49 protein-coding genes (1 of these 49 only partly in view) are annotated in these 52,114 nt (G+C 58.8%); 26 read left to right on the top strand and 23 right to left on the bottom strand.

Going from position 1 to position 52,114, the window contains the following annotated elements; genetic code table 11:
- Positions 1 to 549, bottom strand: partial view of a DMT family transporter gene (locus FBZ99_RS18100; protein ID WP_113352400.1) — the 5' portion only. It extends 366 nt beyond the left edge of the window; the window shows 549 of its 915 coding nt (coding positions 1-549); its start codon is at positions 547 to 549; its stop codon lies off the left edge, out of view.
- Positions 550 to 931: 382 nt separating this feature from the next.
- Between FBZ99_RS18100 and FBZ99_RS18105 the strand changes: the two genes are divergently transcribed.
- A complete protein-coding gene (locus FBZ99_RS18105; RefSeq protein WP_233788664.1) occupies positions 932 to 2,944 on the top strand; it encodes a putative bifunctional diguanylate cyclase/phosphodiesterase in 2,013 nt (670 codons plus the stop codon).
- Positions 2,945 to 2,990: 46 nt separating this feature from the next.
- On the opposite strand, the gene FBZ99_RS18110 is transcribed toward FBZ99_RS18105, so the two are convergent.
- From FBZ99_RS18110 to FBZ99_RS18120, 3 genes are all read right to left on the bottom strand, one after another.
- Entirely contained in the window at positions 2,991 to 4,103 is a 1,113-nt protein-coding gene (locus FBZ99_RS18110; RefSeq protein ID WP_113352402.1) for a lactonase family protein, read from the bottom strand.
- An 87-nt stretch (positions 4,104 to 4,190) separates the two neighbouring features.
- Positions 4,191 to 4,907, bottom strand: a complete 717-nt coding sequence (locus FBZ99_RS18115) for a FadR/GntR family transcriptional regulator (RefSeq protein ID WP_113352403.1) — start codon at positions 4,905 to 4,907, stop codon at positions 4,191 to 4,193.
- A 116-nt stretch (positions 4,908 to 5,023) separates the two neighbouring features.
- A complete protein-coding gene (locus FBZ99_RS18120) occupies positions 5,024 to 5,608 on the bottom strand; it encodes an NADPH-dependent FMN reductase (protein WP_113332770.1) in 585 nt (194 codons plus the stop codon).
- Positions 5,609 to 5,996: 388 nt separating this feature from the next.
- On the opposite strand from FBZ99_RS18120, the gene FBZ99_RS18125 reads away from it, so the two are divergent.
- The 8 genes from FBZ99_RS18125 (at position 5,997) to dhaL (FBZ99_RS18160) (ending at position 15,071) form a co-directional block, all read left to right on the top strand.
- The gene (locus FBZ99_RS18125) at positions 5,997 to 7,475 is read left to right on the top strand and encodes a sugar ABC transporter ATP-binding protein (RefSeq protein ID WP_113332771.1); all 1,479 of its coding nucleotides are present in this window, start codon (positions 5,997 to 5,999) and stop codon (positions 7,473 to 7,475) included.
- 55 nt (positions 7,476 to 7,530) lie between these two features.
- Complete coding sequence (locus FBZ99_RS18130) at positions 7,531 to 8,535, top strand: ABC transporter permease (RefSeq protein ID WP_113352404.1); 1,005 nt, start codon at positions 7,531 to 7,533, stop codon at positions 8,533 to 8,535.
- 86 nt (positions 8,536 to 8,621) lie between these two features.
- A complete protein-coding gene (locus FBZ99_RS18135; protein ID WP_113332773.1) occupies positions 8,622 to 9,611 on the top strand; it encodes a substrate-binding domain-containing protein in 990 nt (329 codons plus the stop codon).
- A 61-nt stretch (positions 9,612 to 9,672) separates the two neighbouring features.
- Positions 9,673 to 10,446, top strand: coding sequence for an SDR family oxidoreductase (locus tag FBZ99_RS18140; protein WP_113352405.1), 774 nt, complete (start codon positions 9,673 to 9,675; stop codon positions 10,444 to 10,446).
- Between the two features lie 34 nt (positions 10,447 to 10,480).
- A complete protein-coding gene (locus FBZ99_RS18145; protein WP_113352406.1) occupies positions 10,481 to 11,473 on the top strand; it encodes a dihydroxyacetone kinase subunit DhaK in 993 nt (330 codons plus the stop codon).
- 14 nt (positions 11,474 to 11,487) lie between these two features.
- Positions 11,488 to 12,129 (top strand): dihydroxyacetone kinase subunit DhaL, encoded by a 642-nt coding sequence (gene dhaL / locus FBZ99_RS18150; protein ID WP_113352407.1) that lies wholly within the window; start codon positions 11,488 to 11,490, stop codon positions 12,127 to 12,129.
- A 133-nt stretch (positions 12,130 to 12,262) separates the two neighbouring features.
- On the top strand, positions 12,263 to 14,359 hold the full coding sequence (locus tag FBZ99_RS18155) for a bifunctional sugar-binding transcriptional regulator/dihydroxyacetone kinase subunit DhaK (protein ID WP_145634156.1): 2,097 nt from the start codon (positions 12,263 to 12,265) through the stop codon (positions 14,357 to 14,359).
- Between the two features lie 55 nt (positions 14,360 to 14,414).
- Positions 14,415 to 15,071 (top strand): dihydroxyacetone kinase subunit DhaL, encoded by a 657-nt coding sequence (gene dhaL / locus FBZ99_RS18160; RefSeq protein WP_113352409.1) that lies wholly within the window; start codon positions 14,415 to 14,417, stop codon positions 15,069 to 15,071.
- Positions 15,072 to 15,284: 213 nt separating this feature from the next.
- Here dhaL (FBZ99_RS18160) and FBZ99_RS18165 read toward each other — a convergent pair whose 3' ends face one another.
- Positions 15,285 to 16,271 (bottom strand): AraC family transcriptional regulator, encoded by a 987-nt coding sequence (locus tag FBZ99_RS18165; protein ID WP_162749434.1) that lies wholly within the window; start codon positions 16,269 to 16,271, stop codon positions 15,285 to 15,287.
- 386 nt (positions 16,272 to 16,657) lie between these two features.
- On the opposite strand from FBZ99_RS18165, the gene FBZ99_RS18170 reads away from it, so the two are divergent.
- The 3 genes from FBZ99_RS18170 to FBZ99_RS18180 are packed head-to-tail and all read left to right on the top strand — an operon-like array spanning position 16,658 to position 20,376.
- Positions 16,658 to 18,154, top strand: a complete 1,497-nt coding sequence (locus FBZ99_RS18170) for a sugar ABC transporter ATP-binding protein (protein ID WP_113352410.1) — start codon at positions 16,658 to 16,660, stop codon at positions 18,152 to 18,154.
- A gap of 16 nt (positions 18,155 to 18,170) precedes the next feature.
- On the top strand, positions 18,171 to 19,241 hold the full coding sequence (locus FBZ99_RS18175; protein WP_069615586.1) for an ABC transporter permease: 1,071 nt from the start codon (positions 18,171 to 18,173) through the stop codon (positions 19,239 to 19,241).
- Between the two features lie 40 nt (positions 19,242 to 19,281).
- Positions 19,282 to 20,376 (top strand): ABC transporter substrate-binding protein, encoded by a 1,095-nt coding sequence (locus FBZ99_RS18180; protein ID WP_113352411.1) that lies wholly within the window; start codon positions 19,282 to 19,284, stop codon positions 20,374 to 20,376.
- 58 nt (positions 20,377 to 20,434) lie between these two features.
- Here FBZ99_RS18180 and FBZ99_RS18185 read toward each other — a convergent pair whose 3' ends face one another.
- The 5 genes from FBZ99_RS18185 to FBZ99_RS18205 all read right to left on the bottom strand — a co-directional run bounded on the left by FBZ99_RS18185 (position 20,435) and on the right by FBZ99_RS18205 (position 24,071).
- Complete coding sequence (locus FBZ99_RS18185) at positions 20,435 to 21,454, bottom strand: LacI family DNA-binding transcriptional regulator (RefSeq protein ID WP_113332780.1); 1,020 nt, start codon at positions 21,452 to 21,454, stop codon at positions 20,435 to 20,437.
- A gap of 134 nt (positions 21,455 to 21,588) precedes the next feature.
- Positions 21,589 to 21,921 (bottom strand): hypothetical protein, encoded by a 333-nt coding sequence (locus FBZ99_RS18190; RefSeq protein ID WP_095436432.1) that lies wholly within the window; start codon positions 21,919 to 21,921, stop codon positions 21,589 to 21,591.
- On the bottom strand, positions 21,918 to 22,805 hold the full coding sequence (locus FBZ99_RS18195) for an NAD(P)-dependent oxidoreductase (protein ID WP_113352412.1): 888 nt from the start codon (positions 22,803 to 22,805) through the stop codon (positions 21,918 to 21,920). The genes FBZ99_RS18190 and FBZ99_RS18195 overlap by 4 nt, the downstream gene beginning before the upstream one ends.
- Complete coding sequence (locus FBZ99_RS18200) at positions 22,802 to 23,344, bottom strand: gluconokinase (RefSeq protein WP_113352413.1); 543 nt, start codon at positions 23,342 to 23,344, stop codon at positions 22,802 to 22,804. The genes FBZ99_RS18195 and FBZ99_RS18200 overlap by 4 nt, the downstream gene beginning before the upstream one ends.
- A complete protein-coding gene (locus FBZ99_RS18205; RefSeq protein WP_113352414.1) occupies positions 23,313 to 24,071 on the bottom strand; it encodes an SDR family oxidoreductase in 759 nt (252 codons plus the stop codon). The genes FBZ99_RS18200 and FBZ99_RS18205 overlap by 32 nt, the downstream gene beginning before the upstream one ends.
- An 86-nt stretch (positions 24,072 to 24,157) precedes the next feature.
- Between FBZ99_RS18205 and FBZ99_RS18210 the strand changes: the two genes are divergently transcribed.
- On the top strand, positions 24,158 to 25,105 hold the full coding sequence (locus tag FBZ99_RS18210; RefSeq protein ID WP_113352415.1) for a 2-hydroxyacid dehydrogenase: 948 nt from the start codon (positions 24,158 to 24,160) through the stop codon (positions 25,103 to 25,105).
- A gap of 11 nt (positions 25,106 to 25,116) precedes the next feature.
- Positions 25,117 to 26,148, top strand: a complete 1,032-nt coding sequence (locus FBZ99_RS18215) for an L-idonate 5-dehydrogenase (protein ID WP_113352416.1) — start codon at positions 25,117 to 25,119, stop codon at positions 26,146 to 26,148.
- 61 nt (positions 26,149 to 26,209) lie between these two features.
- Here FBZ99_RS18215 and FBZ99_RS18220 read toward each other — a convergent pair whose 3' ends face one another.
- A complete protein-coding gene (locus tag FBZ99_RS18220; RefSeq protein ID WP_113352417.1) occupies positions 26,210 to 26,629 on the bottom strand; it encodes a GlcG/HbpS family heme-binding protein in 420 nt (139 codons plus the stop codon).
- A gap of 90 nt (positions 26,630 to 26,719) precedes the next feature.
- Between FBZ99_RS18220 and FBZ99_RS18225 the strand changes: the two genes are divergently transcribed.
- Entirely contained in the window at positions 26,720 to 27,610 is an 891-nt protein-coding gene (locus FBZ99_RS18225) for an SMP-30/gluconolactonase/LRE family protein (protein ID WP_113352418.1), read from the top strand.
- A gap of 189 nt (positions 27,611 to 27,799) precedes the next feature.
- Here FBZ99_RS18225 and FBZ99_RS18230 read toward each other — a convergent pair whose 3' ends face one another.
- Positions 27,800 to 28,003: a hypothetical protein gene (locus FBZ99_RS18230; protein ID WP_113352419.1), complete on the bottom strand. Its 204-nt coding sequence runs from the start codon at positions 28,001 to 28,003 to the stop codon at positions 27,800 to 27,802.
- A gap of 327 nt (positions 28,004 to 28,330) precedes the next feature.
- On the opposite strand from FBZ99_RS18230, the gene nrcR reads away from it, so the two are divergent.
- The gene (gene nrcR, locus FBZ99_RS18235; RefSeq protein WP_113332789.1) at positions 28,331 to 28,687 is read left to right on the top strand and encodes a transcriptional regulator NrcR; all 357 of its coding nucleotides are present in this window, start codon (positions 28,331 to 28,333) and stop codon (positions 28,685 to 28,687) included.
- Between the two features lie 95 nt (positions 28,688 to 28,782).
- Here the strand turns inward: nrcR and queE are convergent, their stop codons facing one another.
- From queE to FBZ99_RS18255, 4 genes are all read right to left on the bottom strand, one after another.
- Positions 28,783 to 29,511, bottom strand: coding sequence for a 7-carboxy-7-deazaguanine synthase QueE (gene queE, locus FBZ99_RS18240; RefSeq protein ID WP_113352420.1), 729 nt, complete (start codon positions 29,509 to 29,511; stop codon positions 28,783 to 28,785).
- Positions 29,508 to 29,864: a 6-carboxytetrahydropterin synthase QueD gene (gene queD, locus FBZ99_RS18245; protein WP_113332791.1), complete on the bottom strand. Its 357-nt coding sequence runs from the start codon at positions 29,862 to 29,864 to the stop codon at positions 29,508 to 29,510. Before queD ends, queE begins: the two co-directional genes overlap by 4 nt.
- The gene (queC, locus tag FBZ99_RS18250; RefSeq protein ID WP_113352421.1) at positions 29,864 to 30,574 is read right to left on the bottom strand and encodes a 7-cyano-7-deazaguanine synthase QueC; all 711 of its coding nucleotides are present in this window, start codon (positions 30,572 to 30,574) and stop codon (positions 29,864 to 29,866) included. Before queC ends, queD begins: the two co-directional genes overlap by 1 nt.
- Before the next feature lie 167 nt (positions 30,575 to 30,741).
- Entirely contained in the window at positions 30,742 to 31,848 is a 1,107-nt protein-coding gene (locus tag FBZ99_RS18255) for an aldo/keto reductase (protein ID WP_113352422.1), read from the bottom strand.
- A gap of 133 nt (positions 31,849 to 31,981) precedes the next feature.
- Here FBZ99_RS18255 and FBZ99_RS18260 point away from each other — a divergent pair, with 133 nt between their 5' ends.
- Positions 31,982 to 32,878, top strand: a complete 897-nt coding sequence (locus FBZ99_RS18260) for a LysR family transcriptional regulator (RefSeq protein WP_113352423.1) — start codon at positions 31,982 to 31,984, stop codon at positions 32,876 to 32,878.
- Between the two features lie 260 nt (positions 32,879 to 33,138).
- Complete coding sequence (locus FBZ99_RS18265) at positions 33,139 to 33,546, top strand: helix-turn-helix domain-containing protein (RefSeq protein WP_113352489.1); 408 nt, start codon at positions 33,139 to 33,141, stop codon at positions 33,544 to 33,546.
- Positions 33,547 to 33,678: 132 nt separating this feature from the next.
- Here FBZ99_RS18265 and FBZ99_RS18270 read toward each other — a convergent pair whose 3' ends face one another.
- Positions 33,679 to 34,953, bottom strand: coding sequence for a TadE/TadG family type IV pilus assembly protein (locus tag FBZ99_RS18270; protein WP_113352424.1), 1,275 nt, complete (start codon positions 34,951 to 34,953; stop codon positions 33,679 to 33,681).
- Positions 34,954 to 35,472: 519 nt separating this feature from the next.
- Between FBZ99_RS18270 and FBZ99_RS18275 the strand changes: the two genes are divergently transcribed.
- The gene (locus FBZ99_RS18275; RefSeq protein WP_145634159.1) at positions 35,473 to 37,551 is read left to right on the top strand and encodes a putative bifunctional diguanylate cyclase/phosphodiesterase; all 2,079 of its coding nucleotides are present in this window, start codon (positions 35,473 to 35,475) and stop codon (positions 37,549 to 37,551) included.
- 102 nt (positions 37,552 to 37,653) lie between these two features.
- Here FBZ99_RS18275 and FBZ99_RS18280 read toward each other — a convergent pair whose 3' ends face one another.
- Positions 37,654 to 40,125 carry a glycoside hydrolase family 3 C-terminal domain-containing protein gene (locus tag FBZ99_RS18280; RefSeq protein ID WP_145634161.1) on the bottom strand — a complete coding sequence of 824 codons (2,472 nt, stop codon included), beginning with the start codon at positions 40,123 to 40,125 and terminating at the stop codon, positions 37,654 to 37,656.
- A gap of 328 nt (positions 40,126 to 40,453) precedes the next feature.
- Between FBZ99_RS18280 and FBZ99_RS18285 the strand changes: the two genes are divergently transcribed.
- Entirely contained in the window at positions 40,454 to 41,065 is a 612-nt protein-coding gene (locus FBZ99_RS18285) for a transglutaminase-like cysteine peptidase (protein WP_233788663.1), read from the top strand.
- 50 nt (positions 41,066 to 41,115) lie between these two features.
- On the opposite strand, the gene FBZ99_RS18290 is transcribed toward FBZ99_RS18285, so the two are convergent.
- Complete coding sequence (locus FBZ99_RS18290; protein WP_113352490.1) at positions 41,116 to 41,451, bottom strand: hypothetical protein; 336 nt, start codon at positions 41,449 to 41,451, stop codon at positions 41,116 to 41,118.
- Between the two features lie 202 nt (positions 41,452 to 41,653).
- Here FBZ99_RS18290 and FBZ99_RS18295 point away from each other — a divergent pair, with 202 nt between their 5' ends.
- Positions 41,654 to 42,631 carry a DUF1402 family protein gene (locus tag FBZ99_RS18295; RefSeq protein WP_113352428.1) on the top strand — a complete coding sequence of 326 codons (978 nt, stop codon included), beginning with the start codon at positions 41,654 to 41,656 and terminating at the stop codon, positions 42,629 to 42,631.
- A 37-nt stretch (positions 42,632 to 42,668) separates the two neighbouring features.
- Here FBZ99_RS18295 and FBZ99_RS18300 read toward each other — a convergent pair whose 3' ends face one another.
- Positions 42,669 to 43,286, bottom strand: coding sequence for a hypothetical protein (locus FBZ99_RS18300; protein WP_113390115.1), 618 nt, complete (start codon positions 43,284 to 43,286; stop codon positions 42,669 to 42,671).
- 175 nt (positions 43,287 to 43,461) lie between these two features.
- On the bottom strand, positions 43,462 to 44,079 hold the full coding sequence (locus FBZ99_RS18305; protein WP_113332801.1) for an FMN-dependent NADH-azoreductase: 618 nt from the start codon (positions 44,077 to 44,079) through the stop codon (positions 43,462 to 43,464).
- A gap of 84 nt (positions 44,080 to 44,163) precedes the next feature.
- Between FBZ99_RS18305 and FBZ99_RS18310 the strand changes: the two genes are divergently transcribed.
- Positions 44,164 to 44,538 carry a winged helix-turn-helix transcriptional regulator gene (locus FBZ99_RS18310; protein ID WP_113332802.1) on the top strand — a complete coding sequence of 125 codons (375 nt, stop codon included), beginning with the start codon at positions 44,164 to 44,166 and terminating at the stop codon, positions 44,536 to 44,538.
- A gap of 35 nt (positions 44,539 to 44,573) precedes the next feature.
- Here the strand turns inward: FBZ99_RS18310 and FBZ99_RS18315 are convergent, their stop codons facing one another.
- Complete coding sequence (locus FBZ99_RS18315; protein ID WP_113332803.1) at positions 44,574 to 45,701, bottom strand: ROK family transcriptional regulator; 1,128 nt, start codon at positions 45,699 to 45,701, stop codon at positions 44,574 to 44,576.
- A gap of 235 nt (positions 45,702 to 45,936) precedes the next feature.
- On the opposite strand from FBZ99_RS18315, the gene FBZ99_RS18320 reads away from it, so the two are divergent.
- The 3 genes from FBZ99_RS18320 to FBZ99_RS18330 all read left to right on the top strand — a co-directional run bounded on the left by FBZ99_RS18320 (position 45,937) and on the right by FBZ99_RS18330 (position 49,775).
- A complete protein-coding gene (locus FBZ99_RS18320) occupies positions 45,937 to 46,809 on the top strand; it encodes a glycerophosphodiester phosphodiesterase family protein (RefSeq protein WP_113332804.1) in 873 nt (290 codons plus the stop codon).
- A gap of 411 nt (positions 46,810 to 47,220) precedes the next feature.
- Entirely contained in the window at positions 47,221 to 48,705 is a 1,485-nt protein-coding gene (locus FBZ99_RS18325) for a lipopolysaccharide biosynthesis protein (protein WP_113332805.1), read from the top strand.
- Positions 48,706 to 48,764: 59 nt separating this feature from the next.
- Positions 48,765 to 49,775: a polysaccharide pyruvyl transferase family protein gene (locus FBZ99_RS18330; protein WP_069615611.1), complete on the top strand. Its 1,011-nt coding sequence runs from the start codon at positions 48,765 to 48,767 to the stop codon at positions 49,773 to 49,775.
- Between the two features lie 131 nt (positions 49,776 to 49,906).
- Here the strand turns inward: FBZ99_RS18330 and FBZ99_RS18335 are convergent, their stop codons facing one another.
- On the bottom strand, positions 49,907 to 50,722 hold the full coding sequence (locus tag FBZ99_RS18335; RefSeq protein ID WP_113352431.1) for a DUF4946 domain-containing protein: 816 nt from the start codon (positions 50,720 to 50,722) through the stop codon (positions 49,907 to 49,909).
- A 212-nt stretch (positions 50,723 to 50,934) separates the two neighbouring features.
- Between FBZ99_RS18335 and FBZ99_RS18340 the strand changes: the two genes are divergently transcribed.
- The gene (locus FBZ99_RS18340; protein ID WP_145634164.1) at positions 50,935 to 51,636 is read left to right on the top strand and encodes a cell envelope integrity protein TolA; all 702 of its coding nucleotides are present in this window, start codon (positions 50,935 to 50,937) and stop codon (positions 51,634 to 51,636) included.
- Positions 51,637 to 52,114 lie beyond the last annotated feature (478 nt).

Below are 52,114 nucleotides of genomic sequence, written 5' to 3' on the forward strand. Positions count from 1 at the left end.
ATCCCGCGTCTGCCGCAGCCGTCGCCCGAGCACGAGCGTCAAAGCGAATGCGAGGCTGCCGCCAAGGCCGAAAAGCGATGGCCAGGAAAACATTGCCGCAGAAGGTCGCAGCGCGATCAACACGCCGATAAAGCCGACGAAAACCGCCAGCCAGCGCCGCCAGCCGATCTTTTCATTGAGAAAGAAATGCGAGATCGCCGCCACATAAATGGGGCCAGCCATATAGAAGGTCATGACATCGGCCAGCGGCAGATAGGCGACAGCGGCGTAAAAGAGAGCAACATCGAGCGTTGTCATGCCGACACGCAGAAGCTGCAGCGGCGGCCGTTCGAGGCGAAAAAGTGCGTCGCTGCCCTGCCGCGCGATCATCGGCGCCAGAATAATGAACGAACCGAACGAGCGGATCACCAGAATCTGGCCGACGGAGAAGCTCGCAACCAGCCACTTACCCATGGCATCGTTCAGCGAAAACAGGAAGTCGCCGAGAAGCATCATCAGCATGCCGGCAAGCACAAGATTGCCGCTTGTTACGGCTTTGCCCACGCGCATACTATTTTATCCTTGCGAATCCTGCGTTTCCACCACCTGCGCTTTAGCCGGTTTTGCCCCCTACCCGCAATGACATTCATCGCCGACGGATCATCCCGGAACATCCAGCATCTGCGCACTCATTGGGGCGCGCGCTCCTGTAAAACTTGAGCGGATGTTTATAAATTCGGTTATATGATAACGTTTACGTGAACAGGTGAACCAAACTCGCCAGCGAGGACGGTCGATATGCCTATATGCTTTTATTCTTGCAGAATTACCTGTCGATATAGTCCGCTTGCCGGGTGAGAGAACATACATGATGCAGCCGCCCGATGGATCGTCAGAGCCTACGCACCGAGATCAAGATGTTGAGGATGAGCAGGTCCGCGAGCCGTTTGAATTGCTTCAGGCCCGATATCTGTCTCTCGCCGAGCGTTACGAATGGCTCGAGGCGATGATCAACTACGTGCCGGACTATATCTATGCCAAGGACAGGAACGGCCGGTTCCTTTTTGCCAACATGGCGATCGTCCTCAACAACGGCTTCACGCATGTCGACGAACTGATCGGCCTTACCGACGCCGAAATTCACCCGATGGCCGATGCCCACAAGATCGAAGAAGTCGAACAGCAGGTGATGGAGAGCGGCAAGGCCGATCTCGGCGTCGAAGAGCGGCGCCTCAAGGGCGAAGGCTGGCTCATGATGTCGCGGGTGCCGTTGCGCGATAGAAACGGCAATATCATCGGCGTCGTCGGAGCATCCCGCGATATTTCCGCCCGAAAACGGGCGGAAAAATTGATGAGCGCTCAGACGAAACTTCTGCAGGATGTGGCGCGCGGCGTTGATCTTGATGTGTTTCTCGAGGATGCCCAGACCCTTCTTGAGGGCTTGCTGAATGGCAGACAGGTCCGTTTCGTTCTCGACGGCGAGCAGACCAAGCCTCTTGCCGGCGACACCCTGGAGTTTCCTATTTTCTCTCGGGATGGTGGCCGGCATGGAGCCCTGGTGACGGTGCAAACCGATGGCGACGAGGCTGGACTTATGGAATTCTTCGCCGGCATAGCGCAGACCGTTGGAATAGCCATCGATCGCCATCGGGACATCGCTCACATCGCCTATCTGGCCGAACATGATGCGCTCACCGGCCTGCCCAACCGCATGTTGCTCGACCGCAAGCTCAGCGCCCTGCTGGAAACGGCGTCACGAAAAAGAAAATCTCTGGCCGTTGCCTTTGTCGACCTGGACAATTTCAAGCTGGTGAACGACACCCTTGGCCACGCCGCCGGCGACGAATTGCTGACGGTGGTTGCGCAGCGCATATCGACCCATGTCGGCGCTCGCGGCATCGTTTCTCGGATTGGTGGCGACGAATTCATCATCGTTCTCGAAGAGAACTCTGAGCCGATATGCGAGAGGCTCGCGACGGTTCTGGCAGACATATCCAAGCCGATGACCGTACAAGGGGTCGAAATCCGCGTGGGCTGCAGCATTGGCGTGGCTTGCGCCGTGGAGCATGGCAAGACGGCTTCGGAACTCTTCGCGAATGCCGATATGGCGCTTTATCGTGCCAAGGAAGCGGGGCGCAACGCCATTCGCCTGTTCACGCCGGCGATGGCGGAGGAGGCCCGCAACAAGCTGACCCGTATCGAAGAATTGCGGCGCGCCGTGGAGCGGGACGAATTCGTGCTCCACTATCAGCCGCAAAAGGAAGTACGCAGCGGCAAGATCATTGGCGTCGAGGCCCTCGTCCGGTGGCAGCACCCTGCCGAAGGCTTGCTGCTTCCAGGCGCCTTCATTCCGCTCGCCGAGGAGACGGGACTTATCGTCGCGCTCGGCGAAATCGTTCTGCGCAGAGCCTGTCAGCAAGCGCGGCTGTGGCAGGATCGCGGCCTGCCCGCATTGCGTATGGGCGTCAACGTGTCAGCTCGGCAGTTCCTGGAAAGTTCGCTGACGAACCAGGTCGCATCGGCATTGCAATCCGCTCATCTCGATCCGCAATGGCTCGAGCTCGAACTGACGGAAAGCTTGATCATGCGTGACATCGAAGGAGCCATCGAGCGGATGCAAGAACTAAAGAAGCTGGGAGTCAGCCTCGCGATGGACGATTTCGGCACAGGATATTCAAGCCTGAGCACCCTCAGGCGCTTTCCACTTTCCCGGTTGAAGATCGATAGATCGTTCATCGCCGATATTCCGGAAAAGCCCGGCGATATGGCCATTACCTCCGCCATCGTATCGCTTGGCAGAACACTTGATCTGGAAGTCGTAGCGGAAGGCGTCGAGACCGAGGAGCAGGCCCGTTTTCTGGAAGGCGCCGGATGCGAATTGCTTCAGGGCTATCTGTTCGCCCGGCCCCTTCCCTCCTCCGAAATCGAAAGCCTGATTGCCGGAACCGCTGCGAAAGCAGTGTAGATATTCGCTCGAGAAGGGCTTGATGCTTGCCGCATGCGGACGCGTCTCAAGGAAATGTCACGATCTCTATCCAGTTCGCACCGGCATTGACCGGATATCGCCCTACCAGGCCGAGACCGCCATCGGCCTGGTCGATGGCATAGACCGACAGCCTGTCGGACTTCTCGCCGGATGCGACAAGAAACAGGCCCGATGGATCGATGCGGATACCGCGCGGCTGCTGCTCGGTCGGATAGTTTGTGATGTAGGTCAGTCTTCCATTGCCTGCGTCGACGCGGAAGAGGGCAATCCGGCTGGTGGTTCTCTCTGTCGTATAAAGAAATTTGCCGTTCGGTGTGATGCCGATATCTGCGGCCCAGACCTTCGGCTTGCCGTTGTCGGCGACGGCCGGCGCAGGCGCACCGGATATCGCCGGACCAGGCGGCGCGATGCCCGGTGACAGTCCGGCAATCTCAGGAACGGAAACAACACTTTCGATCTCGCTCAAGGTGCCGGTATCGGTATCGAGCGCATAGTGGATGACATGGCCGGTCAGTTCGGTCAGGACGTACACCGCCTTGTTATCGGGGGAGATAGCGATATGCCGCGGACCAAAGCCGGCGCCAGTCTCAACCTGCATCGGATCGTTCGGCTTCAGTATCCCGGTCTCGGCGTCGAGAGTGAATTGCTGCACGGCATCTGAGCCGAGATTGGTGACAAAGACATATTTGCCTGTCCGGTCACTGACGATCGAATGGGCATTGCGCCCGGTTGCGATTACTTGCTGTGCCTGCGCGGTGACCAGCCCGTTCTTGTCAATCAGCAGCACGGCGATTTTGCTGCCGCCATAGGAAGCAGCGAATAGAAGCCCACCTGTCGGATCGAGGGAGATGTAGGCCATGCTGTCGGGCAGAGCGGCGACGGCCTCCTGCCTTAGCCTGCCGCTTTCGGGGTCAATCGTCAGCGTCAGTACCCGGTAAGGCTGCTCGCGAATGACGGCATAGAGATGCCGCCGGTCCGGACTGACGGCCATCGGCATGACCATCGGCCCAACATCAATGCCGGATATTGGGGTAAGCGTGCCCGTCGCCCCATCCATCCTGTATGCATCGATCGTTCCGGCAACTGCCGCCGAGACATAGACGAATGCGCGAGACACACTGGAAGACGTCTGAACCACTAATCACCTCGCCCGAGCACCGAGCGTAACCGCCGATGATCGCTTAATATCATATGACATAATATGACCATGGCAATGCGTCGAGCATTATTGCGCCTGCAGTTCGGCCAAAAGGCGATAGCGCCGCTGGCTCGCCAGCATGTGTGCTCGCATCGCCTGACGCGCTCGCTCCGGGTCTTGATCGGCAATCGCCGTCAGGATTTCCGCATGCTCGGCATGGACCTTCTCCAAATAGGCGCGATCATTCGCTTCAGGCAATGTCGGAAACTGTCCGCGCGGAATGGTTCGGGCGCCGAAATGCCGGAGCACATCGACATAGAAGCGGTTGTTCGTAGCAGCCGCTATCGCCATGTGGAATTCATAATCCGCTTCGACGGTCGATAGCCCCTGCTCCATCAGCAGTGCCATCTTGCGGTTGGCGGCTGCAATTGCTGCCTCCTGTTCAGCCGTTCTGCGATAGGCGGCGATTGCCGCCGCCTCGCCTTCCGCAGCCATGCGGAATTCCAGCAATTCCAGCGTCTCGGGGATGTTTTTGACCTCGACAGGCGTCAGTAGCAGGCCGGATCGCGCCGACGTTTCGGAAACGAATACCCCCTTGCCCTGAACGGGCTTGACGAGGCCTGCGGCACGAAGATCGGCAATCGCCTCACGCACCACGGTACGGCTGACATCGAAGGCCGCTTCCAGCTGCGGTTCCGTCGGAAGCTGGTCGCCTGCCTGAAGCTTGCCGGACTCGATCTGCGTGCGCAATTCATCGATGACCCTTTGGGCCAGCCTTTGCCTTGCCCGGGCATTTGTTGTCATTCCCGATCCCCGATTCCGGCTGCTCATCCGCAGCCGCTTCATATAATCAGCGTTAAGTCATGATACGAATAGTCTTAACATGGGACGCATCGAATGCAATCGGGGCAGGCAGGCAATTAGATTTCCCAGTCGGAGGTATATGCTCTGGCTCTCAAGCCCGATGACAACTCCAGCTTGACCTCGATCGTTTTCTTCAGCCGTGCCGCAAGCGCGTCGGAAAGGGTGGCGCCATCAATCCAATCCCTCTCCGTGGCATAGACGACATAGGGATTGATCACGCATTTGAAATCGAGCATCAGCGACATGGCGAGACTGCCATATGCCATATAGCTATGCGGGAGCCCACCGGAACAGACGAAGGTGACGATCTGATCGAACCAGGCCGATTTTCGTCCGCCCTCGCCCGTCGCACCGGTAAGCTCGATCAGGCTCTTGGCAGCGCTGCCGACCGACCAATTGTAAATGGGCACAGCAAGCAGCACACCATCCGCATCGCGAATTGCACGATACAGCCTGTCGTAGGAAGGATGCTGATAGCAGTTCAAGTTGTCGAATACAGGCAGCTCGAGATCCTGAAGATCGATAAACTCAACCTCAGCCCCTCTCTCTCGCAATAGATTTTCTGCCTCACGGCCCATGCGGCGGCTCCGGCTTTCCGGATCCATGCTGCAGGAGAGAATGGTGATTTTCGATGGATGCATCTCTGCCTGCTCCGCTGCCAGAGGCACTACGTGAAACCGCTCTGTATCTTAGGATTAAGCGGATTCTCCCCGTCCACAACGAATTTTTTTCTGTGCATCGCTGCAGTCCATCGATGCCGCCTACACAGCATCCCGTCAAAACGGCATTTTATCAAGCCGACCCATTTGCCGCATCCGCACTAAATAATCCATTTTATTACAAATACGTACCGGGCCATCCTCAAGTGAATTCTCCTCGTGATTGTAACTACCGTATCCGCAATCGCATGATTTCCGCATAACCATATTGACATTTGTCGAAAGCGTTTCGAATATTGTCAAACCATGGCAAGCAACCTCCGACGGTGACGTCGTGACTCGCTACGGCATCCGGAATGGGGAGAGGAAAGTGGAATTCCTGCTTGAAGTAGAGGGGCTAAAGAAGTCCTTTGGCGGCGTCGCTGCATTGCGCGATGGGCGCTTTCAGCTGCGTCCCGGCTCCGTCCACGCCTTGTGCGGCGGCAACGGTGCGGGCAAGTCGACGTTCCTCAAGATCCTGATGGGCATTCACAAGCGCGATGCCGGCTCCATTCGCCGCCGCGGCAAGGATGTGGACTACGCAAGCCCTGCCGAAGCGCTGGCCGCTGGCATTGCCATCATCGAGCAGGAGCTCAGCCCCATCCCGCACATGACGGTTGCGGAGAACATCTATCTCGGCCGCGAGCCATCGGCGCGCTTTGGCGGCATCAATTTCAAGACAATGAATCGTAATGCGCAAGCGCTCCTCGACCGGCTGCAGTTCAATATCCGCGCCACGCAATTCATGATGAACCTCTCGGTCGCGCAAGTTCAGCTGGTCGAGATCGCCAAGGCGCTCAGCCACGATGCCGAAGTGATCTTCATGGACGAGCCCACCTCGGCGATCGGCGAGAAGGAAGCGCAGCAGCTGTTTGCGACCATCGAGCGGCTGAAGGCTGAAGGCAAAGGCGTTGTCTACGTCTCGCACCGCCTGTCCGAAATCTTCCAGATCGCCGATTCCTACACGGCCTTTCGGGATGGGTCCTATGTCGGCAGCGGCGCGCTTGCCAACATCGACCGGCCGGGCCTCATCCGCCTGATCGTCGGCCGCGAACTTGGCGAGGAATACATCAAGACCAACGTCCCGACGGCAACGCCGGGGCTGGAAGTCGCCGGCCTCACAGCAGAAGGCAAAGTCAGCGACATCTCGTTTACCGCTCACAAGGGGGAGATTTTCGGCATTTATGGCCTGATGGGATCCGGCCGGACCGAGATCTTCAACTGCATCTTCGGCGTCGATGCCGTCAGCAGCGGCCAGATCAAGCTTGCCGGTGAGCCCATAACCGTACGCAAACCGGCCGAAGCCATGCAGCATGGCATCGCCTTCGTCACCGAAGATCGCAAGCTGACCGGCCTCAACCTGATCGATAGCGTTCGCAACAACATCTGCCTTGCGAGCCTGCCCGAAATGAGCCCGCATTTTTCGATGGATCGCCGGGCCGAGACCAGTGCCAGCCGGGACATGATCCAGCGCTTCGGCATCAAGGCAGCGCGTGACAGCATGCCCGTCTCCGGTCTTTCGGGCGGCAATCAGCAGAAGGTCGTTCTCGGCAAGTGGTTCCTGCGCAAGCCGAACGTGCTGCTGCTCGATGAGCCGACGCGTGGCGTCGATGTCGGCGCCAAGCGGGAGATCTATCGCATCATCTGCGATTTCGCCGCCGAAGGCGGCACGGTGATCATGATCTCATCCGAAATAGACGAGGTTCTCGGCATGTCGGACCGCATCCTGGTGATGCGCCAGGGGCGCTCCGCCGGAATTCTCAAGAGGGAGGAGGCCGACGCGCAATCGCTCGTGCATCTGTCGACCTGAATGCGGCAGACCACGAAGCGCAAAAGAACGCGTCCGGCAACAAGAGGTATTTGCAATGTCCGCCACTGACAACAATCCGTCCAATTCCTGGTTCGGCTCGGACCGGCGCCGATTGATCATTCAGGAATACGGGATCTTTCTCGCTTTCCTGCTGCTCGCTGCTGTCCTCTCATTCTCGAATGAGTATTTTCTGACGGCCGGCAATATTTCCAACGTGCTGCTGCAGACTTCGATCAACGGCGTGCTGGCGATCGGCATGACATTTGTCATCCTGACCCGCGGTATCGATCTCTCCGTCGGCTCCGTGGTTGCACTGACCGGCATCGTCAGCGCGAGCTTCGCAACGACGTCGGCGACGGCCGGCATCGTCGGCGCACCTTATCCGCCCTATGTCGCGCTCGCCGTCGGCCTGCTCGTCGGTGTCGCCTGCGGCGCCGTGGTCGGCCTCATCGTCTCGCGCTTTGCCGTCCCTGCCTTCGTCGCGACGCTCGGCATGCTCTCTGCCGCCCGTGGCCTGACGCTGATCTATGGCGGCGGCAAGCCGGTTCCGGCTCTCACCCCTGATTTTCGCTGGATCGGTACTGGCAGCGTGCTCTCCGTCCCGATGCCGGTTATCCTGCTTGCCATTGCCTTCATCATCGCGTGGTGGGTCCTGAACCGTACCCGCTTCGGCCGCTATATCTATGCTGTCGGCGGCAATCCGCATGCCGCCGTTACCTCCGGTATCAACGTCAGCAAACTGCGCTTCCTCGTTTACGTCATTTCCGGCGGCCTCTCCGGTCTGGCAGGCATGATCCTTGCCGCCCGCACCGGCTCCGCCCTGCCACAGGCCGGCATCGCCTACGAGTTGGACGCGATTGCAGCCGTCGTCATTGGCGGCACCAGCCTTTCCGGCGGCGTCGGCCGCATCACGGGCACACTGATCGGCGCGCTGATCATCGGCGTTATGAACAACGGCCTCGATCTCATGGGCATCCAGTCCTACTACCAGCAGGTCCTCAAGGGCGCGCTCATCGTCGGCGCCGTGATGCTCGACCAAAAGAGAAACCTGGGCGGCTGAGCCCGAAGAACATTCCAGTGTTCGTACTCGGAAAACCAAACGGCGCGTCAAGGCGACGGCCGGACTTTCAACGGAGGAGACTTATAATGAAGAAATTATTGATTGCTCTTGTTGCAGCGACAGCGATTCTGGCGTCACCTGCCCTCGCCCAGGACAAGAAGCTGAAAATTGGCGCGGCACCCTACGGCCTGAATGCCGAATTCATGCAGATCTGGTCGGCAGCGCTGAAGGAACACCCCGCCGTCAAGAATGGCGATGTCGATCTGACCATCTTCGACGGCCGCTATGACGCGCTCGTGCAGCAGGAGCAGGTCAACACGATGATCACGCAGAAGTTCGACGCGATCATCTTCGTGCCGATCGATATCGAAGCTGCAGCAACCGCCGTACAGGCCGCCCATGACGCCGGCATCCCCGTCGTCGGCTCGAACACCCGCGTCAACTCCGACCTGCTGACCGCCTACGTCGGTTCCGACGACACGATCTCCGGCTACATGGAAGCCAAGACCGTCCTCGACAAGATTGGCTGCAAGGGCAACGTCGTCATCCTCGAAGGCCCGATCGGTCAGTCCGCTCAGATCTCGCGCCTCGAAGGCAACAAGAAGGCGCTTGCCGAGTGCCCGAATGTGAAGGTGCTGGAAGACCAGACCGCCAACTGGTCGCGTGCCGAAGCCCAAACCCTGATGGAAAACTGGCTGACGTCTCATCCCGGCCAGATCAACGGCGTCATCGGCCAGAACGACGAGATGGCGCTCGGCGCGATCGAAGCGATCAAGGCTGCCAAACTTAACGTCAAGGACTTCGCCATTGCCGGCATTGACGGCATCACCGATGCGCTCCATGCCGTCAAGGCCGGTACGATGACCTCGATCCTGCAGGACGCCAGCGCGCAGGCCCAGGGCGCCCTCGATCTCGCAATCTTTGCCGCCAAGAAAGGCAACTACAAGCCGGAATCCAAGATCTGGGAACAGTATCCGGCCATGCCGTTCAACGATGGCAAGGACAAGAACTACAATGTTCCGTGGACCCCGGTAACGGCCGAGAACGTCGACAAGCTGCTCGAAACCCGCAAGTAAGACCAATGTGGCGGGGCGAACCATCGCCTCGCCACACCCCGAAAACAGAGGCTTGAAAAAGATGACCGAGACATCCCCAGACATTGATTTGAACTTCCCGCTTTCAGGCAAGACGGCGCTTGTCACAGGCGGCGGCTCCGGCATCGGTGCCGCGGTCGCTGCTGCATTCGCCGCCAAGGGCGCGAAGGTCGCGGTTCTCGATATCAATGTCGACTTGGCGAAGGCAAAGGCATCGGAAATCGGCGGCGGCGCTGAAGCATTCGTCTGCGACGTGTCCGATCCGGCCTCGGTCAACAAGGCCGTCAGCGATGTCGTATCGCATTTCGGCAGCGTCGATATCGCCGTCAACAGCGCCGGCGTCGTCTTCCTTGCTCCCGCCGAGGATCTGCCGCTCGATTATTGGGACAAGACGATCAACATCAATCTCAAGGGCACCTTCCTGGTCACACAGGCTGTCGGTCGCGCGATGATCGCCGCCGGCAAGGGCGGCAAGATCGTCAACCTCGCCTCGCAGGCCGGCACGGTCGCCATTGAAGAGCATGTCGCATACTGCGCCTCCAAGTTCGGCGTGATCGGCATGTCCAAGACCTTTGCCGCCGAATGGGGCAAACACGGCATCAACGTCAACACCATCTCGCCCACCATCGTGCTGACCGAGCTCGGCAAGAAGGCCTGGGCCGGCGAGAAAGGCGAGGCCGCCAAGAAGCGCATCCCGACGGGCCGTTTCGCCTTCCCGCAGGAGATTGCAGCCGCGGCTGTTTTCCTCTCCTCGTCCGGCGCGGACATGATCAACGGCGCCGATCTGCTGATCGACGGCGGCTACACCATTCTTTGAGCGCAAGCGCTCGACAATTTCGACAGGAGAGACCATGCAGCGGTTCATCAACAATCCCGATGAAGTCGTTGAAGATACTGTAAAAGGCTTCATCAAGGCGCATTCGGACATCGTCCGTCTGGCAGACAATCCGCGCGTCGTCGTCGCCAAGGATGCGCCGTATGCCGGCAAGGTCGGCGTGGTCACCGGCGGTGGCTCCGGCCATGAGCCGGCCTTCATCGGCTATACCGGCAAGAACATGCTGGATGCGGTCGCAGTCGGCGAGCTCTTTTCGTCGCCGACGGCCAAGAGCTTCCACGACGCCATACGTGAAGCTAACGGCGGCCGTGGTGTTATCTGCCTTTACGGCAACTATGCCGGCGACAACATGAACGTGAAGATGGCGACGAAGCTTGCCGCCAAGGACGGCATCGAAGTCGCGACCGTCGTCGCCAACGACGATGTCTGCTCGGCACCACCGGAGGAGCGCGAGAAGCGCCGTGGTGTGGCCGGCGAAATCTTCATGTGGAAGATCGGCGGTGCCAAGGCTTCCAAGGGTGCAAGCCTTGAGGAAGTCCGTGTGACCGCGCAAAGGGCGATCGACAATTGCCGCTCCGTCGGTATCGGCCTTGGTCCCTGCACCCTGCCCGCCGTTGGTCACCCGAATTTCCGGATCGAGCCCGGCACGATGGAAGTCGGCATTGGCCATCACGGCGAACCCGGCGTTCGCGTCGAGCCGCTGAAGACTGCAGCCGAGATTGCCGAGGACATGTGCCAGATCGTGCTCGACGATCATAATCTGGCCTCCGGCACGGAAGTGGCCGTCCTCGTATCGGGCCTCGGCGCGACACCGGTCAACGAGCTCTACATCCTCAATGACACGATCGAGACGAAGATCTCCGAACGGGGATTGAAGATCTACAAGACCTATATCGGCAACTACTTCACGTCGCTCGAAATGGTCGGCGCGACACTGACCGTGATGGCACTCGACGAGGAGCTGAAAGAGCTCCTGGACGTCGAGGTCGAGTGCACGACGCTGCTCTGAGGGGGGACGCACGCATGCAGACATTCAACAATGCAACATCGGGCGATATCGTCTTGGCGCTGGCTGACCGCATCGTCGAGAACCGCGCCTATCTCAGCGCGATCGACGGCAAGATCGGCGACGGCGACCATGGCGTCAACATGGCCAAGGGCTTCGGCATGGCCGCGGAACGCCTGAAGGGCAAGAGCCAGTCGCTGTCAGCCTCGCTCGATACGCTGGGCACGGTTCTGATGACCGAGATCGGCGGCTCCATGGGCCCGCTCTACGGCGTCATGTTCACCGAGATTGCCGAAAAGCTCGACGGCATCGATGCGATCGATAGCGCAGCCTATGGCAAGGCACTGCATGCCGGGCTCGAAGGTATCCAGTCGATCGGCTCGGCCAAGGTCGGCGACAAGACGCTTCTGGACACGCTGGTTCCGGCGATCGAGGCCTTCGATGCTGCGAATGTAGCTGGCAAGTCCTTTGCCGAGGCGCTCGAGGCTTTGGTCGCCGCCGCCGAGACTGGCCGAGATTCGACGCTCAATCTTGTGGCCAAGATCGGCCGCGCTAGCCGGCTGGGCGAGCGCTCGCTCGGCGTTCTCGACGCTGGTGCGACCTCCTGCGCCATCATCCTGAAGGAACTTTCCCTCGGCGCTCGCGCACGACTGCAATAGCAGGGCTCTCCCAAGGCTGCGCGACCCCGTGCTCCACCACGGGGTCGCGCGCCGCCCCTCCTCAAGAAGAAGCATTTGCAAACATGCGTCATTGCTTTCATCTTCAGGCGAAAACGGGAAACAGTGAATCATCATGACAGGCAAGGCATCTTCGGTCGGCAAGAATAGTGCAAGCAAGGCGGGCGTGCCTGACGCAACCGACAGCATGCCGCTGCGCTATGGCGACGACCCTTACGTTTGGGCCTGCTGGCTCTATTATGAAGATGGCAAGACCCAGGGCGACATCGCCGAGATCATGGGCATTTCGCGGGCGACCGTGAATAGCTATCTCGCCGATGCCCGCAGCCGCGGCATCGTCAATATCTCGCTCGAGCCATCCCGCCTGAGCTCGCTCTCAATCGCACATGAACTCAAGCGCCATTTCGGCCTGCACGACTGTCTCGTGGTGCCCAGCGACGATGGTTCGCGGCCGCTGATCGACCGCCTTGGGACCGCTGGCGCGCAGGCCATCGCCCGCTTGCTGAAATCCGGCGACACGCTTGCCGTCGCCTGGGGCCGAACGGTTCTCGCGGTCGCGGAGCAGGCCAATGTGCCGAACCTGCAGGATGTTACCATCGTCCAGGCAACCGGTGGCACCCGTGCACTCTTTGCCTACACGCCGGAACTCTGTGCCAGTGCCTTTGCCGATGTGACAGGCGGCAGGTTGATCAACATCACGGCCCCTGCGATCGTTTCGGCGCCTGAGGTTCGGGAGATCTTGTTGCGCGAACCATTGGTCGAGGATCAGTTTGCCACGCTTTCTAAAGCCAACAAGGCCATCTTCGGCGTGGCGTCGCTGCGACCGAACTCGACGGTTCACAGCAGCGGTTTCTTCGAGTCCGTCTCCCTCCAGGATTATCTGGCCAAGAATGCCGTCGGTGTTCTTGCCGGCCGTTTCATCGACGCCAAGGGGCTGCCGGTTGCAGGGCCGCTCGACGAGCGCACCATCGGCATATCCCTCGACATGCTGAAATCCATCGGGCTACGCATCGCCGTCGCCGGCGGCTTCGACAAGGTGCCCGCAATTCTCGCCGCCCTGCGCGGCGGCTATATCAACGTGCTGATTACCGATGCAGCCACCGGGCGCGGCATTCTGAATGCCGATGGCGTCACCGAATTCGATCAGAAAGCCCAGCAGCGTCCGAGAACGGACAACAGCATTGCCCTGCCCAGCAGCTATCGAACGCATATCAAGAAATTCCTCAACAATCCCGACGATGTCGTCGACGAGATGCTCGAAGGCATCGTCAAGGCACATGCCTCGCATATCGTGCCGATCAAGGGATCGAACCGCGCGCTGATGGCGCGAACCGGCCCGAGGCCGGGCAAGGTCGGCCTGGTGATCGGCGGCGGCACCGGCCACGAGCCTTGCTTTCTTGGCTATGTCGGCAAGGGGCTTGCCGATGCCGTCGCCATCGGCAACATCTTTTCCTCGCCTCCGCCAACCCCGATCCTCGAATGCGCCAAGGCCTCCTCCGGCGGCGAAGGCGTGCTCTTTGTCTATGGCAATTATGCCGGCGACGTCATGAACTTCGAGATGGCCGCCGAAATGGCGCAGGAGCACCAGATCGACGTTCGCACGGTGCTGACCACAGACGATATCTCCTCCTCTCCGATCGAGGATCGCGAGGGACGACGCGGCGTTGCCGGCAATTTCTTCATCTTCAAGATCGCAGGCGCTGCCTGCGACAAGGGCCTGTCACTCGATGCTTGCGAATCAGTGACACGCAAGGCCAATGACCGGACGTTCACCATGGGCGTTGCGCTCGAGCCCTGTTCCCTGCCGCAAACCCGACGCCATAACTTCGAAATCGGGCCTGACGATATCGAATTCGGCATGGGCATTCACGGCGAACGCGGCGTGACCCGCGAGAAGATGATGAGCGCCGACGAGATCACCGACCGGGTGATGGACCGGATATTCTCCGAAATGAAGCCGGTTGCAGGCGATCGGGTGGCCGTGCTCATCAACTCCTTCGGCGCGACGCCGCTGATGGAACTCTACATCCTGTTCCGCCGCGTCGAACAGAGGCTGAGCGCCAAGGACATCAAGATCGAGGCAAACTGGGTGGGACATTATTGCACGTCGCTGGACATGGTCGGTGCATCCATATCCATCCTGCATCTCGATCAGGAATTGACCGAAATGCTGAACCATCCGTGCGACACCTTCGCGCTGAAGGTCGGATAAAGCTATAAAAATGTGCCCGGCGACAACAGACATGGCCGGGATCGGGAGGAAGACGATGCCGGAAAAAGCCGCCCGCTGCCTGGGCACCATGTTTCAGCGCATATCGATCGCGATCAATGCCGAAAAAGACCGCCTCTCCGAGTTGGATGGCGCAATCGGCGACGCCGATCACGGCATCACCATGTCTCTCGGCTTTATGGCCGTGAATGCGGAGCTCGCAAAGCTCGATCTTGCGCAAGCATCGCCCTCGGAGATCTTCTCCACCGCAGCCTCCGCCTTCCTGGATGCCGTCGGCGCCTCGACCGGCCCGCTCTATGCCACCGCCTTCCGGCGGGCCTCGCAAGCGCTGAAGGCGGATGAATCCCTCTCTCCGGCCTGCCAGGCCATGATCATCGACGAGATGCGGGCCGGCATCCAGCAGCGTGGCAAGGGCCAGCGCGGCGACAAGACCATGCTCGACGCATGGATCCCCGCCGCCGAAGCCGCCATCGATGCAAAGGCAGCTTCACGCGATGTTGCCGCCATGTGGAGCGCCGTAATCGACGCTGCCGAAGCTGGAGCGAATTCCACAAGCTCCATGGTGGCCGCCCGCGGCCGCGCGGCGCGGCTGGGGGAAAGGTCGCTCGGGCATATCGACCCGGGGGCGGCTTCGGCGGTGATTATTCTGCGGGCGATGCGGGATACGTTTGTGGAGGATAAGGCCGGCGGTTAAGCGATTAGGAGCCTACTAACATGTGATGTTGCTAAATTGTTCTCACCAATGCCCGCTCGATATTGGTTAGCCAGCTCTCGTCGTTCCGATTTTCAAGCTTGTCGATGCAATAACTACATGTCCGGATGCTCAATCCGCTCCATTCGTTGTAACGCAGTCGGCGAATAGATCCGCTCCGGCAAAGCAACTTCCTCGCGCAAGCAGATCGCAGCACTATTCATTCCCGCGCCGCGGTTGCCTGACGGTCTCGGACGGCATCTCGCCGAAGGATTGATAGTAAAGTGCAGCGAAGCGGCCCATATGAGAAAATCCCCAATCGCGCGCAATGTCGGCAACCAACCGTGAATGGCCCGAATCCATAAGGGTTTTGCGCGCACCCTGCAGTCGTATGTTCCGCAAGTAGCCAAGAGGCGTTGTGTTCTTGAACTGCTGAAACGCCGCCTGCAAGGACCGCACGCTCGTTCCGGCTTCCCGGGCAATATCGGCCATCCTGATGTCTGCACCGGCATTGGCGTGCATATATTCCATCGCGCGTTTCAACTGCCTCGGGATGGCCGGTGACGCCGGTCGCAGCAATTGCACCGAGTAGTTGTGCGGGACGGTTTCAAGCAAAGCGATCATCATCGCCTGCAGGAGCCTTTCGATGAATGCGGCCGAAGATCGTTCTGCGCCGCCTGTCGCGAGATCCTGCCACAGGAGATTTGCAAGCGTTGCGACCTGCATGCCTCGCCCCGACATCAGATCGACCGGACCGGTAAATTTCAGATCATCTCGAACCGGTGCGTCCAGCAACTCGCTCAGCTGCCGGACCATAGCCGGCTTCTCGAACGCCATACCCATATGACCGCGCTGTTCGAACAATGTCAGATGTTCAAAACATGACATATCGGCCAGCAGACCCCTGCCCGGCAGCGACTCCAGCTGCCGCCCTTCCGTCTCGATCAGCATCCTGCCAGCGGTCGGCAGATAAAGGCCGTAGGCATCGGGACCGCCGGACAATTTGACGCTCATGCCGGAATGACATTTGCCGCGCCAGATGCTGCAGGAACCGATCGTGTAGTGACGATCCACCACCGAAATCGTGCCGCGGCCATTGAGAGGCTCGACAATGGCGGGAAACAGGGTTCTCGCATAATGCGCCGTCATCTCCTCGGCATCGGCCTTATCGACTTTGAACACCGAGAGCGTCGCGTAGGTCAAATAATCCTCTCTTGTGCCGCATCGGCGGATTATCTTTCAGGCTTCAATTATATCCCTGAAAGTAAATCCTCACTCACATCTCCATTTGAGATAAATCTAGATGATAAACAAAATCAATTCGATAAACAATAAATATTACAATTGCAACCATATGGATATATCAGCATCTCCTCACTGCATGCATTTTGATTATACTTATATTATTTCATAATATGATCCGACCTTCAGGAATATATTTTATACCTAAACCAAAACCTCGGCTAATACGCCGACTTCCGTGTGCGCCGACGCTAAGTGCCTGAGTATTCCTCGGATGCCTTTGAGCCACTTGACGGAATGTTATCGATAACATAGCCTCCTCCCATCGAAGCTTTGGGAGGAGCAGGATGGACAACGGAAAGCTGCTCGAATTTTCCGATATCACCAAGGAATTTGGCGGAACGCGCGCGCTGTCGAACGTATCTCTCGACCTGCAGCGGGGCGAAATTCTCGCGCTTCTCGGAGAGAATGGCGCGGGCAAATCGACGCTCATCAAGACCTTGGCAGGCATCTACAAGCCGGATGGCGGGCAGATCCTGTTTGGCGGCAAGCCCTATCATCATCGCCCGCCGCAACCCAATCAGCGCCAGCCGGTCGCCTTTATCCATCAAGATCTCGGACTGATCGAATGGATGACGGTGGGCGAGAATGTCGGGCTCGCCCAGGGCTATTCCCTGCGCGGACGGCTGATTGATTGGCGGGCGACGGAGCGGCGCACCGCGGAAGCGCTAAAACTCGTCGGCTGCGATTTCGATCCGTCGACCCGCGTTCAGGAGCTGACCCGTACGGAAAAGTCGCTCGTGGCAATCGCCCGCGCACTCGCTGTCGAAGCCGACGTGCTTGTGCTTGACGAGCCCACAGCCAGCCTGCCCGCCGATGAGGTCGAAAAGCTCTTTGCTGCCATCCGCCCGCTGAAAGAGCGCGGCGTGGCCATGATCTACGTCTCGCACCGGCTCGACGAAATCTTCCGTATCGCCGACCGCGTCGCCGTGCTGCGCGATGGTCAGCTGGTGGGCCAAAAGCCAGTCTCCGAGACGACGCCGGATGAGCTCATCCGCATGATCGTCGGGCGCAAGGCGGACCAGCTCTTCGTTAAGGCGGAAAGAAGCGCCGGGCCTGCCATCGTTTCCGTAAAAGAGCTCACCTGCCGCGGCGCAGGACCTGTGTCCTTCGATATCCGACAGGGCGAATTGCTCGGTCTCGTCGGCCTGCGCGGCGCCGGTCAGGAATTGATCGGACGGGCGCTGTTCGGTTGCGAGCCATCGCAGGGCAGCGTTCGCTTGAATGGGGCCGCACCCGACCTTTCCAGCACCGTCGCCGCGATGGCTTCGGGCATCGGCCTGATCGCCAGGGATCGGACGGAAGAATCCGTCGCCATGTCGCTCAGCCTGCGTGAAAATACCTTCCTCAATCCCGGCGCCTCCGGACGAAGCCTGTTTTCGTTCCTGTCTCCACGCCGCGAAGCAGAAGCTGCCTATTCACTTGGAAGCCGTGTCGGCCTTAGGCCTAACGATCAGAGCCTTGCCATCGAAGCCCTATCCGGCGGCAATCAGCAGAAGGTCGTCGTGGGACGATGGCTGGCGACGGGACGCAAATTGCTGATCGCCGAGGATCCGACCGCCGGCGTCGATGTCGGCGCCAAGGCAGACATCTATCGGCTGATTGCCGAGGCGGTCGAGGCTGGCCTTGCCGTTCTCGTCGTCTCCACCGATTTCGAGGAAATCGCTCACATCTGCCATCGTGCCCTGGTGTTTTCGCGCGGGAGGATCGTGCGCGAACTCAGCGATGCCGACCTTACAACACCGGCGGTCATCGCTGCCGCGTCTGCATCCGAAGCGGCCTGAACCGGAGGAGAACACCATGCAATCGATCGAATCCAACGCGCTTGAGCCGACCCGCGCCGAGCTCTCAGCCATGAGCCTCGGCCAGAAGATCCAGCGCTTGCTGCCCGTCTATGGCCTCGTCATCCTGACGGTCTTCCTGATCCTGCTTTTCTCGATTCTGCTACCGCAGACATTCCCGACGATGCTCAATCTGCGTTCGATCATTTCGGACAAAACGATCATCGCCATCCTGTCGCTGGCCGCGATGATCCCGATGGCGGCGGGGCGCATCGATCTGACCATCGGCTACGGCATCGTGCTCTGGCATGTGCTGGCGATCAGCCTTCAGACGATGTTCGGCCTGCCCTGGCCGGTTGCGGTCCTGATCGTCATCGCGCTTGGCGCACTGACCGGCTTTCTGAACGGCCTGCTGGTGGAGATTGCCAAGATCGATAGCTTCATCGCAACGCTCGGCACGGGCACTGTTCTTTATGCAATCGCACTCTGGCATACCGGCGGCCGGCAGGTCGTGGGCATGCTGCCGCAAGGATTTTATGCGCTGAACGGCACGATGGTCTTCGGCCTGCCGATCACCGGCATCTATGTCCTGGCGCTTGCCTTCGTCATGTGGATCGTCCTCGAATATCTGCCGATCGGCCGCTATATCTACGCGATCGGCGCCAATCCAAAGGCTGCCGCGCTCAACGGCATTCCCGTCCGCCGCTTCGTCATCGGCGCCTTCGTTACCTCGGGAACACTTGCCGCCATTGCCGGCGTCCTCCTTGCCTCCAAGCTGCGCATTGGCCAGGCAAGCGTCGGGCTCGAATATCTTCTGCCTGCATTGGTCGGCGCATTCCTCGGATCGACCACCATCAAGCCCGGTCGCGTCAACGTCTGGGGCACGATGATCGGCGTCATCATTCTGGCAGTTGGTATTGCCGGCATCCAGCAGTTCGGCGGCTCCTTCTATGTCGAGCCTCTATTCAATGGCGTCACCCTGCTCGTCGCGATCGGTATTGCCGGTTACGCCCAGCGCCGCCGCAGCCATGCAGGACGCATGGCCCCCGCCCAGGCGCCGCAACTTTCCGCCAAGCCGGCGGAGAAATGAAGATCATCTGAAGTTCGAATGTTCAAAGGGAGGAGAAGACATGAACCGTAGAAAATTCCTGCAGGCCACGACAGCGATCCTGGTGCTATGCGCCGGCCAGGCCTATGCCGATCCGTTGGCGGATGCGAAGGCCGTCGTCGATAAATACGCAACCCCGGTCACCAAATGGGACGGCCCGACGACAGGTCCGAAAGCGCAGACCGGCAAGACCATCGTCGTGCTCGCGGGCGATCTCAAGAATGGCGGCATTCTCGGCGTGAGCAACGGTGTCGAGGAAGCGGCGAAGGCGATCGGCTGGGAGGTGAAGGTTCTCGATGGCGCGGGCTCCATCGGCGGCCGTACAGCGGCCTTCGGTCAGGCGATAGCGCTGCAGCCCGCCGGCATCATCATCGACGGCTTCGATGCCGTCGAACAGGCCCCTGCGCTGGAACAGGCGAAGGCCGCCAAAATCCCTCTGGTCGCCTGGCATGCCGGCCCGGTGATCGGCCCCGACGACAAGAACGGCCTCTTCGCCAATGTCAGCACCGACGCTATGGAAGTCTCGAAAGCAGCCGCCGACTGGGCATTCGTCGATGCCAAGGGCAAGCCGGGCGTCATCATCTTCACCGACTCCACCTATGCGATCGCTATCGCCAAGGCCGACAAAATGAAGCAGGAGATCGAGCGTCTGGGCGGCAAGGTTCTCGAATATGTCGATACGCCGATTGCCGAGACATCGCAGCGCATGCCGCAGCTCACGACATCCCTCCTTCAGAAATACGGTGACAGCTGGACGCATTCGCTTGCGATCAACGACCTTTATTTCGATTTCATGGGTCCATCGCTCGCCTCCGCCGGCAAGAGCGGCACCGATGCGCCGATCAATGTCGCTGCCGGCGATGGCTCGCAATCGGCCTATGAACGCATCCGCGCTGGTCAATTCCAGAAGGTTACGGTTGCCGAACCCCTTAATCTCCAGGGCTGGCAATTGGTCGATGAACTCAATCGTGCCTTCGCCGGTGAAAAATGGTCCGGCTATCTCTCACCGCTACACGTCGTGACGGCAGACAATATCCAATCCGATGGCGGCCCGAAGAACACCTTCGATCCGGACAACGGTTACAAGGACGAGTATAAGAAGATCTGGGGTAAATGATCCCAGGGACGGGACGTGGCCTGGCTTAATGGCCGGGCCACATCATTCGACAACAACACTAAGCTTGGCGGCTGCTATCGCGTGCAATCAGTTGCGGCAAGATCCTGACATCAGGAATCGACTGCGTGCCATCGAGAATATCCAGGATCAATTGTGCAGTCCGCTCGCCGATCTCACGCGCGAAGGCATTGATCGTCGTCAAAGTCGGCACGCAGACCTCGCCGATTTCATAATTGCCGAAACCACCGATGGAAAAGCGTTCCGGCACCGGAATCCCGAGCCGCCGACATTCGGTAAGTGCACCGTAGGCGGCAAGATCCGAGACGCAGACGACGGCTTCCGTATCGGGATAGAGCTCGATCAGTTTAGCCATGGCATTGGCACCCTCCCGCATCGAGATCGGCGGCGATCCGGCTGCAATCAGCCTGGAAGCATCGAGACCATACGCCTGCATCGCGGCGATGAAGCCAAGCCGGCGTTCGCTACCGCGTGAATCGCGCTGGACATCACCACCGATGAAGGCGATGCGGCGACAGCCGAGTGCGACGAAATGATCGACCATATCGCGCATGACGGCTCGGTTGGAAAAGCCGACATAATGGCCGATCGGATCGGTCGGGATATCCCAAGTCTCGATCACGGGGATTGCAACTGTCTGCAGAAGTTTACGCGCTCGCTGCGTATGCGTGCCGCCGGTCACGACGATCGCCTGCGGTCTGCGGCGGAGCAGCTGCTCAATCAGCCGCTCCTCCTCTTCGACATCGTAGTTCGTATAGCCAAGTAGGATCTGCATGTCCCGCTTGGATAAGGTGTCCGAGAGGCCGCCGACCGTATCCGCGAAGTTGGCATTGTTGATGGATGGAATGGTAACGGCGACAAAGCCGGACTTTTGCGAACGCAGGTTGGATGCTGTGCTGTCGAAGACATAGCCCAGCTCTTCCGCCGTTCGCAGGATCGCCTCGCGCGTCTCCGGACTGACCAGGCTATCGGCCTTGAAGGCACGCGACACGGTCATGGGAGAAACTCCCATGACGCGGGCTATGTCTGCCATAGTCGGCGTTTTGCGATCGTTACTCATCAATGGCCTATGTTATCGTTACCATCAGAGTAGTATGCCTCTTCCTAGAATAGCAAGAGGCGCTCTCAGCTATGCCGCCATGCGCGCAAGACAGTATGGGCGCCGTGCATCGGAAAGCGCCCGCGGATGGCGGTCTAGAGCTCAAACTCATGGGCGAGCGTCACATGATGATGGATGCGCCCCTCGAAAAAGCGCGAGAGAACCGCTTCCGTCGCAGCACGTGCCTCCGTGCGCACCGGACTTGCAAGCGCCTTCTCCACGGCGGCCATATCCGGATAGTTCACGGCCAAAATCATCGGGAACTCCGGGGCACCTTCATCTCGGGCCTCGGCAAAGGTAACCCGCACGTCGAGGGCACCCGGAAACTGCTTCCACTTCGGCAGAATGGTTTCCATGACAGCCGTTCGAAACGCCTCTGCCTCTCCGTCTTTGACCTTGCCTTCGAATAATGCGTATCGGGTAATCATCCGGCGATCTCCTTGTTCGGCCCTTTGAAGAATTCCATCAGCGCGGCCTGATCCTCACCGCCAAGCCCGGAAGCCGTCAGCATGCGGTGTATCTCGGCACAGACCGCCGTCAGCGGCATGGCGGTATTGGTCCTGCGAGCGAGATCCTGAGCGCCGTTCAGATCCTTGACCATGTTGTCGATGCGGCCGGTGCGGCGATAATCCTTGCTGACGTAGCGCGGCATATATTCCTGCAGGATGGCGCTGTCGGCCCGTCCGCCCTTCAGCGCCTGCGGGATTTTCGCAGCATCGACGCCGGCATCGAGCGCCAGTTGCGTTGCTTCGGCGACGGCGAGGAAATTCAATGCGCAAAGAACCTGATTGATGAGCTTCGTGGTCTGGCCCGCACCGACGGGACCCATATGCGTGTAGTTCGAGGCCACATGGCGCAGAACCTTATGTGCATCGGTGACATCCTGCTCGCTGCCGCCGGCCATCAGCGTCAATTGTCCGATCAGGGCCTTTGGCGCCCCACCGGATAGCGGGCTATCCACCCAGCGCAGCCTCTTTTCCGCAGCCTCTGCGGCTAGGGCCTTTGTCGCATCGGGGTCGATCGACGACATATCGATGATCAGCGTGCCCGGTTTAGCACCTGCGGCAACACCTTCAGGTCCGAAAACGGCGGCATGGACGATCTTCGGCGAATTGAGGCTGAGGATGACGAAATCGGAAACGGCAGCAGCGGTCGCCGCACTGGCGGCAGCCGTGGCGCCTTTTGCAGTCAGTGCCGCGACCTTCTCCTTGTCGAGATCGAAGACAGTGAGTTGGTTGCCCGTCTCCACCAGGCGAGCGCCGATCGCTCCGCCCATTGCACCGGCGCCGATCAGCGCCACCTTGCTGCTCATGATTGCGTCTCCTCCAAGGCAATTAAGATGGCCGCCACAACTTGATCCAGCGGCTGATCGATATCGACGGTGATCGCCTGCTCGTCGGCCCCCGGCGGCTCGAGCGCGGCAAATTGACTGGCGAGCAAAGCCGGCGGCATGAAGTGATCGCGCCTTGCCTGCATGCGTTTCAGAATGGTTTCCCTCGTACCGGCGAGATGAATGAAGGAGACCGGCGCGCCGACGACCTCGCGGATCCGGTCACGATAAATGCGCTTCAGCGCCGAACACCCAATCAGCGCGATCTCATTCGCCAAAGTCAGGCGCTGACCGATCTTGTCGAGCCAGGGCCATCGATCGGCATCCGTCAGAGGAATGCCGGCGCTCATCTTGGCGATGTTGGCCACGGGATGAAGATCATCACCATCGACATAAATGCCGCCAACGCGCGCTGCGAGTGCCGAGCCAACGGACGACTTGCCGCAGCCGCTGACGCCCATGATGACGAAGTGGCGCGGCAAAACGCCATCAGAGCGAAGCCGTGATGCCGCCGTCGACATAGAGCACATGACCGTTGACGAAAGAGGAGGCATCGGAAGCAAGGAAGATACAGGCGCCAACCAATTCTTCGACGCGACCCCACCGGCCGGCCGGCGTGCGCTTTTCGAGCCACGCGGAGAAATCGGCATCTGCAACGAGAGCTGCGTTCAACGGCGTATCGAAATAACCGGGCGCGATGGCGTTGCATTGCAGCCCATGCTTCGCCCAATCCGTCGCCATACCCTTCGTCAGATTGCCGACGGCGCCCTTGGTTGCCGTGTATGGCGCAATCGAGGGCCGCGCCAGCGCCGTCTGCACGCTTGCGATGTTGATGATCTTTCCGGCGCCGCGCTTGATCATATGACGGGCGACCGCCTGGCCAACATTGAAAACGCTCGAGATGTTCGTCCGCAGAAGCCGCTCGAAGGCGTCGGCGGGAAAATCCTCCAGCGGCGTGCGAAACTGCATGCCGGCATTGTTGACGAGAATATCGATCGCCCCCGTCTCGGCTTCGAACGCATCCACGGCTCGACGCGCGGCCTCGTGATCGGTGGCATCGAATGGCAGCACATGCACCTTGCCTGCAAAGTCTTCAGCCGCCTTGGCAAGCTTTTCCTTGTCGCGGCCGTTGAGCACCGGGTCGGCGCCAGCAGCCGCCAGGCCCTTGGCGAGCGCAAGCCCGATACCTTGGGAAGAACCCGTCACCAGGGCACGACGCCCTTTCAGATCGAAAAGACCAAGAGACATCGTTTCCTCCGTTTTTTATCTCGACATTGGTCGCCTCCCTTGTTTATGTTATCGATAACATTTGATGTCAAGGGAGGATGCGTGAGATGAACAAACCACCGATCCTGCAGATTGGCCCCTACCCGCAATGGGATCAAGAGCCGCTCGACGCAGCGTTCCAGGTTCATCGCTATTTCGAGGCTGCCGACAAGGACAAGTTGCTCGCCGAGGTCGGACCGTCGATCAGGGGTATTGCGACACGCGGCGAACTCGGTGCCAACCGCGCCATGATCGAGGCCTGTCCCAAACTGGAAGTCATTTCGGTCTATGGCGTTGGCTTCGATGCCGTCGACCTGCAGGCCTGCCGCGAGCGTGGCATTCGCGTCACCAACACCCCCGACGTCCTGACCAACGATGTCGCGGATTTGGGAATTGCGATGATGCTCTGCCTGTCGCGCGGCATGATCGGTGCGGAGACATGGGTGCGTGACGGCAGCTGGGCACAAAAGGGGCTTTATCCCCTCAAGCGCCGCGTCTGGGGGCGGCGTGCCGGCGTGCTCGGTCTTGGCCGCATCGGCTTCGAAGTCGCCAAACGCCTGAAGGGCTTCGACATGCAGATTGCCTATTCGGACGTCGAGGCGAAATCCTACGCCTCCGACATGACCTTCGTGGCCGATCCCGTCGAGCTCGCGACACAATCGGATTTCCTGTTCGTCACGCTCGCCGCTTCAGCGGCGACGCGGCATATTGTCGGTCATAAGGTGATCGAGGCGCTCGGCCCGGAAGGGATGTTGATCAACATCTCCCGCGCGTCCAATATAGACGAAGAGGCACTCCTTGACGCACTGGAGGCCGGCAAGCTCGGATCGGCAGCGCTCGACGTCTTCGAAGGCGAGCCGAAACTCAATCCGCGCTTCCTGGCGCTGAACAATGTGCTGCTGCAGCCTCACCATGCCTCCGGCACGGTCGAGACGCGCAAGGCCATGGGTAAGCTCGTGCGCGACAATCTCGCCGCTCATTTCGCCGGCCAGGCGCTGCCGACACCCGTTCTTTGAGGGAGAAAGACATGAAGGCCATCATCGCCCACGCCGCCAAGGATGTGCGTATCGAGGATTATCCGGAGGAAGAACCGGGTGCGGGAGAGGTCAAGCTGAAGCTCGCAACCGGCGGCGTCTGCGGCAGCGACCTGCACTACTACCATCACGGCGGCTTCGGCACCGTGCGCCTGAAGGAGCCGATGATCCTTGGGCACGAGGTCAGCGCGACCGTCACCGCGCTCGGCCCGGGCGTGCAAGGGCTCGAGATCGGTCAGCTCGTTGCCGTCTCCCCATCGCGCCCATGCCGGACTTGCCGCTACTGTCTGCAGGGATTGCCCAATCAATGCCTCAACATGCGCTTTTATGGCAGCGCCATGCCCTTCCCGCACATCCAGGGTGCGTTCCGCGAGACGCTGGTGGCCGATGCCATCCAATGCGTGCCGGCCGATGGTCTGACAGCGGGTGAAGCGGCCATGGCGGAACCTTTGGCCGTGACCTTGCATGCCACGCGGCGAGCGGGCGAGATGCTCGGCAAGCGCGTCCTCGTGACCGGCTGCGGTCCGATCGGCGTTCTCTCGATCCTGGCCGCACGCCGTGCCGGTGCCGTCGAGATCGTCGCAACCGATCTTTCGGATTTCACCTTGTCGCTTGCTAGGCAAGCGGGTGCCGACAGGGTCATCAATACAAAGAACGAGCCCGAAGCGCTTGCCGCCTATTCCGCGGACAAGGGCACTTTCGACGTGCTCTACGAATGCTCGGGCGCTGCCGCTGCCCTTGCCGGCGGCATTACCGCATTGAGGCCGCGGGGGATTATCGTACAGCTTGGTATCGGCGGCGACATGAGCTTGCCGATGCTGGCGATCACGGCCAAGGAACTGGAACTACGCGGCTCTTTCCGCTTTCATGAGGAGTTTGCCATTGGCGTCGATCTGATGCGCAAGCGTCTCATCGATGTGCGGCCGCTCATCACCCATACGGTACCGCTTGCCGACGCGATCAGCGCCTTCGAGATCGCTTCGGATCGAAGCCAAGCGATGAAGGCACAGATCGCCTTTACCTGAACCGAAACGGCGCGAAATCCACCGATCGAAAGCGAAAATGGATTTCGCGCTCACGTCCGGCCTAGTCGAGATCGGCGCCGATCGCTTTGAGCGCAGCGCGCGCAACCTGCTCGTCCTGCTCGCCTGACCCGGAACCAACGCCGATACCGCCGACAAGCGTGCCGCCGACACGGATGGGTAAGCCCCCGCGCAAACCCGTCATGCCGCCATGGGTCGCGATCGCCAGCGGCACTCGCGCATGCTCCGGCAGCGAATGGCTCGGCCCGCCGATGGAAGCAGCCGTCTGTGCCTTGGCAGTGGCGCTTTTCAGCGACTGAAAACGTGAACCGTGCATGCGGAAGGACCCCAGCGTCACGCCGGATTGATCGACGATGACGATGCATTGCGGCTGCCCCATCTGCGAAGCAGCCGAGATCGCAGCGGTCAACAACGTCATCACTCCTTCGTCGCTCAAGACACTCGACGTCAGAACATGGCTCATGCACTATCCTCCCGACTTGCGGACTCTATTGAATATGTTATCGATAACACATCGATCTCTCGATGTAACCTTATGGGAGGTATTGTTACAATGTCGTTCTTCGAGATCATGGACCCGGCCTTCGGGAAATTTGTTCTTGGCAATGCTCCCGTCAAGCAGATCGCCACCGGTTTCGACTGGGTGGAAGGGCCTGTCTGGTTCGGAGATCTGAACTGCCTGCTCTTCTCGGATATCCCGAATAACCGCATCATGCGCTGGATACCGGGGCTGGGCACCAGCATCTTTCGCGAACCCTCGAATTTTTCGAACGGCCATACGCGTGACCGGCAGGGCCGGCTCGTCAGCTGCGAGCATGGCGGCAGGCGTGTCACGCGAACGGAATATGACGGCTCCATCACGGTCATCGCCGATCGGTTCCAGGGCAAGCGCCTGAATTCACCCAACGATGTCATCGTCGCCTCTGACGGCGCCATCTGGTTCACCGATCCACACTACGGCATTGCGACGGACTACGAAGGATATAGGAGCGAGCAGGAGCTGCCCTGCAATGTTTATCGCGTCGATCCCGATGGCTCCATGCAGGCCGTCTTGACGGATTTCAACTGCCCGAACGGCCTCGCCTTCAGCCCTGACGAGAAGAAGCTTTATGTCGCCGATACCGGTCGTATGCATGGCAGCGATCCGCAGCATATCCGGGTCTTCAATGTCGGTGAAAACTGGCGGCTATCCGGCGGCGAAGTATTTCATGCGATTTCACCGGGCTGCGCCGACGGCATGCGCCTCGACAGCGATGGCAATCTCTGGTCGTCGGCCGCCGACGGTGTGCATTGCATCGCCCCCGACGGCCATCTCATGGGCAAGATCCTGGTGCCGGAAACGGTCTCCAACCTCTGCTTCGGCGGCCGCGGCAAGCACAAGCTGTTCATCACAGCGACGACCAGCGTTTATTCGATCTCGCTCAACCGAAGCGGCGCACTTTAACACCAGGGCTGGGACCGCATTACGAAACGATCCGTAAAGCGGCGCAGCAACAAGGACAGCCCTATCGAGGCTTCGGAAAAGCCAGCGATCCTGGATTGCTTGGAGACCGGTAGAGACGTTCAATACGGAAATGCTGCAGCGACAATCGCCGGGATCATCTGGCGATCGTCGCTGTCGGATGACGGAATATCAGCGCAGGTCGGCTTGCGATACGGAACGTATCGCCGCATGCGCAATCGACGCGAGATTGGCGGACAAGGCGCGTTCTTGCCTGCGTGCAGCATCCTGTAGCAAATCCGCCATCCGGGTTACGGATATGCGATCTGCGCGCATGACCTGGCGGATCAGCGGATCTTTAAGAACTTCGGCGATCGTCAAGTCCCTTTGGGTCATGGTTACCTCCTGTTCGTTAGCGCAGAAGATAGACCGCTTAATTAGCACTGCGATGTCAAAAGCCGGACAAAAACAAGGCAGTTCGTTCAATTTTGTTACAGATTAATCGCAAATCGAATGAAGGGACATATTCCCAAAATACAATAGGACCCTAGTTGTCGGCTAAGGAAGGGGTGATCAATTGCGATCAGCCTTAAGTGGGAGGGCCGTTTGCTCCGCGAACGCGCAACGTTTTTGCAATAAATTAGACCATAATTTTGCAACTTTTGCGTTTATAATCTCGCGGTGCTGCGGCTCTGTAGTGTAACACCAACGATCGGCCACGCGATGTACTCAGATCAGTCCACAGAAGACGAGCGTCTCATCTATCATGCAGATCTTCTCAGCCAGCTCTCCAATCCCAAGCGCCTGGAGGTCTGTATTCATCTTTCCGGCCATGAGGAAGATGTGAACAGCCTGGCCAAGAAGCTGGGAATATCGCAATCGGCGCTCAGCCAGCACCTGACCCGCCTGCATCATTCCGGTATCGTGAAAGTGCGCCGCCAGGCGCAGTTCAGATATTATACCTGCGATCATCCAGGCGTCCTGCAGATCCTGAAGACGCTTGCCGGGATTTTCGACGCCGAACTCAAACCGGCGAGACCGAAGACCGGCGACAATGACGATCACGACAAAAAACCATGACAAAGAGCCGATGCGGCTTTGCCGCCATCGGCCACCGAATGCAAATTTCGGATGCCGATGGATCGCGCAGGCATGCTATGGCCAATCGCAATTGCTCACACGCCGCGCCTGTTTCCCCAGATAATCACATGCAATTGCGGCAGCACCCTCGCTTCGAACCATCGGTCATCGCCGACCTTTTCCACGAGCCAGCGCATCCTTTCGACGATGCCGTCGATATCGACAAGCGCATCTTCTGCATCGGCTGGCGGCGGCGTGTGATTGCCGGGTTGCAGATAGACGGACAATTGGGGATAGCGAGCGGCCGCGTCCCGCGCATATTCATAGTCGAGATCGTCGAATATGACGATCTTCAAAGCGATTTGCGGTCCGTCGCCTGCCATGCGCAGACAGTCGTCGAAGGCGATCCAGTCCGTCGTCATGCCACTCGAAGGTGGCTTCGGGCTGAGCACCAGCACATCGAGTTCGGCAAACCACTCCTTGGCCAGGCTCCCTTGAGTCTCCAGCGCGAAGCGATATCCCTCCGCATGACCGCGTGCAATCAGCGGGCCGAGCGGCTGGATCGCGGGATTGCCGCCGGAAAGCGAGATCGTCAGCGGCTTGCCGCCGGAAAGCCTCTTCACCTCTTGCCAGATCTCATCGACCGGCATCGGCCGCCATTGGTCGCGATAGTCGCTGTCGACGGCATGCAGCGTATCGCACCAGGAGCAGCGATAATCGCAGCCACCGGTGCGCACGAAAATCGTCGGAAGACCGATCAGGATCCCCTCGCCCTGAATCGTCGGCCCGAAGATCTCGCTGACGCGGATGAGCGCGCCGCTCATGGCCGGTATTCCGCCCAGGTCTTCGGCGTCTCGCTGACCCGCACAGCGGATGCTTCCGGCAATCGTTCCTTGCACCAGTCGTAGAAATGCTTGGCGAGATATTCGGACGTGACGCGATCGTGTCCGAAGACATCGTTCAGATGACGATGATCGAAGGTTTCATCGATATAGCGCTTTAACGGCTGTAGCTCATGATAGTCTCGCACGAAGCCGTTCTGATCGAGTTCTGTTGCCGAAAGCTCCACCACGACGATGTAATTGTGCCCGTGCATGCGCGCGCACTGGTGATCATCGGGCAGATGCGAAAGCTGATGCGAGGCGGAGAAGTGGAATTCCTTGGTGATGCGGTACATCACTTCACCTCTTCGGCCGAAAAGCCCGATGTCGCAGCAATCCAGAAATCGGCATCCTCATATTCGGTCGGATCCTCAATGCCGGCGAGATGAAAGGCCTCGCGCCGCTCAACGCAGGTGCCGCAGCGGCCGCAATGACGTTTCCCGCCTTTGTAGCAGGACCAGGTTTCGGCAAAGGGGGTCTTGTGCCGGGCACCGTCGGCAACGATATCCGCCTTGGAAATCGTCACATAGGGCGCATAGAGCGAAACGCTGGCATAGCCGTCGAGCGCATGGTGCTGCATCTGCTGGAAGGCGTCTATGAAACCCGGGCGACAGTCGGGATAGATGAAATGATCGCCGCCATGAACCGCGACGGCAACAGCGTCCGCTTTTTGTGCAGCCGCAAGCCCGAAGGCGATCGCCAGCATGATCGCATTGCGGTTCGGCACGACCGTCGCCTTCATGGTTTCCTCGGCATAGTGCCCATCCGGCACCGCGACATCATCTGTCAGAGCCGATCCGGTCAAATGCTTGCCGATGGCGGTGATGTCGATGATCTCATGCGGCACGCCGAGACGCTTGGCGCAGGCTCTTGCGAATTCCAGCTCCTTGCGGTGCCTTTGACCGTAATCGAAGGAGACGAGGCCGATAAGCTGATATTCGGCTGCGACCTTATGGGCGAGCGAAACGGAGTCCAATCCGCCGGAGCAGATCACGATAGTCTTCATAATTCAGGATCCCTTGTTTTGACCGGGTGGGCTGCGACCGGATTTCATGGGCTCTTCAAAGCCACGGCCGGCTCACTAGCAGCAGAACCGGGAGGAAACAAGGCATTCCGCAACATTTCATGGCAACGCGCCGGCACCTGCCGGCGCGTCGAGGTTTTGTAAGGCCGTCAGCTGACCCCAGCAAACTTCCCGGAAATATTCAGATCTGGATAGTAACCCGCCGGCTTGCCACCGACCGTTTGGCCGCCCGTCAAGCTGCCCTGGATCTCCGATCCGAAGAAGGAATAGGGGAAAGTCGCCTGCAGGGCGCTGACCTCATCCAGGCGCCGCCGCAGTTCGTTCGGTATCGTAAACTCAAGGGCGCCGAGATTGTCCCTCAGTTGTTCCAGTTTCGTGGCACCGATGATGATCGAGGCGAGGCCAGGCTGGGTCATCGCCCAATTGACGGCCACCTGCGCCATGCTGCGGCCGAGCTCGGTCGCCACCTTCTCCAGCTCGGCAACAACAGCCCAGTTGCGCTCGTTGAATTTCTGGAAGCCTGGATTGGTCGTACCATGCACGGTTTCCAGCCGGCCGGCGGTCTGCCTCTCGCTGCTCGGCCGATATTTGCCGCTCAGCAGACCGCTCGCAAGCGGGCTCCAGGCCATGATACCGGCGCCGTAACGCGTTCCGAACGGCACAAATTCATTTTCGATGTTGCGTTCGACCAGCGAATATTCGAGCTGAAGTGCGGAGATCGGCTCGTAGCCGCGATGTTCGGCGACCGCCTGGGCTCTGCTGGCGTACCATGCCGGAACATCGGACAAACCAACATGCCGCACCTTGCCGGAGCGGACCAGGTCATCGAAGGTGCGCATCACCTCCTCTGGCGGCGTCAGGCGATCCCAGCAATGCATGAGATAGAGATCGATATAATCCGCGTTGAGCCGTTTCAACGACCCTTCGACGGCCCGCAGGATATTCTTGCGGCCATTGCCGGCCGCATTCGGCGTTTGTGCGGTAAGGTTCATGGTGAACTTGGTTGCGATGACGGCGTCGTCGCGCAAGCCGCGCTCGGCGATGAATTCACCGAGCCAAGCCTCAGACGTACCGCCCGTATAGGCATCGGCAGTGTCGAAGAAATTGCCGCCGGCGTCGACATAAGTATTGAAGATCGCCCGTGCCGTTTCCTTGTCTGCTCCCCAACCCCATTCCGTGCCGAAGGTCATGGTGCCAAGGGCGAGCCGTGTTACCTTCAAGCCGCTATTGCCCAGCGTATAAAATTCCATGCTCATCGCTCTGCTCCTCTTTGGCTAACCGGGCGTATCCACGACCGACCCGGCGATGCGTGATGCACCTAGAGTCGCTGTTTTCGAGCTATTCGATAAGATCATTTAATTTGCATGCATTATGCGATATCGTGCAGCAATGGATCGCGATCTGCTGCCACATCTGCCCATCGTCGCCGCCGTGGCCCGCCGCGGAGGGTTTGCCGCCGCCGCCAGCGAACTGGGCATGAGCGCATCGGCCGTTAGCCATGCCGTTCGGCTCGTGGAAGAACGGCTCGGCCAGCCCCTCTTTGCCCGCACGACGCGGAGTGTGGCGCTGACCGAGGCCGGCAAGAGCCTGATCGCCACCATCACCCCGGCGCTGCAGGACATTCACGACCGCATCGAGCGTATCAGGGCCGTCAAGGGCAGGCCAAGCGGACTGTTACGCATCAATGCATCCCGCATCAGCCTGCCGCTGGCAGTCACACGCGTGATCGCAGCGATGGCCGAACGCTATCCCGAAGTCGAAGTGGAAATCTTCTCCGATGAAAGGCTGACCGATATCGTCTCCGAGGGTTTCGACGCCGGCATCCGCGTCGGCGAAATGATCGCGCAGGACATGGTCGCCGTTCGCCTCACCCCTCCTTTCCGATCCATCGTCGTCGCTTCGCCTGGATATATCGGGCGTTTCGGGCGTCCAAACACGCTTGCGGAGCTCTCCAACCATAATTGTATCGGTTACCGCCTGATCCGCTCCGGCGGCCTTTATCAATGGGAATTCGTCGAGGATGGGCGGGATGTCGCGGTGACGGTGAATGGCCAGGCGATCGTCACCGAAGCACATTCGGCCATAGAGCTGGCCGTTGCAGGCGTGGGATTGGCCTATGTCTTCGAACCGCTGGTCAAGGCGGAGATCACATCCGGCAGGCTTGTCCACCTTCTAGGTGACTATGCGGTGACGGAAGCAGGCCTTTTTCTCTACTTTCCGCGTCGTGCCGAGCTGGCCCCGAAACTTAGGGCTTTCATCGACACGGTACGACAGATCAATCGTTGAGTCGCTCCTCGGCGGGCAAAAAGCGCCATTTGCTTCCCATCGACATGCTAACGAATGGTCAAATCGCGCAGCCATTGTACGAAATACGCACGAAATGCAGCGCTGGATCGCGATCCAGCTGAATCGCGATTGCCGTCTCTCACGGCACTCGGCAGTCATAGTTGGAAAGCTCCGCCAATGAGGGCATGCATGGGTTCGGGGCATTCGCCCTCGCCTCCTGTCGGTCGGATTGGCAGCCTCCCGGTCTGAAAGAGGAACTCGTGCAAGATATTTCGAAGAGAAAGCCGCCCAGCCCGATCGATATCGAAGTCGGCAAACGCATCCGCGCGCAACGGCGCCTGCTGGGTATGAGCCAATCGGCGCTTGCCGAAAAACTGGGCCTGACCTTTCAGCAGGTTCAGAAATACGAAAAAGGCGCCAACCGTGTCGGCGCAAGTCGCCTGCAACATGTTGCCGACTGTCTTGGCGTCCCGATCTCGCACTTCTTCGATAACGCAGCCTTCGACAACCCTGTTTCGACCGAGGAAGCAAGAGTGATCCGCAACGACCTCGTCGGTTTCATTTCGTCCGAAGAAGGTATTGAGCTCAACCGAGCCTTTGCAAAGATCAAGGATGTGAGGACCCGACAGAAGATCGTCGGCCTGCTCAAGTCGCTGGCGTTGACTTAAAGCAATTCCGGAATAAGTGCGCGGCGGCTTTCCGTCCGAATTTACGAAACAAAGTGATGGAGCGGTTTGATGATTCCGTGAAGCCCCAAACCGCTTCAGCCTTCATTGCCCCGACAATTCAATGCTTCGCCGTCAGCTTGTGATACGTGGCGTACGAATGACCTTCAGGAACAGGGCGTTCATAGCGTCCGAGATGCCTTGCGTCGGACTCACCTCGAAATAGAGGCCGGGTGAGGCGCAAGTCTGCAAATTGGTGCCGATCTGCGATTGAAAGGGTGCGATCCACTGGTTGTACCAAGGGTTTGTCGGCAGGGGAAAATAGGTCGTATAGAGGATAGCGATCTTGATGTTCTGGTTCTTCAAGGGCTGACAGAAGGTGGTGTCGAGCGGCTCCTGGCAACGCCCGCCCGTCGTCGGCTTGGTGCAGGTGTTTGGCTTCTTGCTGTCACCGACGCCGTCAGTGACAAGGAAGAGGACCTTCTGACGATCGGAAGTGGTTTTTCCGCTGCCGCCTGTTCCGATGATCGGCGCGAGCTGCGTCAGCATCGTATCGAAGCTCGTATCCTGGTCGTTGTTGTCGCCCTGTCCGTGAACGGTCATCAGGTCCACGTTCTTGCTGATGGTATCGCTGACCTGCTTCATATCGGATGACAGCGCCGATACGTTGGTCAAGCCAATTGTTGTAGTGTCAGCACCGAATGTATAGACCGCCATTCTGTACTGATCGGGTGTTACCCGGTTCGTCTTAGCAGTATCCGTAAGCGACTGTGTCGCCTGCCCGACAACAGCAATGCGGGTCTGGACGCCAAGGCTCTTTGCAAGATTGTAGTAATTGTTTGTATCGTTCTTGTCGTGGCACGCAAACGCGCAACTATCTCGCGTATGCGCCACCATCGTGTTGATATCGTTCAGCGTAGCACCGATCCCCATGGATGGCGTGTTGTCCAGCAACATGTAGAAATCCATGAAGTTCGCCGTCTGATACTGTGCGGATGCCGAACCGCTGACGGGAATGGATGTCTTGCCGATGACCTGACTGAGCGTCGTCGGTACGTTCGCCGAAAAATTGACCGTGGAAGAGACGATATTGCCGGTGCGGGTTACCCCGGCGCTGACACTGACCGGTATATTCTGAAGATCGCTGGACGCCTGGCCGTAGAAGAGCTTGTTGGCGTCGCCTTGACCGATCGTGACGGTGCCGTCGCTTGTCATCGCCATGGCAGCCGCAACCGCAGGAGATGAATCCGCGATTGCACCCACAGCAGCGGCGTCGGCGGCATTTTGCAATTCCGTTCTGACGAGCATCGCATTGGTAACATCGAGCGCCAGACCACCCACCGCGATCAACGGAACGGCAACCAGCGCCGTCGTGATTGCGAAATTCCCCGAACAGTCCGCAAACAGCATCCCTGATAGTTTGCGCAATGCGACAAACGATTGTGGATAGATCCTGAATCTCTTCACGAGCAAGCTCTCTGTAGCATAAGTTGTATTTTCAAAACATTCGCGAATCGAAAGTATTATTACTTTCAAATATACTTATTTATATTATCGAACGAAAATATTTAGATTCTCATAAGAGCAAACTTCTTATTTATACTGCAAAAATTGAGAGGAAATTTACCAAGAATACAGGATATAGTCGTCGATCCCGTGGTCGAATTGAATGAAGTTCGATACGGTACTCACACTCCGACGGCCTTAAATCGGGCATAAACCGAACATTTCATGAAGAAAGACGCATGATCCGCAATATATACGCGAGACAGGCACCATAAAAATAACGCAAAAATTGCAAATCTACCCGAAGTGTCTTTACCCGATTTTTAGTGTTTACCCGCGAAAGCAATCGCCATCGATTTCAGGTGCGGCAGCCGTCGTTGCAACTGTCTTCTTCGCCCTGATGGCTATGGTTGGGATCTTTACGTGCGCGTTCTTTCCTGCATCTTCACGGAACACAATCTGTGGCTCGTTCTTCTCGCCGCGTTCGTCTGCGTCAGTGGCGGCTGGATCACGCTCAATTTGCTCAAGCGAGCCGAAAGGACGCTCGAACTTCAGCGTGGCGGCTGGATCTTTCTGACGGCCGTGGCGGCTGGATCTTCGATCTGGTGCACGCATTTCATTGCCATGCTGGCCTACGAGGTCGGTGCGCCGGTCACCTTCGATCCGATCCTGACGATGGCCTCCTTTCTTTTGGCTGCCATCGGCTGTGCCGGCGGTTTTGCGATCGCCTTGTCGCGCGTGCCGCGCGTTGCACCGGAATTCGGCGGAGCCGTCGTCGGCCTTGCCATCACCACCATGCACTATACAGGCATGCTGGCCTATCACGTCGACGGGATCGTTGAGTGGAACCAGGGCTATGTTGTCGCCTCGGTCGCACTTTCGGTGATTTTTGCGGCGCTTGCGCTCAATCAGGCGGTGCGCCGGCCTTGGCAGCTCTCCCCGATCGCCGGCCTCGCTCTTTTCGTCATCGCCGTGGTTTCGCTTCACTTTACGGCAATGACCGCCGTATCGGTCACCCCGCTTGTAACCGGCGCAGCCATCGCTGACGCCTACGCACTGAAGGCCATGGCCGTTGCCGTGGCGGGCGGTGGGTTGCTTATCATCGGCACCGGCGTGGCAAGCTATATGATCGACGAGCGAGCCTCGCGCGAATCCATCGAAAAACTTCAGCATATGGCCCTCAACGACCTGCTGACGGGCCTGCCCAATCGCAGCAGCTTTGCCGACCATCTTCAACGCGAGATGGGACATGCCAGCGAAGACGGCGTGAAGCTTGCAGTCATCGGCATTGACCTCGATCGCTTCAAGGAAATCAACGACCTGCGGGGACACAAGGCTGGCGATCAGGCACTTAAGGCGATTGGACGCCGGCTGCTCCGCCTCGTCAGGGACGGCGAGTTCGTCGCACGCGTCGGTGGTGACGAGTTTGCCGCGGCCAAGCGCTTCCGGGAGCAGAGCGAACTGCTGGATTTCGTTGCCCGACTGGAGAAGGTCCTGTTCGAGCCCATCCGGATCGACGATTTCGAGACGGCGACAGGGGCCAGCATCGGCGTTGCCGTCTATCCGGACGATGGCGTCGACCAGGAGCGCCTCGTCAGCAATGCCGATCTCGCAATGTATCGCGCCAAGGCCGATATCGGCCGCGCAGTCTGCTTTTATGAATCCAAGATGGATGAAGCTGCCCGCGCCCGTCATACGCTGGCCCAGGACCTGCGCCGTGCTGTCGAACTGGATCAGCTCGATCTGCACTATCAGGTGCAGACCTCGGTTCGCACAGGGCAGATCTGCGGCTACGAGGTCCTCGTCCGCTGGCATCATCCCGAGCATGGTGCTGTGCCGCCTTCGGAATTCATTCCGATCGCCGAAGAAAGCGGCACGATCCTTATCATCGGCGAATGGGTTTTGCGCACGGCCTGCAAGGAGGCAGCGTCATGGGAGCAGCCCTACAAGATCGCCGTCAACCTATCACCCGTACAATTTGCTCATGCCGATCTCGCAAAACTCGTTCATGCGATCCTTATCGAAACCGGCCTTGCTCCGTCGCGGCTGGAGCTTGAGATTACCGAATCCACAATCATTGCCGACAAAACTCGTACTTTACATGTCCTGCGACAGATCCGGGCTCTTGGCGTGACCGTTGCCATCGACGATTTCGGAACAGGATATTCGTCGCTCGATACGCTTCGCTCCTTCCCCTTCGACAAAATCAAGCTCGATCGCTCCTTCATGAACGAAGTGGATCACAGCATTCAGGCAAAAGCGATCGTCCGCGCCGTGCTCACGCTCGGCAAGAGCCTGGATATCCCTGTTCTCGCGGAAGGCGTCGAGACCAACCATCAGCTTGAAATCCTCCGTGTCGAGGGTTGCGACGAGGCGCAAGGCTTCTTCCTCGGACGGCCGAAGCCCGTCGGGCAAATCTTTCAAGAGGAGACGTCCGTGGAGGACGATGAAGCATTGGCATTTTCCGGCCGGTTGCCGCCCTATCGCATGCGGCGTCGCTAGGACGTTCCTCACGCGTCAATGCAATATCTGCAGCAATTGCAGGGCGCAAACCGGTGCCCTCCTTTCATTCTTCGATTTTGTCAGCCGCATCCGTTCGCGATATCAGATCGAGCGATCCGAAACCTCGCCGATCCATTCGCTCGCGAGCTCGATTGCAACTGTGGAGCGGATATCGAGAGCATTGGCGCCCACGAGAAGCTCATAGCGACCGGCGATAGCTCGAAATGTTCCGGTCTGCTCGTCGAAATAGCTCAGATCGCGTGGGCGCACGACAAGCGAAGCCGTCCCCTGTTCACCGGGCTCAAGCCGAAGCTTGGCAAAGGCACGTAACTCCTTGTCCGGCCGCTCGACTGCCGAAGCAGGCGCGCGCACATAAAGCTGCACGAGTTCGGAACCGGTTCTGTCGCCGATATTGGTGACATCGACCATGATGGTGATGCCCTCCGCGCCCATCGTCGTTGCCGAAGCTTGCGCCTCGCCCCAGGAAAATCGCGTATAGCCAAGACCGAAGCCGAAGGGGAACAGGGGCTCGATATCGCGCGTATCGTGATGACGATATCCGACGAAAACGCCCTCAGCATAGCGCACATGCCCATCCTTGCCAGGATAGATCGACGCATCACCAACCATGGCGGAGTTATCCGACAAGCGCTTCGGGAAGGTCTGTGGCAGGCGCCCGCCGGGCTCGACATCGCCGAAGAGCACATCGGCAACGGCGTGGCCGAGTTCCTGGCCGGGATACCACATCTGCAACACGGCCCGAACCTTGTCGAGCCACGGCATCTCGATGGGGCCACCGGTCTGCAGCACGACAATCGTATTGGCATTAGCGGCCGCCACGCGGTCAATCAATTCCTCTTGCCGGCCCGGCAGATGCATGTCAGGCAGATCGAGTCCTTCCGTATCCCATTCGCCGTCGCGGCCGACAAAGAGCAGAACGACATCCGCATTCCTTGCCTTCTCAACGGCATCCAGCATGGCCTCTTCACCGAGCGGCTTCTCCACACCGAAGCGTACCGCCGTCAGATTGATCCCCTCCTCGGTCGTCGCGGAAGAGCAATACTCCACCGCCACCTTGTAGCTCTGTCCGGCTTCCAGATGGATGCCTTGCCGCTGCTCGACATTGGCCGTGCCGAAATAATTGTCGCCTCGGGCCCAGCCGTCATAGCCATTCACGACGAGCTTGTCGTCGACAAAGAGCCTGGCAAGGCCTGCATTCGTCATGCCGAATACATGCTCGCCGCTATCCGTCGGCACATAGGAGGCCGTCATGCGGGCGGAGAACTCATTGGGATCGAGTTCCGAGGACGGCAGGTCGAACCAGAAGAATTCGCCCTTGCTTGCCGTTTCGGTGGCGATCACCGGTCCTGCAAGATCGCGGCCCTTAAAATACTCTACCCGCATCTCACCGGAGAAGACATTGATAAGGCGATTGTTGCGGCAGCCGGGGGCATGGTGAATGCTGTTGGCATTCGATAGTGCCTGCCGGATGCCTTCCAATGGGCTGACCCTGTAGTGGGCGGCAATCTGGGCGCTGCCGCCGCCCATGACACGCGCTTCGGCAGCATTCGGCCCGATAACCGCCACATGCCCAAGCCCTGCCTTCTGCAGCGGCAGAATGCCGTCGTTCTTCAAGAGCACGGCACCCTCGGCTCCGAGCTCGCGGATCAACGCGCGGTCCCCAGGCAGATCGAGCGCGTGTTCGCTCAAATCGGGCACCTTCTCGAAGGCGCCGACACGCTCCAGCAACGTCAGAATGCGGCGGGCGGCTTCGCGCACCGTCTTCGGCTCAACCTCGCCATTGCGGACCGTCGCCACCAGCTTTTCGCCACGGTCGCGCGTCGGACCGGGCATTTCGAGATCGAGCCCGGCATTGATGGTCGCCGCCGTCGAATGCGAACCGAACCAGTCCGACATGACGATGCCGTCGAAACCCCACTCCTGTCGCAAAACTTTGGTCAGCAGCCAGGGATGCTCGCTCGTATAGGTGCCGTTCAGCCGGTTGTAGGAGGACATGACGGCCATGACGCCAGCCTTCTTCACAGCCTGCTCGAACGGCGGCAGATAGATTTCGCGAAGAGCGCGCTCGTCGATATCCGACGACATCGTCTGGCGCTCGATCTCGGATTCGTTGCCGGCGAAATGCTTGATCGTGGCCGCAATGCCCTGGCTTTGTACGCCCTGGATATAGGCGATGGCAAGCGCGGCCGTCAGCATCGGATCTTCAGAATAGCATTCGAAATTGCGGCCGTTGAGACCGGAGCGGTGAATATTGACCGTCGGCGCCAACAGCACCGAGGCGCCCTTGCTCTTGGCCTGACCGGCAAGTGCCACACCCATGCGCTCGACAAGAGCCGGATTCCATGTCGCGCCAAGGGCGATGGCGACGGGAAAGCAGGCGGCATTGACGCCCGCAACCAGCGAGCCGGCACCGCGGGCTCCGTTCGGCCCATCCGTAACCTTGATCTTCGGAACACCAAGGCGCTCGACCGGCACCGTGGTCCAGAAATCGGCGCCGGACAGCAGCGAAACCTGCTCTTCAAGCGTCATCCGGTCGAGAATATCGTCGATCATAAAGGCCTCCCGAGCAATTCGCTGGCTGTTCCATCGTCCATCCGCGATGGAGATTCGCATTTAAGACCAACAAATCATAAACACGCCAGATGTTCTTCCGATAGTGCGATATGTGAATGAAATTCCATATCTTTTTTTGCCGACATTCAGGTCGCAGCCGCTACGGAGCACGCTTCGCAACCGATCGGAAATCATAAGTTCGGCACAGGAATGGACGTCCCTGATTGCCGTACCGGTCAAAAGCGCCGGTTCGATAAAATGCGAATAATCTTTTTCCGAATAAATTTGACCGCGTCGGATTTCATGAGCCCAACTCATGGAGCCGAGTATGCGTTCACTTCTAGTCGCTGCAAGCTTTCTCTTCGTCGCCGGCCTGCTGTTTTCGACAGCGACAACGGCAAAACCCGTGGCCAATACCGCCGCGGCACACGCACATCAGTTTGCGCGTGAGGTGACGGAAGCGAGCGTGCCCGTCGGCTGGACGAGCTTCTGCAAAGCGCAGCCAGCCGAATGCGTGGCTGGCCAAAAAAGCGTGGAGTTCGCCGATCTCGATCATGATCGCTGGGAGCAGCTGCAGCAGATCAACAGCCTCGTCAATCATGAGATCGAGGGTGTCGGCGACAACGATCATTACGGCATCTACAAGCTCGGCATCATCAACTGGTGGACCTATCCCGACGATGGTGCCGGCAACTGCAATGACTATGTTCTCTTAAAGAAGAAATTGCTCGTGGAAGCAGGCTGGCCGCGATCTGCTCTGCTGCTGACGGTCGTCCTCGATACCCATAACGAAGGACATCTTGTCTTGATGGCGCGCACCAATAATGGCGATCTCATCCTCGACAATCTCACCGATACGGTGAAAAACTGGAGCGGAACGGGCTACACTTTCATCAAGCGCCAGACGGCCGACAATCCGAACAATTGGGTTCGGCTGTAATCCGGTCGCACACCCGAAGAGCTTGCCATGATCAGCAAGGCACTGGCGTCTCACTCGCAGTGATTGGCGGCCCAATAGCTGTCGACCAGGCCTTTCCCATCCTGGTCCAGAATGGCAAAATTGCCGGGGATGACGACGAAGAAGCGTTCTGCACCTTCCGCACCGGCGCCGTCATTTGTAGTTCCCGTATCGACACGACCGCAAACGACGAAGCCCGGCATTCGTTCGCTCGGCTTGGCTTCCAGAATATGGATAGCTGAGGGCGGCACCTCTATTCGCCGCGCGACCGCCGCCTTGGCCAGCGCCGGAACATCCGCCATCGTCGGCAAAGCTTCGCCGGGGGCGGCTGCAAGCAAGATGCTCCCTGCGATCACGAGATGTTGCATCGACATCCTTTCGAAAGCCCGGACCACGGGAACGCAACCCTGGACGGCCATATCCCCTATGCCTGTGCAGCCGAGAGCTGCTTTGATCGAAGTTTATTGTGATTCGTGAGACGGAAGAAGCTTACGCTCTTGCCTTCGGATAGCGATCGCGTATCAAGATCGTCCCCGCGCCGGGGAATATTTTTGGAAAGCCACTTTGCGAATGCGAACACGCCTGTCGATACTCCCGGCACTCGGTCTTCTTTTTATCCTTGCATTCACGAACGCGGTTTCTGCGCGTGAGCTCGTGCGCGTGCCGCCAGGCAATCGCAACAGCGTTCAGCCGCCCATCCCCAATACTTCGGTACTGCGGGCCAAGGCCTTCAACACCACCTACGACGAAAAATACCAGAAGATCATCGGCGTGCTTCGCGACGACAAGGAGCTGATGGCCTCGATCAGGAAGGCCGGGCAGGCCTATGGGATCGACCCCATCCACATTGTTGGCGCCCTGGTCGGCGAACACACCTACAACATCACGATCGTCAACAGGGTGAAGTCCTACTACGTCAAGGCGCTCGCCTATTCGCAGTCCGATTTCAAATTCGCCTATAAGGACGTGACGGTCCAAACCTTCCTGAAGAAGCCGGAATTCGCCCATTGCAACGCCTTCACCGGCAGCGCCGAACTTTGGGAATGCCGCGACGAGACCTGGGACAAGAGTTTTCGAGGCAAGGTCATCGATGGTGTCACTTATGAAAACATGACGTTCCAGCGCGCGTTCTTTCAGCCCTTCTTTGCGGGCCAGACCTTCGGTCTTGGCCAGATCAGCCCTTTGACCGCCCTTGAAGTCACCGATCTCGTCCACGCGACAAGCGGCCTGCCGAAGCTATCGGTCGATGATCCGCAGGCGATCTACCGCGACATCATGGATCCCGATCGCAGCGTGATCTATATTGCCGCCATCGTAAAGGATGCCATTGACGCCTATCGCGCGGAGGGTTTCGACATCACCGACAATCCCGGCCTGACGGCAACGCTTTACAATGTCGGCCAGCCGCGCCGCCGTGCGGCTGCCCTGCGGCAGGCGGCGGATGCTTCGGGCGGGAAGAAATTGCCGGAAGAAAATTATTATGGCTGGCTGGTGAACGACAAACTGCCGGAGCTTCGTGGGTTGCTCGGCAGCGACAATAGCCAGTAAGCCGCCAGAACTTTATCCATGAAGAACACCGGTTTGATCAGGCGATCAGGCTGACGCGATCATTGGCAATCTTGTTTTCGACCCAGGCTCTTTCATTCTGCCAATCATGCCGCTTCCATCCCTCCCAGCCAAAGCCGCACAGCTTGATGTCCCATTCCGAGGCGGGAAACCTTGAAAGCGCATAACAGATGCCGAGGAAGCCTGTGCTAGGAAAGACCTTGTGCATGCGACGCCCGGAAATACCGAGCTCGCCGCAGCCGTCAATGTAGGTCTGAGGCGGCATGATGCGGATCTCCTTGCCGGCCCTGCCCAGCAACTCGATTGCCTGCATCGTCCAGTCAGCCTTTCGACCCTGCAGACGCTGGAAGATGTTCGGTCGGGGGTGATATTTGCGAATGATATCGGGGTGATAGGCCAGCATGAAGACCTTTGCGGCCTTGAGCGCGGCATTATCCATGAAGCTCGGATCGAGAAGCCGCCGATACAAGATCTTGCTTGATGCGGCCAGCATGATCATGTCGGTGCGCTCGCCGCTCATGCCTTCGGAAAGGACCGGTTCGTTGAAACGCATGACGAATTGCGCCTCGTCTACGATACCGGCGATATCGCGTTCCAGCTTTCCATTGCCGACAATGATTGCAGTCTTACGCGCCAATGCGGTCGTCCAGAAAATACGGGCCGTGCATTAACAAGCCGTTCTGACAAAGCGCTGAACCGCTGATGATGCGGAAATGAAATGCGGCCCCTCCGGGATCGGCTGTGCGCTGAAGGAAAAATGGGCTCGGCCCATAAGGCACGAGCCCATTTTGTAAGGACCGTGTTGCGACCAATCACGCTGCCTGTTCGAGCGCAGAACGTATCTGCATTTCGGCTTTGGCAATGGCCGCATTTGTCGCCTCGGCGCCGTGAGCCGTGCCTTCGAGGCGGACAGTTTCGATGTCGGTTATGCCCATGAAGCCGAGCAGATGCTCCAGATAGTTCGTCTGAAAATCGAAGGCTGCATGGACACCCTCGGAGAAGACGCCACCACTGGCCGTCACCACATAGGCTTTCTTGCCGCTCAGAAGGCCGTTAACGCCGCTCGCATCATAGCTGAAGGTGACGCCGGGCCAGATGATATGATCCATCCAGGCTTTGAGTTGGGAAGACAGACTGAAGTTGATCATTCCGGAACCGATAACGATCACCTCGGCGGCCTTGACCTCGTTCACCAATGTCTCTGCAAGTGCTACGGCTTCAGTCTGTTCCGGCGTCCGCGCCTGCGAGGGTGCCATACGGCCTTCGATATAGGCCAGCGTGATATGCGGCAGCGGTTGAGCTGCCAAGTCGCGTATCACGAGCGTTCCGCCCAAGCGATCTTTGAGCCCTTCCGCGATCTCGGTTGCGAAGCGTGTGGACAGGCCTTCGGCCCCTCGCGGGCTCGAGGTTACGACGAGAATGTTGGTCATTTGCTGACTCCTAATATGAGTGGTAAATAATTGTGACCAACGCTATTAATGTAACTAATTCATTCTCCGCAAGAAGGCACATTCATGACACTGAATGACATTGATTTTCCCATCCCCCATTTCGACGATTGCCGGATGGTGCGGGAAATTCTCGATCGCATCGGCGATAAATGGAGCTTGTACGTCATCGCCATTCTCAAAGATGGCCCTGTACGGTTCAACGAGTTGCGGCGGCGGATCGATGGCATTTCTCAGCGAATGCTGACGTTGACGCTGCGCGGGCTGGAGCGCGACGGCCTGGTGACGCGCACGCTATTCCCCACCATTCCGCCCCGAGTGGACTATGAACTCACCAAATCCGGTCGGGAACTGCTTGGTCCGGTGATGGCGCTTGTGGGATGGGCAACCGCCAATCAGGATGTCATTCAGGAGGCACGCGCCCAATACGACAAACGGTAGGGTGAGGCATTTCGGTCGGTAGTTCTTTGAAGTGCTCACAAGAAATACCGGAACTTCAACGGAAGCAGGGCCGCGCCGATCGCGCTGGCGTCACCTTTGGTTTCGCTGAGAACCAGCCGAGGCCCCGGCGGGGCGGCACCATAGCGATGCGGACGCTGCGACGGCAGGCGGGCGCGCGCGATCATCATTCGCCCAAGTTCGGGCGGGAGTTGGCCGCCGAAGACGATGGCTTGCGGATCGATCACCCCGGCAAGCGTGGCAATCAGACGGTCGAGCATCGGCATGGTCTCGGAGAGCCAGCTCTCGACGCCGGGCCAGGAAGGGTCGAAATTCTGCTTGAGTTCCTCAAGGGAGCCTATGTCGACACCGCTCTCCCGCAATGTGGCGATGAGATATTGCAAAGCCGGCCGGCGCTGCACTTCGTCGGGATTATATATGACGCTGAACTCCCCGGCATTCCCATGAAAGCCCAGATAAGGCCTGCCTTCCAGAACCAGGCCGCCGCCAAATCCATAGTTGAAGGACAAGTATGCAAAGGTCTTGCACCAGTGCCCGACACCGCGCAAGCTCTCACCGATCGCGCCCGTCGTTGCGTTGTTTTCCAACCAGGCCGGCAATGCAAAGACATGCTCAAGTTCCGGCTGCAGATCGACCAGAGACCAGTCGCGCAGCGGCTCCGGGGCATTGAAACGACGATCATCGCCGACGAAAAAGCCCGACATGGCAAAGCCAAGTCCGATGAGACTTGCGCGCGATATTTCGTGGCGCGTCAGGATCGAACTCAGTTTCTCGGCAAGGATTGCCAGCGTTGCCTTGCGGTCGGCGGGCACGCCGCTGAGCACCTCCTGATCGACGATGTCGCAGCCGAAATCAGCAAGCGACAGTGTCACGGCATCGGTATTGACGGAAATACCAACCGAATAAACCGCCTTCCGTTCCAGTTCGATAGTAGGGCTCGGCTGCCCGCGCGCGCCCTTGAATGGCGCACCGGCGCGAAGCAAGCCGCGAGCTGTCAGTGTCTCGACGAGCCGATGCACCGATTGCTGCGTCAAATTGGTGTGAGCCGTAATGGTCGCGCGCGGGATTGGCTCGCGGCTGCGAACAATATCGAGGATGAGGCGCTCGTTCTCGCTTGCCAGTGGGGATTTTTCAAGCGCTGCCATGAGTGCAATCCTGCTTCCTGTCATGCCGACTTAGCCCGCGCCTGTCAGCGTACAATCCGAACCCCATATTCGCGGCTCTCGTCATAAATATTACACTTTATGTGTATTAATAGCCATAACAGCGATCGGTGCCAATACATCGCGTCGGCCACACCCATTGGTGCTCACATTCGACATCGAACCTCGCATCCGCTCATTCCCGCCTGAAAACCGACAGCTCACGAAAGCTTTTCCCATGCATAGCCAGACCGCCACATCGCCCTCATCCCGCAATGCCGATATCTACGACCTCCTCTCCCGGGCCAATCCAAACATTCTGACGATTGCCCATCGCGGGCTTTGGTCGGCAGCTCCCGAAAATTCATTGGCGGCAATCCGTGCGGCAGCCGAGCTTGGGGTGGAATTCGTCGAAATCGACACGCAGGCGACCGCCGACGGCCATCTCGTCGTCATTCACGACAAGACGCTGGACCGCACCACCTCCGCCAAGGGTGTCGTCGGAGCGAGCAGTTTCGCCACAGTCCGCGATGCACGATTGCTTGCCGGTGCCGGCGGAGAGCTGGCTGTAATGACGGATGAACGCGTTCCCACGCTCGAAGAAGCGCTGGAAGAGGCACGCGGGCGCGTCTTCGTCAATATCGACACGAAATTCCCCCGCGAACTGCCGCAGGTCATTGCTGCAGTGCGGCGGCTGGGTGCCGAAGATCACGTCATCATCAAGTCGGATGTCGAACCGCAAAGCGGCTGCTTTCCGGTACTGGACGCCGATTGGTTCGGCTCGATCCCGCATATGCCGATGTTTCCCGTCCGACCTGGAAAATTCACCGAGGATCTCAGGATGATCGAATCGCTCGAGGCGCCGATGATCGAGGTGAAATTTACCGACATTGCCGATCTTGCCGCCGGGCGCGAGGAACTGGAGCGTCAAAATATCCGGCTCTGGATCAATACACTCGACGTCTCCCATAATCTCGACTTCAACGACAGCCGCGCACTCGGCGACCCCGAAGGCGTCTGGGGAGCGCTCGTTGACGCCGGCGTCGGTGCCATCCAGACCGACACGAATGTCGAATTCAAGCGGTGGCTCGCTATCAGAAGCGCCACCTGACAGGATCTTCGGCAACGGCAAGACAGAAAAGCCCGGGCGGTCTTCCGATCGTCCGGGCTTCTGCGTCCTGCCGCAGCAGTTATCCGCATCGAAACATATTTTCCCTGCGAAAGGGCTTGCCTCCCATAAGCGGAGCCGGTCGAGATCGTCCCCCTATGGGGACAAATGCTGCACCCGCGAAAAAAATGATGCGGAGATGAATTAAAACTGACGCGAAAATGAACTGGAAATGTTGACTTAAGGATTCACTGAACTAGTTCCCGCTGAGACGCCGGGGTCCGCCCCATCCACAGCGACCATATGAATCTGCATAATTCTGCGCAGCCGTTCCAGCCGTAAGACGTTGGTACGGCACGGGATATCTGTGCGGTTAAGAGGTCGCATCACAGCGCAGTGGGACTTCAGTATCGCATGAGCAGCATCACGGGACGGCTCGTCAAGGGAAGCATGTGGTTAAGCCTATCTCGAACCATCGTGAACGGGCTTGCAACACTCAGCACCTTCGTCTTGGCCCGCTATCTAGCGCCGGCTGATTTCGGCGTCGTCGCCCTCGGCATGACGATATTGATGATCGTCACGACCGTTACCGAGCTTTCCCTTTCCGAGGCGCTGATCCGCCATGATGCACCGGATGAATCCCATTTCAGTGCCGCCTGGACGCTGAATGCCGCACGCGGGCTGACGATCTGCATCCTGTTTGCGATCTTTGCCTATCCGGCGGCCGCCCTGTTCAATGAGCCGAGGCTGACGGGTGTCATGTTCGCTCTTGGCATTAGCATGCTGATGGGCGGCCTTACGAATCCGCGGCGCATTATGCTGCAGCGCGATCTGATCTTCTGGCAGGAGTTCGTGCTCGCCGTTTCGCAGAAATTCGCGGGCTTCGTCGTCTCGGTTGCGATCGCGATCATCTATCAAAGCTATTGGGCACTCGTCGTCGGCACGCTGATCAGCCAGGCGACGAACGTCATTGTCTCCTATCTCGTGCTGCCGTTCCGGCCCAGGATCACCTTCCAGCATATGCGGGAGTTCTTCTCCTTCTCCGCCTGGCTGACCGCAGGCCAGATCGTCAGCACGCTCAACTGGCGCTTCGACTATCTGCTTGTGGGCAAGATGCTCGGCGGCATCCAGCTCGGCTATTATTCGGTCGGCAGCAACCTCGCTATGATGCCGACGCGGGAGGCGACCGCGCCCCTCACCCAGACGATCTATCCGGCTTTCGCTGGCATTCACAACGATCCGGGCAGGCTCGCCGCCGCCTATCAGCGTGTTCAGGCACTGGTTGCTGCTGTAGCTCTTCCAGCCGGCATCGGCGTTGCCGTGACCGCCGACCCGTTGGTGAGGCTCGCGCTCGGCGACAAATGGGCGCCTGTCATCTTCATCATCCAGTCGCTTGCGTCTGTCTTTGCGCTGCAGACGCTGGGCTCGCTGGTGCAGCCGCTCGGCATGGCCAAAGGCGAGACGCGCGTGCTCTTCGTCCGAGACACGCAGATGTTCTGCCTGCGCGTGCCGATCATGATAGGCGGCCTGCTGCTCTATGGTCTTCCGGGGGTCATTGCCGGCCGCGTCTTCACCGGCCTCTTCAGTACCGCCGTCAACATGATGCTCGTACGGCGCTTCACCGGCATCAGCGTCGCCAGGCAATTGTCGGTGAACCTTCGGGCACTCGTGAGCGTCGCCATCATGGCGGCAGGCGTCTCGCTCGCCTCGAGCCATCTTGCCTACACGGACGACAAGCTCGTGCTCGTGACGCATCTGGCCATCCTGATCCTGCTTGGCGGCCTGCTCTATTGCGGTTCGACGCTCCTGCTGTGGACGTTGATGAGGCGGCCGGCCGGCCCGGAAACGGAGGTACGAAACATACTCGGCAAAGTGCTGCCGAGGCTTCGTCCTGCCTGAAAACGCGCGGCCGATATCGGCCGGAGACTGACCTGTCATCTAAACGGGGGAATGGGGAAATGACGTTACAATCAAATCAACAGCTGATCGCGAAACTGGACAACATGATCCACGATTGCCTGAAGGATTACATCAGCAAAGATGAGCCGCTGGCGATCCTCGATTTTCCTGACATCCGCAATTGCGGCGACTCCGCCATTTGGCTCGGCGAAATGGCCTATCTCAACCGGCGATATGGCAAGCGGCCGACCTATGTCTCGCGGATCGACGACTTCTCGCCCGAGCAACTCGAGCGCACCATGCCGACCGGTCCGATCTTCATTCATGGCGGCGGCAATTTCGGCGACATCTGGGATGCGCATCAGGACTTTCGCGAACGGGTTCTGGAACGATTTCCCAATCGGCAGGTGATCCAGTTCCCGCAATCCATCCATTACAAGTCGCAGGCACGCATAGAGGAAAGCGCCCGCGTCATCGGACGCCACAAGCATTTCGTATTGCTGGTGCGCGACGAAGAATCGAAAGAGTTCGCCCATAAGCACTTCGACTGCGAAGTGCGTCTTTGCCCGGACATGGCCTTCAGCATCGGAACGATCCGGCCGGATGAACCGGAATTTGACGTCCTTGCCATGTTGAGATCGGATCTCGAGAAGGTCGGAGACGCCAACCTTTCTGCCTATCCCGACATTCCGAAAGAAGACTGGACGACTGAATCCGCCAAGCGTGTACGTATCTCCAAAGCCTTCGGTGCGGCAACGGCATTGCTCGCCCTCAAGCCGGCCGAGATACGGCTGCGCAAGCTCGACGCGGCGGCGCATAACCGGTTGCGGCGCGGCATCCGCCAGATTTCCCGCGGCCGCGCGATCGTCACAGACCGGTTGCATGTCCACATCTGCTCGATCCTGCTTGGACGACCGCATGCCGTGCTGGACAATAGCTACGGCAAGATACGTCGGTTCATGGCGGCATTTTCCGGCGGCACCGATCTCGCCTACCGCGCGACCTCTCTCGAAGACGGTATCGCCTGGGCGCGTAATCAGGCTACACAACCATTGGCACCGGCCGCCTGACGTATTTCCGGTCGCATCATGCGACCGGGCTGCGTCCGCAAGACATCATTTTAGGGATACCAGTGAAGAACAACGACCCATGGGCTTGTCTTGTGGGCTTCGCTTTAATTGAAGCCAGCGGCTGCGGCGGCTCATTGGAAATGTAGACTATCGCGTACCATCGTGAATTCAGCCTCATGTTCGACAAAATCTGCCGGCCGCGCAGTGAAGCTCAGGGAATAAACTTGTCTCTTGTCAATCGCGACGAGAATAACTTGTTTGACGGAAGGAACTTCATTCACGGCTCCTGTACAGGTCGTTTGCAGTGCGGGAATCCCTCCAAGCATCTGCCCCACAGGCGTGTCGCAGACCGCTTTCATGCCTTGGGCTTCGTATGAATTGCGCACGGTTGCAAGCAAAGTGCGTGTCTGATCATCGAGCTTTAATTCTTCACTCTCTCTATGCGGCAAGCTGGTCAGAACTATAGCGGTGAGCGGTGAGCCGTCTGGGTTCGATTTAATCGCGGTTTGTGACAGTCCCGGCAATGGTCCGCCAAAATTCTCGACGGGAATTGAGGTATTGGTTACATTATATCCTGCTGGCCAGGTAATAGGCATATTGCTGGCATTTGCTCCCTCCGAATTCGCAGCGGTAGACGTCTTCGTCAATTGGCCGATTTGCGCTGCCAATACAAGCAACGCCAGCCCCCACAAGCTCAAAAGGAAAGCAGTTCGCGATCGCCGAGCCAAACGTCCCACAAGATAGGCGAGGCCGTAGGGGATTATGATCGCGCCAATAAAGGTACCTAGCAAAGCGCCGCCTTGTTGCGCGGCGAGCTCCGGCGACGTGGCGTCCACAACCGATAGGCTGTGCAACACCGTGCTGACGATGGCCATGAGAGCCAGTAGAAGCCACTGCCACCAACTCAATTTCTTAAAGCCTGGTCGCTCCTTGTCGACGATATCCATATTTCGGCAAGCCCAAATGCATAAGGTGGAAGTCTGGCATATAAAACGATTCACATGCGGCTACCATTGAGGCGGTAATGAATCAACAAAGCCACGATGTCATGAACCACTTAAGCTCCTTCGGATGACAGGATCTGGCAGTAATGATCGCCGCGTGACATATAATTTTGGCCATCGACTGCTTTACCAAGCGATGCTAAGAGCTGCCACTTGTGATCGTTCGTACCCATTCCAGTGGTTGGATATTACCGATGCGGGGTCCTTTCGCACAGGCGTTCGTTTGTGCCGGCATAGCATTCACGCTCTTCTTGGCAGGCCTCCTGGCTGTTTTCGGGTTAGCCGGACCTTACGCCGGTGAAGCACTTGGCCGACTGCTTTTTACGGTCGCTGTACCTGCACTTTGCACCGGCTTTTGGGCAAGCAAGTCTGCGACAACCTGGCCATTTTTGCGCATTGCAATCACGTTCACGACGATCCTTTTGATTGTACTTGCCTTGCAGGCTATCGGCGCGAGATCCTGGATCGGTCTCGCGGAGCGAAACATGCAGAGCGATCAATTAGCTTTCGGGCCAATGACGGGTACCAAGGAGGCTGAGAAACAGCAAAGATCGCCTGCTTCACCCGACATCCAGACCGTCATCCGGAAAGATCTGATGGCCAATATCGCGAGTTGCTGGATTCGACCCGATGCCGTTCCCTCCGAAAAGCCGAGGTTGAAACTCGTCCTCGGCCGCGACGGTTCGCTCCTGTTGAATCCCGTTGTCATCAATTCTTCCGACGATCCCCGTTTCGCCCCCTTTGCAACAAGTGCTGTCAAGGCAGTTCAACGCTGTGCGCCGTTCAAGGATTTAGCCGCCTATCAGGATCTTTACGATCAGTGGCGCGAAGTATTGATCGATTTTCAGGCCGGGTGAGGCAAACATAAGAAACTGTGTCTCTTCAGAAATATCTGTGACCGGTCTCATGAGTCGGTTCTATGCCAGGAACACCATCCACAATGGCTTCCAAACATTGGTGAAGCCTCGAAGGTAACGTCCTTGAGCGAGCTTTACGGACAGGCGTCGACGAAATGTGCATCGGCCCGACAATAACCGTTGCCTGAGCAAGGCTGCGCGCTCGTCGTCGATCCCTAATCCAGCGGCAAGACCACGATACGATATCGAGCGGAATCACCTTAGGCGATCCCACCCGTTTTTTGGAGGCTGATGCCATTTGAGAGGCAGCTAGCTGCCAAGAGGCGCGAGGCAGCCAACGCTCGCTACCCACTCGGTTTCAGCCTTCAGACCAAAGCTGTTCTGTAAGCGCGTAGGCCACCCCACGTATCTTTCGGACTGCTGATCGGCGATTTTCTGCATGAGTCATGCGGAGAATTCCATGAGCGACAGTGTGAAT

It is taken from the genome of Rhizobium sp. ERR 1071, assembly GCF_007828675.1.
In the GTDB taxonomy this organism is placed as follows: Bacteria; Pseudomonadota; Alphaproteobacteria; order Rhizobiales; family Rhizobiaceae; genus Rhizobium; species Rhizobium dioscoreae.

Bases quoted from the DNA above. Each gene is read 5' to 3' on its own strand.
- FBZ99_RS18115 (WP_113352403.1), bottom strand. From the start codon at position 4,907: ATGACAACAAATGCCCGGGCAAGGCAAAGGCTGGCCCAAAGGGTCATC.
- FBZ99_RS18120 (WP_113332770.1), bottom strand. From the start codon at position 5,608: ATGCATCCATCGAAAATCACCATTCTCTCCTGCAGCATGGATCCGGAA.
- FBZ99_RS18130 (WP_113352404.1), top strand. From the start codon at position 7,531: ATGTCCGCCACTGACAACAATCCGTCCAATTCCTGGTTCGGCTCGGAC.
- FBZ99_RS18135 (WP_113332773.1), top strand. From the start codon at position 8,622: ATGAAGAAATTATTGATTGCTCTTGTTGCAGCGACAGCGATTCTGGCG.
- FBZ99_RS18140 (WP_113352405.1), top strand. From the start codon at position 9,673: ATGACCGAGACATCCCCAGACATTGATTTGAACTTCCCGCTTTCAGGC.
- FBZ99_RS18145 (WP_113352406.1), top strand. From the start codon at position 10,481: ATGCAGCGGTTCATCAACAATCCCGATGAAGTCGTTGAAGATACTGTA.
- dhaL (WP_113352407.1), top strand. From the start codon at position 11,488: ATGCAGACATTCAACAATGCAACATCGGGCGATATCGTCTTGGCGCTG.
- FBZ99_RS18155 (WP_145634156.1), top strand. From the start codon at position 12,263: ATGACAGGCAAGGCATCTTCGGTCGGCAAGAATAGTGCAAGCAAGGCG.
- dhaL (WP_113352409.1), top strand. From the start codon at position 14,415: ATGCCGGAAAAAGCCGCCCGCTGCCTGGGCACCATGTTTCAGCGCATA.
- FBZ99_RS18170 (WP_113352410.1), top strand. From the start codon at position 16,658: ATGGACAACGGAAAGCTGCTCGAATTTTCCGATATCACCAAGGAATTT.
- FBZ99_RS18175 (WP_069615586.1), top strand. From the start codon at position 18,171: ATGCAATCGATCGAATCCAACGCGCTTGAGCCGACCCGCGCCGAGCTC.
- FBZ99_RS18180 (WP_113352411.1), top strand. From the start codon at position 19,282: ATGAACCGTAGAAAATTCCTGCAGGCCACGACAGCGATCCTGGTGCTA.
- FBZ99_RS18185 (WP_113332780.1), bottom strand. From the start codon at position 21,454: ATGAGTAACGATCGCAAAACGCCGACTATGGCAGACATAGCCCGCGTC.
- FBZ99_RS18190 (WP_095436432.1), bottom strand. From the start codon at position 21,921: ATGATTACCCGATACGCATTATTCGAAGGCAAGGTCAAAGACGGAGAG.
- FBZ99_RS18195 (WP_113352412.1), bottom strand. From the start codon at position 22,805: ATGAGCAGCAAGGTGGCGCTGATCGGCGCCGGTGCAATGGGCGGAGCG.
- FBZ99_RS18200 (WP_113352413.1), bottom strand. From the start codon at position 23,344: ATGTCGACGGCGGCATCACGGCTTCGCTCTGATGGCGTTTTGCCGCGC.
- FBZ99_RS18205 (WP_113352414.1), bottom strand. From the start codon at position 24,071: ATGTCTCTTGGTCTTTTCGATCTGAAAGGGCGTCGTGCCCTGGTGACG.
- FBZ99_RS18210 (WP_113352415.1), top strand. From the start codon at position 24,158: ATGAACAAACCACCGATCCTGCAGATTGGCCCCTACCCGCAATGGGAT.
- FBZ99_RS18215 (WP_113352416.1), top strand. From the start codon at position 25,117: ATGAAGGCCATCATCGCCCACGCCGCCAAGGATGTGCGTATCGAGGAT.
- FBZ99_RS18220 (WP_113352417.1), bottom strand. From the start codon at position 26,629: ATGAGCCATGTTCTGACGTCGAGTGTCTTGAGCGACGAAGGAGTGATG.
- FBZ99_RS18225 (WP_113352418.1), top strand. From the start codon at position 26,720: ATGTCGTTCTTCGAGATCATGGACCCGGCCTTCGGGAAATTTGTTCTT.
- FBZ99_RS18230 (WP_113352419.1), bottom strand. From the start codon at position 28,003: ATGACCCAAAGGGACTTGACGATCGCCGAAGTTCTTAAAGATCCGCTG.
- nrcR (WP_113332789.1), top strand. From the start codon at position 28,331: ATGTACTCAGATCAGTCCACAGAAGACGAGCGTCTCATCTATCATGCA.
- queE (WP_113352420.1), bottom strand. From the start codon at position 29,511: ATGAGCGGCGCGCTCATCCGCGTCAGCGAGATCTTCGGGCCGACGATT.
- queD (WP_113332791.1), bottom strand. From the start codon at position 29,864: ATGTACCGCATCACCAAGGAATTCCACTTCTCCGCCTCGCATCAGCTT.
- queC (WP_113352421.1), bottom strand. From the start codon at position 30,574: ATGAAGACTATCGTGATCTGCTCCGGCGGATTGGACTCCGTTTCGCTC.
- FBZ99_RS18255 (WP_113352422.1), bottom strand. From the start codon at position 31,848: ATGAGCATGGAATTTTATACGCTGGGCAATAGCGGCTTGAAGGTAACA.
- FBZ99_RS18260 (WP_113352423.1), top strand. From the start codon at position 31,982: ATGGATCGCGATCTGCTGCCACATCTGCCCATCGTCGCCGCCGTGGCC.
- FBZ99_RS18270 (WP_113352424.1), bottom strand. From the start codon at position 34,953: ATGCTGTTTGCGGACTGTTCGGGGAATTTCGCAATCACGACGGCGCTG.
- FBZ99_RS18280 (WP_145634161.1), bottom strand. From the start codon at position 40,125: ATGATCGACGATATTCTCGACCGGATGACGCTTGAAGAGCAGGTTTCG.
- FBZ99_RS18285 (WP_233788663.1), top strand. From the start codon at position 40,454: ATGCGTTCACTTCTAGTCGCTGCAAGCTTTCTCTTCGTCGCCGGCCTG.
- FBZ99_RS18290 (WP_113352490.1), bottom strand. From the start codon at position 41,451: ATGCAACATCTCGTGATCGCAGGGAGCATCTTGCTTGCAGCCGCCCCC.
- FBZ99_RS18295 (WP_113352428.1), top strand. From the start codon at position 41,654: ATGCGAACACGCCTGTCGATACTCCCGGCACTCGGTCTTCTTTTTATC.
- FBZ99_RS18305 (WP_113332801.1), bottom strand. From the start codon at position 44,079: ATGACCAACATTCTCGTCGTAACCTCGAGCCCGCGAGGGGCCGAAGGC.
- FBZ99_RS18310 (WP_113332802.1), top strand. From the start codon at position 44,164: ATGACACTGAATGACATTGATTTTCCCATCCCCCATTTCGACGATTGC.
- FBZ99_RS18315 (WP_113332803.1), bottom strand. From the start codon at position 45,701: ATGGCAGCGCTTGAAAAATCCCCACTGGCAAGCGAGAACGAGCGCCTC.
- FBZ99_RS18320 (WP_113332804.1), top strand. From the start codon at position 45,937: ATGCATAGCCAGACCGCCACATCGCCCTCATCCCGCAATGCCGATATC.
- FBZ99_RS18325 (WP_113332805.1), top strand. From the start codon at position 47,221: ATGAGCAGCATCACGGGACGGCTCGTCAAGGGAAGCATGTGGTTAAGC.
- FBZ99_RS18330 (WP_069615611.1), top strand. From the start codon at position 48,765: ATGACGTTACAATCAAATCAACAGCTGATCGCGAAACTGGACAACATG.
- FBZ99_RS18335 (WP_113352431.1), bottom strand. From the start codon at position 50,722: ATGGATATCGTCGACAAGGAGCGACCAGGCTTTAAGAAATTGAGTTGG.